Here is a 54,322-nt window from a genome sequence, read left to right on the forward strand (position 1 = left end):
GGCGCGGTTGACGGGGCTCGAACCCGCGACCCCCGGCGTGACAGGCCGGTACTCTAACCGACTGAGCTACAACCGCGCTGGTCAGCTCTCGGGCGATCCGGATGGTGGCGCGGTTGACGGGGCTCGAACCCGCGACCCCCGGCGTGACAGGCCGGTACTCTAACCGACTGAGCTACAACCGCGTGTCCACCCGCCCGGATCGCCGCCCGAGCGTGGGATGCGTAATATGCATCCCGTGCCCCCCCGTCAAGCGGCCCCGGCACGATTCCGGAAAGGAATTTCCCGGCCTTGGGCGGTGCCGTCGCTTGACCTTCCGCGCCCCCCGCCCTGTTATCGGCCCGCGCCGCCCGGCCGAGTCGGGCCATCGGAGTCGACCCGTCATGCAAAGCCCGCTGCTGCCCCACATGGACGCGATCCGCGCCCGCTTCGCCCATGTCGACAGCTGCCCCTTCGAGGGGCCGCGGGTGTTCTTCGAGAACGCGGGCGGCGCGCTCAGGCTGAAGTCGGTGATCGAGACCTCGGCGGCCTACGCGGGCTATCCCGACAACCAGGGCCGCGACAATCCCGCCTCGCGCGCGCTGATGGCAGCGATCGCGAAGGGCAAGGCGGATGCGCGGGTCTTCCTCAACGCGCCCGACGGCGAGGTGTTCGTGGGCGAAAGCGGGACAGAGGTGCTGTTCCGCCTTGTCCGCACCGCCGCCCTTGGCGCGGCGCCGGGCGGGGTGATGCTGGGCTCGACGCTGGAACATCCCGCTTCTCGCAGCGCGATGGCACGGTGGGCCGCGGTGACGGGGCGCCCGCATGTGCTGGTCGCGCACGACGACGCGACGGGAACGGTTTCGCCCGAGGCCTACGCGGAACAGATCACGCCCGACCTGCGCCTGGCCACCATCGTCCAGACCTCGCCCGTCACCGGGATGGCCGTCGACGTGGCGCGCATTGCCGCGATGATCCGCGACGCGGCCCCAAGCTGCCTGATCGTCGTCGACGGCATCCAGCACGCGAGCCACGGGCAGATCGACATCGCGGGCCTTGGCATCGACGGTTACGCGGTCTCTCCCTACAAGGTCTTTTCACGCCACGGCTACGGCCTGGGCTGGGCGTCCGAGCGGTTGACCGCCTTCGCCAAGGAGGCGGTCATCGGCGGGTCGCCCCGCGCCTGGGAACTGGGCACCCGCGACGCGGGCGCCTATGCGACCTTCTCCGACGTGGTGGCCTATTTCGACTGGCTGGGCGGCGTGACGGGCGGCGGCGCCAGCCCCCGCGCGCGCATCGAGGCGGCGGCGGCGGCGATCCACGCGCATGAGGCCGCCCTGATGGGCGCGATCCTGCACGGGCTTGGCAACCGGCGCGGGCTGGCGGACATGCCCGGCGTCACCCTGATCGGCGGCACCGGCGCGGGACGCGAGGGCGTGGTCAGCTTCACGCTGGCGACGATGCCCGCCGCCGATCTCGTCGCCCACCTGAACGCGCGCGGCATCCGCACCCATATCCGGCTGAACGACCACTACTGCGGCAACATCCTTGGCCCGCTGGGCCTTGACGCCTGCGTGCGCGCCTCGATCTGCCACTACAACACGCCAGAGGAGGCGGGCCGCTTCCTCGACGCGATGGAGGAGGCGCTGGCATAGGGCGCCGCCCCCCGTTCCCGGGGCCGCGCGCTGTTGACAGCGCCCCTGCCCTGTCCGAGGAAGGGGCAGGGTTCATGTGCGCCGGCGCGTGCCCCCTGTCCATGAAACGAAGGGCCCGATGACCAACATCCTTCCCGCCAGCGGCGGACGGCTGGAATGCTACCTGATCAACCTTGACCGCGCCGCAGGGCGGCTTGCGGACATGGACGCCCGCCTGCGCGCCGCGGGGATCGGCTATCGGCGCGTCTCTGCCGTCGACGGCGCGACCCTGCCCGACGCGCTGCCGGAGTTTTCGGCGCGCGGCTATGCGCTTCTGCACGGGCGCAGGCGCACCCCGCCGGAGATCGGCTGCTACCTCAGCCATGTCGCCTGCGCGCGGGCCTTCCTGGAGACGGACGCCGACTATGCGCTGATCCTCGAGGATGATGTGGTGCCGGAGGCGGATCTGCTCGCGACCATCGACAAGGCCTGCCTTTCCGCCGGGACCTGGGACATCCTGCGCCTGTCCTCGGTGAACTCGGGCAGGAAATATCCCTACAAGCGCCTCGATGCGACCCGCAGCCTCGCCATCGCGCTGACGCGCGAAAAAGGGGCCGGGGCCTATGTGGTCAACCGCAAGGCCGCGCAGTGGATCATCACCCGCCTGCTGCCCATGCGGCTTGCCTATGACATCGCCTTCGACCTCGAATTTCTGTCGGGCCTGAAGGCCGCCTTCGTCTGGCCGCTGCCGGCCGACCAGAACACCGGCTACGAAACGCAGATCCAGAAGCGCATCCAGACCTTCAAGCTGCCGTTCTACCGGTATCTCACGGTGTTCCCCTACCGGCTTTACCTGGAGACGACACGCCTGATCCTGCGGTCCGCCCGCCTTCTGCTCAACCGGGTCCGGGCCTGACCCTGGCCGGCATCGGCGCTACGCCCGCACGGGGCACGGGTGGGAGACGCGGAAAACTCCGGCGTCAAGCGATCCGCCCTGTCGGCCTCACATTACTCCAATGCCGCAACGATTTCGGCAATGATATTCTCCATGCCCTCACGGACAAGATGATTGTCGTCACTGTAAAGCGCGTATCCGTCCTCTGTGAATGGCAGGCAAGTTTGCTCCGCACAGATCAAGGGCCAGACGTCGACAAACGTGAAGTCATTCGCTTGCAACGATAAGGCTTGGAATACCTCTGCATTGCGCCGGTCATAGTCGCTGCGGGATTGGGAAAATGCCCCTAGATCCCGCGCGCCGAACATCGACAGCTGCAAAGCAGCTTTTGGCACGTCAAAGCCGTATTCAGGTACCGGGCCGACAACCAGCACACGCTTTCCAGCGGCGGCAAGTTCAGCCAGGGTCCTCTCAAGCGCCAGTTCAAATTGAATCGCATTGTCGCGCGCCGTCGCGTTTACCTTTCCGTCACCCGTAAAGTCATACGCAATTGCAGAGGCACCATTGCGATAACCAGTTGTATAATTTGCCCATTCCGCAGCCAATACGACCGTGTGGATGTCGTCATCGCTCAAGATGCCCCTGAACGCTTCATGAAAGACATCCGCCTCTGCGCCGCCGCATCTGTCAACTGCTGGCGAGCGCCAGGAAATCAAGGGCGCGCACCACCCCTTGGTCACAAGTCGCGCAGTCTCGCCCCGCTCCCGCAAGACCTCGTTCAGCAGGTAGGCATAACGCCCGGCGTGGCTATCGCCGACAAATGCCACTCCGCTGAAATTCCCGCCGCTCTTGCCCAGAAAGCACGCACCTAGATCATCGCATTCAAAGTCGATCGGCTGCGCCCGAGCGATAATTTCAAGCTGCTTTTCACTCAACCTCCATTCGAAGCCTTTTCCCATGTAACCAGCCAGGCCAACGGCAACAAACGCGGCGCCGCATGCCCCGCTCATCATGAACACGCCGCGCCTTGTCAAAAGCGGCGGGTCCGCTCGCCTTCTGAACGGCTGCTCCACAAAGCGCCAGGTCGCCCATGCCAACACCAGCGCGGCCACGGAAAGCGCGCCCATCGTTCCATGACCAGGCTCGGTCAGGTTGCGCAGACGGGCGAATGCGAAAAGCGGCTGATGCCACAAATACGCACTGTACGAGATCAACCCGATGCCGAAAACGCCGCGCAAGCTCAGCAATCGCGCAACCCAGGTGCCTTCCGCGGCATACAGTACGACCAGCGCAGTGCCCACGACAGGAACGAGTGTGTAAGCGCTCGGGAAAGGGATGTTGTCACTGTACGCAAACACCGCGAACACGATCAGCGCCAGACCTGCCATGCTCAGCAGATTGCTGGACCGCTGCGCCCTGCCTATCGTCAGGAACGCACAAATCGAACCGACGCCGATTTCCCAGAATCTGGACAGTGTAAAGAAAAAGCTGCGTTCAGCGTTCAGTCGCCACGCCCATTCGGCAAAGATGAAACTGATCAGAACCAGCAACAGGATTACGAATGCAACAGTTCGAATCCTGAAGCTGCGCATCGCGAGTAGCATGAGCGGGAACAGAAAATAATACTGCTCCTCGATCGCCAGGCTCCAAGTATGCAACAGCGGCTGAAGCTCTGCACTGGGTGCAAAATAATCCAACTGACTCAGGAAGTAGATATTTGAAAGCGACAGGGCGACGGTAACGATGCTTTCAGAAAACGTCTCAAGCTGCAGCGGCAACATCCACATGTAGGCAAACGGCAGACAGGCCAACATGACAAAAAACAGCGCAGGCAAAATCCGTCGCGCCCTGCGCTCGTAGAAGCGTGCTATCGAAAAGGTTCGCTGCCCCAGCTCAGCCATCAGAAGGCTGGTGATCAAGTAGCCGCTGATGACAAAAAAGACATCCACGCCGACGAAGCCGCCGCCAAACAGATCAAAACCGGCGTGAAAAAGAATGACCGGCAAAACGGCCACGGCGCGCAGCCCATCAATCTCTCGTCTGTAACGCATGCCACCTCTGCGGCTCAATCATGTACCGGCATGCATAAGATGCCGGTTTGAAATATCTGTCGGCACATCAAAAAAGAAAAAGCGCAGTAGAAACTGCGCTTTTCCAGGTATCCGGATGTTCTCGCGTCAGCGTTCTCGTTAACGCTTCGAGAACTGGAAGGACCGGCGGGCCTTCGCCTTGCCGTATTTCTTCCGCTCGACCACGCGCGAGTCGCGGGTCAGGAAGCCCGCGGCCTTGAGCGCGCCACGCAGGCTCGGCTCATAAAGCTGGAGCGCCTTCGAGATGCCGTGCTTGACCGCACCGGCCTGGCCCGAGAGGCCGCCGCCGACGACGGTGGCCATGACGTCGAACTGGCCCTCGACATTGGCGATCTGGAACGGCTGGCGCAGGATCATCTGCAGCACCGGGCGGGCGAAGTAGGCGTTGATGTCCTTGCCGTTCACGGTGACCTTGCCGGAGCCCGGCTTGATCCAGACGCGGGCGACCGCGTCCTTGCGCTTGCCGGTGGCGTAGGAACGGCCCAGCGCGTCGCGGACCGGGGTGCGCGGGGCTTCCTCGGCGGCGGCCGCAGCGGCGGGTTTGCCGGCGACGGCGGACTTCAGATCGTCCAGGGATTTGATTTCGTCGACCATCTTACGCGCTCCGGGTGTTCTTCGGGCTCATCGACTTGACGTCGAGAACTTCAGGCTGCTGGGCGTCATGCGGGTGCGCGGCACCGGCGTAGACACGCAGGTTCGACATCTGCTGGCGGCCAAGGCGGTTGCGCGTGATCATGCGCTCGACGGCCTTGATCACCACGCGCTCCGGGTGGGCGCCATCAAGCACCTGCTCGGCGGTGCGGAACTTGATCCCGCCGGGGTGGCCGGTGTGCCAGTAGTAGCGCTTGTCGGCGCGCTTGTTGCCGGTCATCTGCACCTTGTCGGCGTTGACGACGATCACGTTGTCGCCCATGTCCATGTGCGGCGTGAAGGTGGGCTTGTGCTTGCCACGCAGGCGGTTGGCGACGATCACGGCAAGACGGCCCAGAACGACGCCCTCGGCGTCGATCAGGATCCACTTCTTCTCGATCTCCGCCGGTTTCGCGGTATAGGTTTTCATGGTCGGCCCTTTGGTTCGGGATCATTCGGAACGCCCAGACGGCCTTCCGGAATTCGATGCGGGCTTTTGCGTCAAAGTCCGCGCGACGTCAAGGGGCACACTTCCCGAAAATGATAGCTATTTCAAAGACTTAAAAAATAGGTATCAAAATACCCCAAATTTTCACCCTCCTGCCGCCCCCTACCGCTTCGGCGGGATCGAATAGGTCATGTTGGCGCGCGCCACCGGCTCCTCCCGCCCCTCGGACCGGATCAGTACGTCGCCCACCGCAAGAACGCGGCCCAGCTTGAGGATCCGCGCCTCGCCGATCAGGTCGCGCCCCGCCTCGGGCTTGCGCAGGAAGTCGATGCCGCCGCCGGTCGTCACCGCCAGCGCCACCGGTCCGATCCGGGCGAGGATCGCAAGGTAGACCGCCACATCGGCCAGCGCGAAGATGTTCGGACCCGAGACGGTGCCGCCCGGCCGCAGGTGCCGGTCGCCGACCTTCAGGCGCATCACGATCCCGTCGGCGGTCAGCCGCTCGATCGCGAAATCACCGCTGACCTGGGGAAACTCCCGGTCGAGAAAGGCGGACAGTTCCGCCGCGTCCATCGCCCCGTGCATCTTCCCTCCTGCCGCATCGCGGCCTAAGGTTGCGCGAACACGGGGGAATGACAAGATGACGGACACGATCCTTCTGCGCGAAGACCGGGGCGGCATCGCCACGCTGACGATGAACGCGCCGGGCAGCCTGAACGCGCTGTCGGACGCCATGCTGGCCGCGCTGAAGGGCGCCTTTGTCGACCTCTCGCAGGACCGCGACACCCGCGTGGTGATCCTCAAGGGCGCGGGCAAGGCGTTCTGCGCCGGCCACGACCTGAAGGAGATGCAGGCAGGGCGGCAGGCCGAGGACCGGGGCCGCGCCTATTTCGCCGACCTCTTCGCCCGCTGCGCCGAGGTGATGCAGATGATCCCCGCCCTGCCCCAGCCGGTGATCGCCGAGGCGCATGGCATCGCCACCGCCGCGGGCTGCCAGCTGGTCGCCTCCTGCGACCTTGCCGTGGCGGCCGAGGGTACGCGCTTTGGCGTCAACGGGGTGAACATCGGGCTCTTCTGCTCCACCCCCATGGTGGCGCTGTCGCGCAATGTGCCGCGCAAGGTCGCGTTCGAGATGCTGACCACCGGCCAGTTCATCGACGCCACCCGCGCGGCCGAGGTCGGGCTGGTCAACCGGGTTGTCCCGCAGGACGCGCTGGCCGCCGAGACGCGGGCGCTGGCCGAAACGCTGGCGGGCAAGCTGATGGCGGCGGTCAAGATCGGCAAGCGCGCCTTCTACGACCAGATCGAGATGACGCGGGCCGATGCCTATGACCACGCCGCCGCGGTGATGGTGGAAAACATGATGTGGCGCGACACCGATGAGGGGATCAGCGCCTTCATCGAGAAGCGCAAGCCCGACTGGAGCTGACGATCGGTGCAGGGCCTCAGATCCCCCGCGCCCGAAGCCAGAGCGCGATCGCGAAGGCCATAAGCGCGAAGGCAAGCGTGACCGCCAGCAAGAGCGTGACACCCCCCGCACCGATCAGGAGCGCGCCGAGGAAGGGCGCCAGCGCCCCCGCCCCCAGCGGCGCCATGGCAAGCGCGCCGCTGATCGCGCCGAAGTTGTCCTGCCCCAGCGCCTCGGCGGTGATGAGCGGGCGCAGGATCGACTGCACCCCGATCGAGGCGCCCTGCCCGACCGCATAGATCGCGAAAAGCCACGGCTCGCCCGACGCGGCCAGAAGCGCAAGGCTCGAACCCGTCATGCCGAGCGATATGACGCGCGCCAGCGTCCCGGTCCGCACCCGAAGCCCCGGCAGCGTCAGGATCAGCCGCCCCGCGACCTGCATCGGCCCCACGGTCGAGGCGACGAGGACGGCCACCGCATGGGCCGCGCCGCGGTCGGTCAGGATCGGCAGGGCATAGGTCGTCAGCATCATGTGGTTGCCCATCATCAGCCCGAAATAGAGCGCGAGCGCCCAGAACTCCGGCCGGCGCAGCACGCCGCGCACCGCACCCGCGCGAACCTGCGCAAGGTCCGCACCCCGCCGCGCGCCCCGGCGCAGCAGGCGCACGCCGATCAGGTTCGCGGGCAACGTGACCGCCGCCTGCACGCCCGCGAAGACGAGGATCGCGCCGCGCCAGCCCAGCACCTCTCCGGCCCAGGCGCCGAGCGGGAAGGCGAAGGTGGAGGCGAAACCTGCCACCAGCGTCACCCGGATGATGGCGCACCGCGCCTCGGGGCCGAGGCGGCGGAGCAGGAAGGAAAAGCAGGTCTCGTACAGGCTGGCCGCCTGCGCGGCGCCGACGACGACCCAGAGCGCGTACCAGAGCGCGAGGTGACCGACCTGCGACAGGAGCGCAAGGCAGAGCGCGCCGAGAAGGGCCGCGCCGCCCAGAAGCGCGCCGCCATGGCCGCCGTCCACCAGTCGGCCCGAGAACGGCGCGAGCCCCGCCTGCGTCAAGAGCGCAAGCGTCGGGCCAAGCGCCAGTTCCGCCCGGCTCCAGCCGCTTCCGGCCTCAAGCGACAGGAGGATCGCGCCGAAGATGTAGACAAGCGCCGCGAAGCCCGCCGTCTGGCCGATGGCAAGCAGCCAGACGCCACGGCTTTCGTCGCGCGACATCGGCCTCAGAGCCTGTAGATGGCGCGGAACTTCGTCTCCAGATAGTCGAGGAGCGGGCCTTCGTCGGGGGCGAAGCCGCAGGCGCGTTCGACCACCTCGGCCGGGGCGTAAAGCCCGCCGTGGCGTTGCAGGCAGTCGTTGAGCCAGCCGGTCGCGGGCGCCGCGTCGCCCCGCGCCAGCGCCGCGTCGAGGTCGGGCACCGCCGCGCGGAGCGCCTTGTGCAGGCAACCCGCGTAGACGTTGCCCAGCGCATAGGTCGGGAAATAGCCGAAAAGCCCGACCGACCAGTGCACGTCCTGCAGCATCCCGTGCGCGGGCCGGTCGACCGCCACGCCGAAATCGGCAGCAAAGCGGCTGTTCCACGCCTCTTCCAGATCGGCGACGGCGAGCGCGCCCGACATCAGCTGCCGCTCAAGGTCGAAGCGCATCATGATGTGGAGGTTGTAGTGGACCTCGTCCGCCTCGGTGCGGATGTAGCCGGGCTGGACCCGGTTGACGGTGCCGTAGAACGCCTCGGCATCGGCCACGCCGAAGTCGCCGAAGGTTTCCCGCATCCGCCCGAAGAGCCAGCCGGTGAAGGCGCGCGAGCGGCCAAGCTGGTTCTCGTAGATCCGGCTCTGGCTTTCGTGGACGCCCATCGACACGCCCGCGCCAAGGGGGGTCAGCAGGTAGGCCTGGTCGATCCCCTGCTCATAGGTGGCGTGTCCGACCTCGTGCACGGTCGAGTAGAAGCAGTTGAACGGATCGCTCTCGGACACGCGGGTGGTGATGCGCACGTCGTTGCCCGACCCGGAGGAGAAGGGGTGCACCGCAAGGTCGAGCCGCCCGCGCGACCAGTCGTAGCCGAAGGCGCCGGCGAGGTCGCGGGCCAGCGCCATCTGCCCGTCCTTGCCGAAGCGGTGGGCCAGCGGCACCGGCGCGTGGCGCGCGCCCAGCAGTGCTGCGCGCAGCGCGACAAGGCGCGGGCGCATGCGGCCGAAGACGGCGGCGATGCCGGCGCCGGTGGCGCCCGGTTCGTAATCGTCGAGCAGCGCGTCGTAGACATCGCCACCGCCGAAGCCGCCCGCGGCGAGCGCCTGCCCGGCCTCGCGCCGCAGGGCGACGACGTGTTCGAGCGTGGGCAGGAAATGCGCGACATCGTCCTTGCCCCGCGCCTCGGCCCAGATGCCCTGCGCGACGCTCGTCACCCGCGCGGTTTCGGCGGCGAGCCGCGCCGGGATGCAGGCGTTGCGCCGGTAAGCGCGCGCGATCAGGTCCAGCGCGCGCTGCCCGGCGGCGTCCGGCGCCTCGGCCGTCCCGAGCCAGTCGCCCACGCGCGGATCGGTGCGGCGCGCGTGCAGCACGCCCTCGATCGCGCCCATCTCCTCGCCACGCTGATGGGCGGCGCCGGCAGGCATCACGGTTTCCTGGTCCCATCCCAGCCGGCCGGCGATCTGGGCCAGGGCCTCGGTCTCGCGCTGGAAGGCCATGAGGTCGGCGAATGCGGTCATCGTGTCCCCCGGACGGATTGAGCGATGGGATATTGCGCGCGGTGGCGGGCCCGGATCACCGCGACCCAGAGCGCGACGGCACCCAGCTGATGGGCAAGGCCGAGGCCAAGCGGCGCGGAATGCAGGACTGTGACGATGCCGAGGACAACCTGCGCGGCCAGCACCACGGCCAGAAGGGTGAAGGCCCCCCGCGTCAGCGGATGGGCCGAGGCGCGGCCGCGCCACCAGACCACCGCGCCGAAGGCAAGCGCCAGGTAGGCCACCATCCGGTGCACGAACTGGACCAGGCCGGGGTTTTCGAAGAAGGCCCGCCAGGTGCCGCCGCCGTCGGGCACATAGAAGGCGTCGGCGGGAAAGAAGCCCTCGCCCATCAGGGGCCAGGTCGGGAAGGCGCGGCCGGCGTCGATCCCGGCAACCAGTGCGCCCAGCAGGATCTGCACAAAGACGAGGTGCATGAGCCCGGTCGAGAGCGAGAAGAGCCTGCCCTCGCGCGCGCGGCGGGCCTGCATCAGCTGCGCCTCGGGGCGCGCCAGGGACAGGACGTGCCAGGCGATCAGGCCGAGGATGGCGAAGGCAAGGCCGAGGTGCAGCGCCAGCCGGTAGGAGGCGACATCGACCATCCGCCCGGTCAGGCCGGAGGCGACCATCCACCAGCCGATCGCGCCCTGAAGCCCGCCCAGCGCGCCAAGCGCCAGCAGACGCCCGGTCCAGCCCGCGGGGATGCGCCGCGTCGCCCAGAAGACGGCAAAGCCCGCCGCCCAGACCAGCCCGATCACCCGGCCAAGCTGGCGGTGCCCCCATTCCCACCAGTAGATCGACTTGAAGGAGGCAAGGTCCATCTGGTGGTTCTGAAGCTGGAACTCGGGGCTGGCCTGATACTTCGCGAATTCCGCCTGCCAGTCGGCCGCGTTCATCGGCGGCAGCGCGCCGGTCACCGGGCGCCATTCGGTGATCGAGAGCCCGCTGTCGGTCAGCCGCGTCAGGCCGCCGACCGCGATCATCGCGACGACCAGTGCGAACAGCACCAGAAGCCATGCCCGGACCGCGCCGCGTGCGCCGCGCTTGCCCGCGTCGATCATGCCGCCCTGCGGCTCCGGGGTCTTGCCCGCGGCTCCCACGTCCTCGAACAGTTTTCTTGGCCCGGCCATGCGCCTCTCCTTCGTCGGCGGGACACTAGGCGCGCGGGCGGCGGGCTTCAAGGGCCCGCGCCATCGCCGCTACCCGTCGCGCCTGCGCAGGATCTGCCGGAGCGCGCCGTGCAGCGTCTGCACGTCGGCGCGCGTCAGCGGCATCCGGCTCCAGAGGTTCCTCAGGTTCAGCTTCATCCCCTCGGCCTTGGTGGGCGGGAAGAAGAACCCCGCCTCCTCCAGCCGTTCCTCGAAATGGTCGCCCAGACGCTCCACCTCGATCGCGGGGGCCAGTGCGGTCCCGGCCAGTTCCAGCACCTCGGGCGCGCGGTCGCTGTCCTGCCGCAGCCATTCGTAGGCGCACAGGAGCACCGCCTGCGCGAGGTTGAGCGAGGGGAAATCCGGGTTGACCGGGATCGAGATCAGCGCGTTCGCCCGCACGATGTCGGGGTTTTCAAGGCCGGTGCGTTCGGGGCCGAACAGCACCGCCACCCGCTGCCCCGAGGCGATCAGCGCGCGGGCATGTTCCATCGCGCGTTCGGGCGTCATTACCGGCTTGGTCAGGTCGCGCCCGCGCGCGGTGGTCGCAAAGACATAGGCGCAGTCCGCGACCGCCTCGGGCACGGTCGGGAAGACGCCCGCGTAGTCGAGCACGCGCCCCGCCGCGCCCGATGCCATGGCCACCGCCTTCGGGTTGGGCCAGCCGTCGCGCGGATCGACCAGACGCATCCGCGACAGGCCGAAGTTCAGCATCGCCCGCGCCGCCGCACCGATGTTTTCCCCCATCTGGGGCCGGACGAGAACGAAGGCGGGCTGGTCTGCGGTCATGCGGGCTTCCTGCGGGTTTCGCGCCTGATACGGGTTTGCGAGGGGCGTGACAAGAACGCGCCGCCCCCGCGGCGCAGAGGAGTGCGGCCGAACTCGCCCCTTGGAAAGCATCCGCATTCCGGGGTAAGCCCCGGAACGCAACATCCGCCTCGGAGCCCCGCATGCCGGACACGGACCGCCCGCAACTCTGCCTGATCACCCCCGCCGAGATCGACCTGGAGACGTTTTCCGACGCGCTCGGCGCTGTCGTCGACGCGGTGGAGACGGCCTGCCTCAGGATCGCGCTGGCCACGCGGGACGAGGACCGGATCGCGCGCGCGGCCGACCTTGTCCGCCTTGTCGCGCATGACCGGGACATCCCGGTGGTGATCGAGACGCATGTGCAGGTCGCCGAACGCCACGGGCTGGACGGGGTGCACCTGACCGATGGCGCGCGTTCGGTCCGCACCGCGCGCAAGGCGCTGGGGGCGGATGCGATCGTCGGCTGCTACTGCGGCCACACCCGCCACGAAGGCATCAACGCCGGCGAGGCGGGGGCCGACTATGTCGCCTTCGGCCCGGTCGGCGCGGTGGCGCTGGGGTCCGGCACGCTGGCCGACCGCGCGCTTTTCGACTGGTGGTCGGCGATGATCGAGGTGCCGGTGATCGCCGAGGGCGGCCTGACCGCCGCGCTGGTCGAGGATTTCGCCCCGGTCACCGATTTTTTCGCGGTCGGCGACGAGATCTGGCGCGCCGAGGATCCGGCGGCCGCCCTCAAGGCGCTTCTGGCCCCGATTCTCTGATCCCGGCCGCGCGCCTGCCCAGCCGCGCTTCGAGCGCGGCGCGGATCGTCTCTTCGCAGTGGCGCGCCAGTTCCTTGCGCGAGGGGAAGGCATCGACCGCGACGGGGTCGTGAAAGATCACCTCGACCCGCCCCTGCCGAAACGCGGCGAGCGCCTTGAGGAAATGCGGGCCGAAGTCCATGTCCCCCCACCAGCCGTAGAAACGCGCCTCCTCGCCCGCGGGCGCGTGGTAGACGACCGAGACCGGCTGGATGTGCATCGCGTGGTCGAGCCCGTGGGTATAGAACGCCTGGAAGAGCGTCGGCTTGAAGGGCAGCACGCGCAGCCCGTCGCTCGACGTGCCTTCGGGGAAGAAGACGAGCCTGTGGCCCGCGCGCAGACGCCCCTCGAACACCTCCTGCTGGCGCTTGGCCTGGCGCGGATCGCGGGCGATGAAGACGGTGCCGGTCGCCCGCGCCAGCCAGCCGATGCCGGGCCAGCGCGCGACCTCGTCCTTGGAGACGAAATAGACGCGCTGGCAGGCGTTCAGCGTGAAGATGTCGAGCCAGGAGGCGTGGTTGGCCACGATCGCCCCCTTCTCGCGCATCGGCCGGCCCTGGACGCGGTAGCGGATGCCGAGGATGACGAAGGCCGAGCGGCAGACGAACTGGGTGAGAAAGGGCGTGAGCGGGCGGCGATCGCGGAAGACCGGCGCCTCGACCAGGCGCAGCGCCAGAAGGATGGCCAGCGTGCCGTAGGTCACCGAGCCGAGCGCCGCCCCGCGCAGGCCCGCGACGACCCAGCCCGCGGGGCCGATCCCGGCCGCCTCCGGCGCCGCCTCGCCGCGCCAGGTGGTCACACCTTCGCCTCGAACTTGCGCACGTAGAAGCCCTTGTGCTTGGCGCTCATCGCCGCGGTGTCCATCAGCAGCATCACGTCGGTGGTGTTGAACGCGTGGTCGACAAAGGCGCCCTCGCCCACGAAGCCGCCAAGCCGGAGATAGGCCTTGATCAGCGCCGGCATCGCCGCGAGCGCCGCCTGCCGATCCAGCGCCTCGTGCGGCAGGAGGTCCATCGGCTGGAACTCTGCCGCGTGCACGCGCACCCGCAACGGTTCGGGCGCGAGGTGGTGGTGATGCAGCCAGGAGAGCGGCATCCGCAACGGCCCGATGTCGGTGCCATGGAAACTCGCGACACCGAACATCACCTCGATCCCGCGCTCCAGCACGTATTCGGAAAGCCCGTTCCAGAGCAGGAACATCGCTGATCCGGTGCGATAGTCGGCGTGCACGCAGGACCGCCCCAGTTCCAGGAGCCGCCGCCGGCTTTGGCGCAGCTTGGCCAGGTCGTATTCTGCATCGCAGTAGAAGCGGCCGAAGGCCTCGGCCCGCTCGCCCGGGAAAAGCCGGTAGACGGCGACGACATGATCGAGCGCGCCCGCGTCGCGGCGGCTGTCGACCAGGATCAGATGATCGTTCACCGGATCGAACTCGTCACGCTCGAAGCGCCCGGCGTGATCGACAAGCGGCCCGTCGCCGCCCAGTTCCTCGACGAAGACCGCATAGCGCAGGCGCTGCGCGGCCAGAAGGTCCGCTTCCGTTTCGGCCAGTCGGATACGGAAGGGGGAGCTTTCGGGGATCATCGGCCGGTCCAGCACAGTTCCTCCTGCAGGTCATGGGCGATTTAGGCACCGTGAGCGGTGATTGCAACGAATTCATGTCGCCCGGCAGGTCCGCCCGCACGCACCGCCCGCACGCACCGGTTGCGCCGCCTTGCGACATTAACCGTTCCTCAACTATCTTCGCCGTAGACCGGTTCCAGTTCCACCTCAAAGCCGTTGACCACGACCTTGCCCGCGTTCTCGAAATTCACCGTGATGCGGTGGCCGATCCGCGACTGCACCTGCCCGAGGCCCCAGTCCGGCGCGGCGCGGTTCCTCACCGTCATCCCCGGCTCCAGCATTGCGTTCAGTCCCTTCATCCATCCCCCGAGGTTTGTCCATGCCGCCTGACCCGGCCGAGCTTGCAGCACTTATCGGCTCGCGCATCTGCCACGATCTTATCAGCCCGATCGGCGCCATCGGCAACGGGGTGGAGCTTCTGGAGATGGCGGGAACCGCGGGGCCCGAGGTCTCGCTCATCGCCGACAGCGTGGCCGCGGCCAATGCCCGCATCCGCTTCTTCCGCATCGCCTTCGGCACCGCCTCCGCCGACCAGACCCTGGCCCGGACGGAGATCCGCTCCGTGCTCGACGACCTGTCGCGCGGCGACCGGCTGACGATCGACTGGCAGGTGGCGGGCGACCAGCCGCGCGGGCCTGTCAAGCTGGCCTTCCTCCTCCTGCAGTGCTGCGAAACCGCCCTGCCCTTCGGCGGGCGCCTCACGGTATCGGATGCAGAGGGCGTCTGGCAGATCCGGGCCGAGGCCGAAAAGATGAGGATCGACGAGGCGCTCTGGTCCCGGCTCGAAGGCGGGCGCGCGCCGCTCACGCCGGCGCAGGTGCAGTTCGCGCTCGCCCCGGCCGAGGCGGCCCGGATCGGCCGGCCGCTCCGCATCGTGCGCGGCGAGGGGTGGATCACGCTGCGGTTCTGAGAGGCGCGGGGCGGGCCTCAGGGGCGGGCCTCGGGGGCGGGCCTCAGGGGCGGATGGTGCCCTGCCCCTCGACCAGATACTTGAAGCTTGTCAACTGCTCCGCGCCGACCGGGCCGCGCGCGTGCATCTTGCCGGTGGCGATGCCAATCTCCGCCCCCATGCCGAACTCGCCGCCGTCGGCGAACTGGGTCGAGGCGTTGCGCATGAGGATCGCGCTGTCGAGACGGGCAAAGAACCGCTCCGCCGCCGCATCGTCCTCGGTCAGGATCGCCTCGGTGTGCGAGGAACCGTAACGCCGGATATGCGCGATGGCCGCGTCGATGTCGTCCACCACGCGGGCGGCGATGATCATGTCGAGGAACTCGTGCCCGAAATCCTCCGGCTCCGCCGGTCGCGTCCCGGCCAGCCCCTCGGCCCTGACCTCGACCCCGGCCGCCATCAGGTCGTCGACGATCTGCTGGCCAAGGGTCGCGGCCACGTCGCGGTGCACCAGCAGGCATTCGGCCGCGCCGCAGATGCCGGTGCGGCGGGTCTTGGCGTTCATGACCACGCGGCGCGCCTTTTCCGGATCGGCGGCCTTGTCGACATAGACGTGGCAGATCCCCTCCAGATGCGCGAAGACCGGCACCCGCGCCTCGGCCTGCACCAGCCCGACAAGGCCCTTGCCGCCGCGCGGCACGATCACGTCGATCGTCCCCGTCGCCCTGAGCATCTCCGCCACCGCCGCCCGGTCGCGCGTGGGAACAAGCTGGATCGCCTCCTCCGGCAGACCCGCCGCCCTCAGCCCCGCCACCAGGCAGGCATGGATCGCGCGGCTGGAGTGGAAGCTCTCCGACCCCCCACGCAGGATCACCGCATTGCCCGATTTCAGGCAGAGCGCGCCGGCATCCGCGGTCACGTTCGGGCGGCTCTCGTAGATCACGCCGACGACGCCCAAGGGCGTGCGCACGCGCCTTATATGCAGGCCCGAGGGCATGTCCCATTCGGCGATGACCTCGCCCACCGGGTCATTCTGGGCCGCCACCGCGCGCAGCCCCGCGACGATCGCCGCGACGCGCCCGGCATCAAGCCTCAGGCGGTCCATCATCGCCGGGCTGAGGCCCTTGTCGCGACCATAGGCCAGGTCCTCGGCATTGGCGGCGATGATCGTGGCCTCCGCCGCCGCCACCGCGTCCGCCGCCGCCTCCAGCGCCGCGCGCCGCGCCGCGGCCGGGGCAAAGGCCAGCTCTGCCGCTGCCGCCTTCGCCCGCGCGCCGATCCCTGCCATCAGCCCGGCAATGTCGCCCGTGTCCTTCACGCGAAGCCCTTCCCTGCGCCCGTTCATTCTGGCCCAAATACTCCCGCCGGAGGCACCGGCCGGCAGGCCGGCCCGCTCACAGCGCCATGTCGTCGCGATGCACCATCGGTCCGCGCCCGGCATAGCCCAGAATGGCGCCGATGTCACCCGACCGGCGCCCGGCGATGGCCTTCGCCTCGGCGGCGGAGTAGCGCACCAGCCCCTTGGCAAGTGCCGCGCCCGTAGGGTCGAGGATGGCGACCGGATCGCCGCGCCCGAAGGTGCCCGCGACCGCGGTCACCCCCGCCGCCAGAAGCGACTTGCCAGCGCCAAGGGCCGCGACCGCCCCGGCGTCGAGGCGCAGCTCGCCCCGCGGCTTCATCGCCGCGATCCAGCGCTTGCGCGCGACCTGCGGATCGCCGTCGGGCAGGAACCAGGTCCGGTTGGCGCCTTCTGCCAGCGCCGACAGCGGACGCAGGATCGAGCCCTCCATGATCGCCATCGCGCAGCCGCCCTGCACGGCGGTCTTGGCCGCCATCAGCTTCGTCTTCATCCCCCCCTTGGAGAGGCCCGAGACCGGGTCGCCCGCCATCGCCTCGATCGCCGGGGTGATCCGGTCCACGATGTCGAACCGCGTCGCCGTCGGGTCTTCCTTAGGATTGGCGGAATAGAACCCGTCGACGTCCGACAGGAGCACAAGCTGGTCCGCCCCGATCGTCACCGCGATCTGTGCGGCCAGCCGGTCGTTGTCGCCAAAGCGGATCTCGTCGGTCGCGACCGTATCGTTCTCGTTGACAATCGGCACGACGCGCAGCGACAGGAGCGTTTCCATCGTCGCGCGGGAATTGAGGTAGCGCCGGCGATCCTCGGTATCCTCCAGCGTGACCAATACCTGTCCGGTAGTGATGCCGTGGGGCGCCAGCACCTCCTCGTAGGCGCGGGCAAGGCGGATCTGGCCCACCGCCGCGGCGGCCTGGCTTTGGTCGAGCGTCAGCGCCCCGGCGGGCAGGCCCAGCACGCCACGCCCAAGCGCGATCGAGCCGGAGGAGACGAGGATCACCTGCGTGCCCCGAGCCCGCGCCGCCGCCACGTCCTCGGCCAGCCCCCGCAGCCAGTCGAGTTTCAGCCCGCGCGCCCGGTCGACCAGCAGCGCCGAGCCGATCTTGACGACAAGCCGCCGCGCCCGCGCGATATCGGGGCTCAGGGGTGCCATGTCTCTACCTCGGGCGTGATCGCGCGGGCCGCCGCGATCTCGGCCCAGAGCGCGCGCAGCACCTCGGTCAGGCCCATCTTCGCCGCCCCGGAGATAAGGAACACCGGCCCGCCCACGGCCTTTTCGAGCGACCGCCGGCGCGCGCCCAGGGTCTTCGCATCCAGCGCGTCGATCTTGTTCAGCGCGGTGATCCGGGGCTTGGCGGCAAGATCGGGGGAATAGGCCTCAAGCTCCTTCAGGATCGTCCGGTAATCCTTTGTGATCGTTGAGGATGTTCCGTCCACAAGGTGAAGGAGGACCGAACAGCGTTCGACATGGCCCAGGAACAGGTCGCCGAGCCCCCGTCCCTCGGACGCGCCCTCGATCAGGCCGGGGATGTCGGCCATGACGAATTCCTTGCCGTCAACGCCGGCGACGCCGAGGTTCGGGTGCAGCGTGGTGAAGGGGTAGTCCGCGATCTTCGGGCGCGCGTTCGACACCGCCGACAGGAAGGTGGACTTGCCCGCATTGGGCAGGCCGAGAAGCCCCGCGTCGGCAATCAGTTTCAGGCGCAGCCAGATCGTGCGCTCGATCCCCTCCTGCCCGGGATTGGCACGGGCCGGCGCGCGGTTGGTCGAGGATTTGAAATGCAGGTTGCCGAAGCCGCCGTTGCCGCCCTTGGCCAGGCAGACGCGCTGCCCGACCTCGGTCAGGTCGGCAATCAGCGTCTCTTCGTCCTCGTCGATGATCTCGGTCCCGACCGGCACTTTCAGCACGATGTCGTCGCCGTCCTTGCCGGTGCGCTGGCGCCCCATGCCGGGCTGGCCGCTCTTGGCGAAGAAATGCTGCTGGTAGCGGAAGTCGATCAGCGTGTTGAGCCCGTCCACCGCCTCGGCCCAGACAGAGCCGCCCTTGCCGCCGTCGCCGCCGTCCGGGCCGCCGAATTCCACGAACTTCTCGCGCCGGAACGACACGCAGCCCGCGCCGCCGCCGCCCGAGCGGATGTAGACCTTGGCGAGATCGAGGAATTTCATGATGCGTGCCCCTTTCGCGGATCGTTGAGGCGATAGTCGCTTGGGCCGGGAATCGCAAGCGCGCCCTGCGTCGGGGCCCGTGGTCAGGCGGTTGCGGGGGTGGCGACGAGAAGCGGCAGGTCGGGGGCGAAGGGATAGGTGCCCGACGGCGCGATCCGGGCGTCAAGGCCAGCCGCGCGCGCGAGGTCCAGCACCTCGTCCCGCGAGGGCACCCACCACGAGAGCGGCGATGCGGCGTAGTGGTCGATCAGGATCATGCGGTCGGGCGGCAGGCCGGTGCGGCGCAGGAAATCGTCGCGGTCGGGAAAGAGGCGGCAGAAGCTGTCGTGGATCGCGCGGACCGGCACCTCGGCCCCCGAAGCCTGCGCGAGGTGGAGCGCGATCAGCAGCCTGAGGCCGTGGAAGTTGAAGCCCGGCGCATCGGCATGGGCGCGGATCGCATCCTCCGTCACCGGCGCCGCCGGGCGGCAGACGGTGCGGATGACCACGCGCCCGCCCGGCCGCAGCGCCGCCGCCACCGCGTCAAGGACGCGGCGCGCGGCGAGGCCCGCCAACTGGCTGAGCGAGAGGTCCCCCACGCAGAGGTCGAATGGCCCGAGGGCCGGAATGTCCTGCGTCCAGTCGCCCTGGACCGCGCGGTGCGTGGGCGTGTCGCCCGGCCAGACGGTGGCGATCATGCCGGCGCTCGCGTCAAGCGCGGTCACGTCCCGGAAGGCCGCGTGAAACTCCGGCGTGACGCCGAGAACCAGAACCCGGCCCGCCGCCGCGGGGCCCGCCGCCGCGACCATCTGCGCCACCGCCTCGGCCGGCGGGCGCAGCGGTTCACCCTGAAACGACCAGATCCGGTGCATCCCGGCCCAGTGCGAGGGGACGGCCCCTGTCGCGCCACCGGTCATGGTGCGCTCGCGAAAGTGTCGGCCACCGGCGGCAGGGCGGCGGCAGGGCAACCCTCGCCCTTGGCGGCGCGGGCGAGGAAGCGGTCGACCGCGCCCTCGAACGCCGCACGCAGGGGGGCGTGCAGGCGCTTCAGCCGGTCCTTCGCGACCGGCGTCGCGTAGTAGGCCGGCGGATGCACCATCGTCATCGCGGCGTTCGCCTCGAACAGCACCAGCCGCCCGTCCGGCATCAGGCCAAGGTCGGCCCCGATCGCGTCCATCGCCGCCCGCTCCCCGAGCGCGGCCATCACGGCAGCCAGCCTCCCCTCGGCCAGAAGCCGGTCGCACAGCTCCGCCTCGCGCTGGGCGAAGTCGTCGGGCGCGGTTTCGCCGGTGTCGTGATTGATCCGCCAGTGCCGCGACTGCTTGATCGAATGGATGCGCATCTCGCCTCCGAACCAGCCCGCGCGCAGCTTCAGGAAGCCTTCGGGCCCCAGCGTGTCGTGGAACTGGGTCATGAAATGCGGCTTGCCGAACCAGTGGGTGCGATAGACTGCGGGCCAGTCGAAGGGGCCGTCGATGCGGACCAGGTCGCGCCCTGTCTGCGAGGCGGCGGGCCGCACCAGCACCGGATAGCGGAAGCCGCCGTCGCGGAACGCCTTCTGAAAACTGTCCGTCTCCTCGGCCAGAAAGCGGTGGCAGCGCGGCACGATCAGCCCCTCGATCCCGCTCAGGCGGGCGGCCGACAGGTCGCGCCGCGTCAGGGCGACGGCGCGCGGGTGGTTGAAGATCGGAAGCGTTCCGCCGAAGGCCGCGTCAAGGCCGAGAAGCCCGCCCCGGTATTCGTCGGCGTCGGCGCAGAGGTTGACGATCCACGACAGGCCCCGCCGTTCAGCCGGACGCGGCGGGGGAAAGAAGAAGTGCCCCGCGCGCTTGTGGAGCTTGTCGAGCGCCGCATCGGGCAGGAGCGTGCGGTTGGGCCAGAGATACTTTGGCCGGCCCCCCTCGTCGATGCGGACCCGCACCTGCCCGCTTTCGGGCACGGCCTCGAAGACGAGGCCCCTGCCCTTGCCGCCCTCAAACGCCACGACACCCCTCCGCGCAGGCGCCGGCCCGGCCAGCCGCCTTTTGACGCCATTGAATCCCCGGCCCCGTCCGAGGTCAATGGGGCTTCGGCGCGGAACCGGCGCAGGTCAGGACATCTTGCGGATGTAGGTCCAGGTCGGGACCATGCGGCCGCGGGCGACCGAATGCGCCTCGGCGTCGCCCAGATACTCGAACCCGCAGTTGGTCAGCACGCGCGCCGAACCGGGATTGTCCTGAAACACCTCGGCAAACAGCGTCCGCGCCTCGTGCGGGTTGGCCTCGACCATGGCCGCCACCGCCTCGGAGGCAAGTCCGGTGTTCCAGAAGGCCGGCGCCACCCAGTAGACGATCTCGCTCTGCGCGCGGTCCATGCGGGTCAGGCTGACAAGGCCCAGCACCTCATCGAGGCCATGTTCGGAACCGTCCATGACCCAGATATCCTCGCCGCAGCCCTGCGTCAGGCAGCGGTCGACATAGGCCTCTGTCGCGCCGGGGGGCAGCGGATGGGGGATCACACGGGTGCCCTCGGCCACGCGCCGGTCGGCGGTGTAGAAGGCGATCAGCCCCGCGTCCGAGCGCCGGAGCGGGCGCAGAGCGAATCGTCCGGCCCGGATCACCGGCAGAAGCCCCAGTTGTTCCTGGATCATTCCTTCCCTCCTCCAGTGCCAGGGACAGACGCCGCGCGCTTCGCCGCGCCGGTTTCCTGCCCGCAATCCGGGCGCGACCGGCCCCTCCGCCGGTCGTCCTGCCCTGCCCTTACTTTCGAAATGGGGCGTATGCATGGCGCGAACAATCCCATCCTGTGGCCGGACCCGGTCACGATGCCGGGAACCGAAGTTGATACGATGTCCAAGTCGGACACTCCCTGGGAAACGAGAGGGGGACCGGCCTTCCGGCCGATCCCCCATTTACAAACCGATTGTAAAGGTTCGGCTTACTCGGCTGCCTCCGCCACGGGGAGAACCGAAATATAGGTGCGGCCCTTGAGACCCTGCTTGAAGGTCACGCGGCCATCGACGGTGGCAAAGATCGTGTGATCGCGACCCATGCCGACGCCCTCGCCCGGCCACCAGGTGGTGCCGCGCTGGCGGACGATGATCGAGCCCGGCTGGGCGGACTGGCCGCCGAAGAGCTTGACGCCGAGACGACGGCCGGCGGAGTCGCGGCCGTTGCGGGAGGAACCGCCTGCTTTCTTGTGTGCCATGGGGTGCTACTCCTTACGCTTCGGCTTTTTTCGAGGCGCGCTTGGCCTTCGGCGCTTCGGCCGGCTTGGCCGCGCCATTGTGCGCCGCGACGCGGGCCGCATGGGTGCCGGTCGCCGCCGCCACGCCCGACTTGTCCGCGCCGGTGGCGAGGATGTCGGTCACGCGCACGAGCGTCAGCTTCTGGCGGTGGCCACGGGTGCGCTGCGACGAATGCTTGCGCCGGCGCTTCCAGAAGGTGATGACCTTGTCGGCCTTGATCTGGTCGATGACCTCGGCCTGCACGGCCGCGCCGGCAACCAGCGGGCTGCCCAGAACGGGCGCGTCGCCGCCGATCATCAGCACTTCGTTGAACTGGATCTTGTCACCGGCACTGGCCGCCAGAAGTTCCACGCGCAGGACGTCGCCCGCCTGGACCTTGTACTGTTTGCCACCGGTCTTGAGGACCGCGAACATGGGTCTTTCCTTCATCGTTTCCGCGCCCTGTGGCCCCCGCTCGGGTGTTTCCGGCCCTCGGGCCGCCTCGGACAGCGCGCCCCCGTCAGGGAGCGTCATTGCAAATGGATACCCCGGACACGAGTCGGATGACCCGCCGGGATGCGGGCTTATCGGGAATTGTCCGCGGAAAGTCAAGCGCCCCCGGCAGGCGGTCCGGCAGGTGGTGCCGCAGACGGAGCGGGCCCCTATCCCACCAGCGCGAGCGCGGGGAAGGTTTCCAGAAGCCAGTAGGAAAAGGCGGTGAAGCTGCCCGTCACCATCAGCAGACCGATGGTCCACAGAAGCAGGCCCATGATCCGCTCGATCCGTTCCATGTGCCGCTTGAGGAAGGCCATGGTGCCCTTCAGCCGCGGGAAGAAGGCCGCGACGAGCAGGAACGGGATGCCGAGGCCGAGCGCGTAGATGGCCAGCAGCGCCGCGCCGCGCGGCAGGCTGGCGTCGCCCGCGGCCAGCGTCAGGATCATGCCCAGCTGCGGGCCGATGCAGGGCGTCCAGCCGAAGGCGAAGGCGAGGCCCAGCACATAGGCGCCAAAGGCGCTGCCGCCGCGGTCGCCCGCGTCCAGCCGCGCCTCGCGGTCGAGGAAGGGGATGCGGAAGACGCCGATGAAATGCGCCCCGAAGATCATCACCACGATCCCCGCCGCGGTCGAGAACCAGTCCTGGTTCTGCAGCAGGAACCGCCCCATCGCCGAGGCGGCGATACCCAGAAGCAGGAAGACGGTCGAGAGGCCGAGGACGAAGAAAACCGCGGCCAGAAGCGCTGCCCGGCGCGCCCGCCGTTCCTCCGCCATGTCGCTCATGCCGATGCCGGCCATGTAGGCCAGGTAGGACGGCACGATCGGCAGGACGCAGGGGCTGACGAACGAAAAGACGCCCGCGATCAGCGCGACGAGGGCGGCAAGCGGAAATCCGGCGGTAAGGGCGCTTGGGTCGAACATGGGCCCTCCTTAGCGCAGGCGGCGGGGAAGGTCACGGGGGCGCGCGATCATGACGCATCACATGCGCGTGCCGGCCTGAAAGGAAAACGCCGGGCGGCGGGGCCCGGCGTTTCCACGATGTCTCAGCGGCCGAGCGACCACCAGCCCTTGCGCCGCGGCCGGTCGGGATCGGATTTCAGCGCCTCGGCCTCCTCCGGATCGGGCAGAAGGCCCGAAGCGGGGGACGATGGCTCCATCGGCGGCTGTTCCAGCAGCGGGGCCGCCTCTGCCACGGGTTCGGCAGCCTTCGGCGCGGCAACGGGTTCCGGCGCGGCCAGCGCCTCGACCTCGGCCGCGGGTTCCGCCGCCGCTTCGGCCGGCGCGGCGGCCTTGGCGCGGGACTTGCGGGCCCGCGCCGGCGCGGCCGCGGGAGCTTCTGCGGGCGTTTCCGCGGGCGTCTCATCCGTTGCGGCGGCGACCTTTGCCGCCGGTTTCGCCTTGCGCGTGCGCTTCGGCTTCGCGGGGCTTTCGCCGGCCTCGGCGCCAGCGTCCGCATCGGCCGTCACCCCGGCCTCTGCTTCGGCCGCCACTTCGACCGCGGGTGCCGCCTTCTTCGCCCGGCTGCGCCGCGACCGCGGTTTTTCCGGCGCCGGGGCAGCTTCCGCCCCGGCCTCGGCCGCCTCGGTCACGGTATCGTCGGACCCTGCCGCGTCGCCCTCGGCCTCCTCGGCACCTCCCTCATCGGCGCCACCGGCCTCGGCCGCGCGCGGCTCGCCGTTGCCGCCCTTCCGCCGCCGCCGCCGGCGACGCTTCTTCTTGCGGCCCGGCTCGCCCTCGGCGGCCTGCGGCGCGGGGGTGGTGGCCCCGGTCTCTTCCTCGTCCTCGACCTCGATCTCCTCGGCCTCGATCTCGGCCTCCTCGTCCTCGATCTCCGGCATCAGCGTCGCGTCGACCGAGACGACCTGCGTCTGCACCTCGGGCACGAAGCGGGTCGCGGTCTTGAACTTCTCGATCACGTAGTCGGGGCTGACCAGCGACGGCTCCGCCTCGATCCTGACCGACAGCCCGTAGCGTGCCTCGATCTGGGCGACATGCTCGCGCTTCTGGTTCATCAGGAAGTTGACCACCGCGACCGGCGCCTTCAGCAGCACCTCGCGGGAGCGTTTGCGGGTGCCCTCCTCCTCGAGCTGGCGCAGGATCTGCAAGGCCAGGCTGTCGTCGGAGCGGATGATGCCGGTGCCGTGGCAATGCGCGCAGGGCTGCGTCGTCGATTCGAGCATGCCGGGGCGCAGGCGCTGGCGGCTCATCTCCAGAAGCCCGAAGCCCGAGATGCGGCCGACCTGGATGCGCGCACGATCGGTCTTGAGCCGTTCCTTCAGGCGCTTCTCGACGGCGGCGTTGTTCTTGCGCTCCTCCATGTCGATGAAGTCGATGACGATCAGGCCGGCCAGGTCGCGCAGGCGCAACTGCCGCGCCACCTCGTCCGCGGCTTCGAGGTTGGTCTTGAGTGCGGTCTCCTCGATCGAGCCTTCCTTGGTCGCCCGGCCGGAGTTCACGTCGATCGCCACCAGCGCCTCGGTAACACCGATGACGATGTAGCCCCCGGATTTCAGTTGCACGACCGGGTTGAACATGCCGGCAAGGTAGCTTTCCACCTGGTAACGCGCAAAGAGCGGCAGCGCCTCGGTGTAGTGCTTCACGTTCTTGGCGTGGGACGGCATGATCATCTTCATGAAGTCCTTGGCCACGCGATAGCCCTTGTCGCCCTCGACCAGGACCTCGTCGATGTCCTTGTTGTAGAGGTCGCGGATCGACCGCTTGATCAGGTCGCCTTCCTCGTAGATCGGCGCCGGCGCAATCGACTTCAGCGTCAGGTCGCGGATCTGTTCCCAGAGCCGCATGAGGTATTCGTAGTCGCGCTTGATCTCGGTCTTGGTGCGCTGGCTCCCCGCGGTGCGGATGATCAGCCCCATGCCCTCGGGCACCTCGATCTCGGTCGCGATCTCCTTCAGCTTCTTGCGGTCGGCGGCGTTGGTGATCTTGCGGGAGATGCCGCCGCCGCGCGCGGTGTTGGGCATCAGCACGCAGTAGCGCCCGGCGAGGCTCAGATAGGTTGTCAGCGCCGCGCCCTTGTTGCCGCGTTCCTCCTTGACCACCTGCACCAGCATGATCTGGCGGACCTTCACGACCTCCTGGATCTTGTACTTGCGCGGGCGCGGCTTCCTCGGCTGGCGGATCTCCTCGGCGACGTCCTCCTCGGCGACCGATTCGATCTCCGGATCGGACTCGGCCGCATGGTCGGCGGCGACATAGGGCTCCTCGCGCGGTTCGCCGCGCCCCCCTTCGGCCGCCCCGTCCTCGGCCACCGGCATCTCCTCGGCCACCGGCATATCCTCGGCCGCAGGCTCCTCACCGGCCTCTCCCGCCTCGGAGAGGTCGACCACCCCCATGCCGGGAATGTCGTCGCTGCGCACGACCGCATCGCGCGCGCCCGCCGTCTCGGCCGCCTCGGCCTGACGGTGCGGCCGCGGCCGGCGCCGGCCACGGCCCGATTCCTCGGCCTCCATCGCCTCGGCAAAGGCGCGCTCCTCGGCCAGGAGCGCCTGCCGGTCGGCGACCGGGATCTGGTAATAGTCCGGATGAATCTCCGAGAAGGCGAGGAAGCCGTGGCGGTTGCCGCCGTAATCGACGAAGGCCGCCTGCAGCGAGGGCTCGACCCGCGTGACCTTCGCTAGATAGATGTTGCCGGCAAGCTGGCGCTTGTTGACGGTCTCGAAATCGAATTCCTCGACCTTGTTTCCGTCCACCACCACGACGCGGGTTTCCTCCGCGTGGGTGGCATCGATGAGCATTTTCTTGGCCATGAATGGGTTCCGCATGCATCCGGCAGCGCCTGTCCTGGCGGGCGGGAACGGTCGGGGGCATGTTGTGCTGTGGCGATGCGGGGCGACACGGCAACGGCGCGGGCAAGCGATCTTGCGCCGGCCCCCTCGTTCCCTCTTGCGTCGCGTGACATCGCGGTTCTGTCCTGAATGCCCCTGCGGGCACCCTTTGGTTTGGCCCCGCGCCGAACGGCAAGCGGGGTGTTTGATCGGCCTCGCGGCCAATGGCACCTGCCGGCGCCTCCTGCGAGGCGGGGCAGAGAATTCGACGTGTCGGCGGGCGCGCTGCGCACCCCGGACCGACCGCTTCCGACCATAACGGACAGCGGCGCGCAAATACAATGGCGAAAATGCCCCCGACGGACTGCGGCAAGTGCGGCGGGCGCCGCGACGACCGTCACCCGCTTCTTCTTTTCAAAAATATCCTCGGGGGGTCCGGGGGGCAGACGGCCCCCCGGCCTTCGCGCCCTGTCACCCGCTCAGATGTAGTCCTGCCGCTGCAACCCGTACTTGGCCATCTTCTCGTTCAGCGTCCGGCGCGGCAGGCACAGTTCCTCCATCACCGCGGTGATGGAGCCGCGGTGGCGGCGCATGGTGTTGTCGATCAGCATCTTCTCGAAGCTCTCGACATATTCCTTCAGGGGCTTGCCCTCGGTCGTCATGGTCTGGCCCGCGTCCTCGTTCTCCGACATCAGGAGCGAGGCGATCGAGCCGGTGCCGCGGCGGTTCTGCAGCACCGCGCGTTCGGCCACGTTGATCAGCTGGCGGACGTTGCCGGGCCAGGGCGCCTGCAGAAGCTGTGCCGCCTCCTGCGCCGTCACCTGCGGCGCCTCGCAGCCGTATTCCTCGGCGAACTGTTCCGACAGGCGGGTGAAGAGCACGAGGATGTCCTCGCCCCGCGAGCGCAGCGGCGGCAGCATGATCTTGAGCGCGGCGAGGCGGTAATAAAGGTCGGGGCGCAGCGCGTCCTCGACCGTGCGGCCCTGCTCGTGATCGTTGCAGATGGCAATGATGCGGGTCTCGGCCGGCGTGCCCTGGTCGTTGATGAAGGTCAGGAGCCGCGATTGCAGCGCGTGGCTCAGCGCCTCCACGTCCTCGAGGACAAGCGTGCCGCCGCGCGCCTCCTCGACCAGCGGGATCTGCCCGCCCTCCTCCATCGGGCCGAAAAGCCGCTTGCCCAGCATGTCCTCGGCGAAGGCGGCACAGCTGACGACGACGAACTTCTTGCCGGCGCGCGGGCCGACCGCGTGCAGCGCATGCGCCACCAGCGTCTTGCCGGTCCCGGTCTCGCCGTCGATCAGCACGTGGCCGTCGGCCTGGCCGAGGTCGAGGATATCCTCGCGCAGCCGCTCCATCGCCGGGGAGGAGCCGATCAGCTTCTTCATCAGCGTCGAGCCGTCGGCCAGTTCGCGCCGGAGCGCGCGGTTGTCGAGCGTCATCCGCCGCGCCTGGCTCGCGCGTTTGGCCAGTTCGGTCATGCGGTCGGGGTTGAAGGGCTTCTCGAGGAAGTCGTAGGCGCCGACCCGCATCGCCTCGACCGCCATCGGCACGTCGCCGTGGCCGGTGATCATGATGACGGGAAGCCCGCTGTCGAGGCTCATCAGCCGCTTCAGGAACGCCATCCCGTCCATCCCCGGCATCTTGATGTCGGAGACGACGACACCGGGCCAGTCGGGCCCGATCGCCTTCAGAGCCTCCTCGGCCGAAGGGTAAGTTTCGGTGTCGAACCCCGAAAGTGCCAGCCACTGGCTGATCGACTGGCGCATGTCCTGTTCGTCGTCGACGATCGCGATCTTCATCATGCGAGCCATGGTCACCTCATTCCGCCGCGCGGGTCTTGTCCTGCAATATGGGAAGCTGCACCTCGAATACAGCCCCCCCGCCGGGCGCGTTGCGCGCCGTCAGCCGTCCGCCAAGGTCGTTCACGATGCCCGAGGAAATGGCAAGCCCGAGGCCGACGCCGTCGCCGGGCTTCTTGGTGGTGAAGAAGGGCTCGAACAGGTTGTCGAGGTCGCTGATCCCCTGGCCGTTGTCGCGCACCGTCAGCGTCGCCGTCTCGCCCGCCGACAGCAGGATCTCGACCTGGGGTTCGCGCACCTCCTTGGTGGCGTCGACGGCATTGCGCAGGAGGTTGATCAGCACCTGTTCCAGGCGGATGCGGTCGGCCATCACCATCACCGGCGCCCGCGGCAGCGCATGCGTGATGCGCACCTTACCCGACCGCAGCGTCGGCTCCATCATCGACAGCGCCGAGGACACGCAAATGCGAACGTCTATTGGCTCGAACGCCTCACCGCCCTTGCGCGCATAGCTTTTCAGCTGGCGCGTGATCGCGCCCATCCGCTCGATCAGGTCGTCGATCCTCTGGAAGGATGACAGCGCCTCCTCCGCCCGGCGGCGCTGGAGCAGGAGCCGCGCCCCGGCAAGGTAGGTCTTCATCGCCGCGAGCGGCTGGTTCAGCTCGTGGCTGACGGCGGCCGACATCTCGCCCAAGGCGGCCAGTTTCGAGGATTGCGCCAGCGTCTGTTCGGCCACGGCGAGGTCCTTCTGGACCTTCTCGCGCTCGGCGATTTCCCGCTGCAGCCGCGCGTTCAACTGGCGCAGTTCCGCCGATTCGCGCCGGACGACCGCGGTCTCGTTGCGGGCCCGGCGCGACAGGAACCAGAAGGCCGCGGCAAGAAGAAGGGCGAATCCCATGATCTCGAGCGAGAGGACGGCGTTCACCCGCTCGCGGATCGAATCGTAGGTGGTGAACGAGACGATGCGCCAGCCGCGGAAGGGCACCCGCGCCTCGTTGCGCATCACCGCCTCGCCGCGGACATAGGCGTCGGGGCGGGCGTTGGCCCAGTCGAAGGTCGCCCGGACCGCGCGCCCGATGGCGGTTTCGGCCGGGCTGATCGCCAGCGCCGCGTCGAGCGGCTTGCCGCGCCAGCGCGGCTCGGTCGCGAGGATGACGGTGCCGGAACTGTCGATCACCGCCACCGCGTCGGCAAAGCCCGCCCAGCCCCGCTCGAACTTGGCCAGTTCCGCCGCCACCAGGATCACGCCGACGGCCTTGCCCTCGGTATGGATGGCGCGCGCGAAGGTGAAGTCGAAGCCGCCGGTGTCCCGCTCCGTCACGGTGAACACGGTTTCGCGCGAGCGCAGCGCCTCGACGAACTGGGGCGCGGTACTCAGCGTCGTGCCGATCTTGTTGCGGTCGGTCGCCGCCACCGTGCGACCGTTCATGTCGAGCAGCAGGATCGAGGCGGCGCCGATTTCGGCCTGGGCCGAGATCAGCTTCTGCGAGGTCATCGAGTATTCGCCGGCGGTCAGCGCCCCGGCCAGCGAGGGGTCGCGCGCCAGCAGGAGCGGAACCACCGAGGTCCGCTGCAGCTCGCTCAGGATGTTGCCGGTGTAAAGCGCCAGCCGCACCTCGGCCCGGCCGCGGGTCGACTCGGTGAAGCTCTGCGTCAGGAAAGCGTTGGTGTACCAGATGACCGCCGCCGCGATGGCAATGACCGCCAGCGCGACCCCACGCAGCAGCCAGCGGCCGCGCGCGGCGGCCCTGCCCTGCAAGGGGCGCTGTGCTTGGGTCGGTTCGGCGGGCGGATCGGCGGCGGGCATGAAGTGATCCTAGCCGCAGGCCGGATGCGCCTCAAGCCGGACGGGGTCAGGCAAGCGCCATCGCGCTCATCAGCGCGCGGAACAGCACCGCGCCGTCCGTCCCGCCCTGCACCCCTTCGACGGCGCGTTCGGGGTGGGGCATCATGCCGAGGACGCGGCGGTTTTCCGACAGGACACCCGCGATGTCGGCCATGGCGCCGTTCGGGTTGTCGACATAGGTGAAGGCGATCCTGTCCTCGCCCTTGAGCCGCGCCAGCCCCTCGGCGTCGATCGTGTAGTTGCCGTCGTGATGCGCGATGGGAAAGCGCACGACATCGCCCGCCGTCCAGCCCGCGGTAAAGACGCTTGCCGCGGTCGCCACACGCAGGTCGACGGGCTTGCAGACGAACTTCAGCCCGGCGTTGCGCATCAGCGCGCCGGGCAGGAGGCCGGTTTCGGTCAGCACCTGGAAGCCGTTGCAGATGCCGATGGCATGGCCGCCGCCGTGGACGAAGTCCGCGACCGAGCGCATCACCGGCGACTGCGCGGCGATGGCGCCGCAGCGCAGGTAGTCGCCGAAGGAAAAGCCACCCGGGATGCCGACGATGTCGATGCCCTTCGGCAGGTCCGCGTCCTTGTGCCAGACGCGGGCGACCGAGGCGCCGGCCTTGGCGAAGGCTTCGGCAAGGTCGCGGTCGCAGTTCGATCCGGGGAAGGTAATGACGGCGGCTTTCATGGTCGATCCTCGGGCTTCTGGCGTGGTTCAGGCTGTTATCGCAAAGCGGGCGCGGGTTCCAGCGGCGGATTGGGGCGCTGCCCCGCCCCCGGCCGGAGGGTTCCCGCCGGGCGCATCAGGCGGTGAAATCGGTGATGACGGCGACGCCCGGCGGCGTCGGCCCGTCGAAGGCGGCGAGTTCTGCCGAGGCGTCCGACAGCGCCACCCGGCGCGCGATCAGCGGTGAAAGGTCGACCGCCCCCGCCTCTATCAGGCTCAGAAGGCTCGGGTAGCGCCAGGCCGGCATGCCGCGGGTGCCGAAGATGGCCAGCTGGCCGGAATAGACCGCGTCCATCGGCAGGGTCATGTTGACATGGGGTCCGGCCGGCATGCCGATCTGTACCATCCGGCCGAGTTTCCTGAGCGATCGCAACGCACTGGCCGTGGTTGCCTGGATGCCCAGCGCCTCGATCGCGACATCGGCGCCGCCCCCGGTGATCGCGTGGATGGCCGCGGGCGCGTCGACCTCGGCCGCGTTCACCACGGCGTCGGCGCCGTGCGCGCGGGCGTGGGACAACTTCTCGGCCACCACGTCGACCATGACGACGCGCGCGCCCATCGCCTTGGCGAGCAGCAGCGCCGAGAGGCCGACGCCGCCCGATCCGAAGACCGCGAGCCATTCGCCGGGGCGCAGGGCCGCGCGGCCGGTCAGCCCGTGCCACGCGGTGGTCACGCGGCAGCCGAGGGCAGCGGCCAGCGCCGGGTCCATCGCCTCGGGCAGTGCGGTCAGGTTCACGTCGGCGCGCGCCACCGCGATGCGCTCCGCAAAGGCGCCGGGATGGGTGAAGCCGGGGATGATCTGGGTCGGGCAGGTGGTCTGGTTCCCGGCCGCGCAAGCCGGGCACTGGCCGCAGGCGAGGATGAAGGGCGCGATCACGCGGTCGCCGCGGCGCCAGCGGGTGACGCGGGGGCCCGCCTCCTCGACCACGCCGCAGTATTCGTGGCCGGGCACATGCGGCAGGTGCACGTCGGGGTCCGATCCGGTCCAGCTGTGCCAGTCCGACCGGCAGACGCCGCAGGCGAGGACGGAGAGGACAACGCCATCCTCGGGGCAGTCCGGCTCCGGCAGTCGGGCGATTTCGAGGGGCGCGCGGAACCTGGTCAGAACCGCGGCGCGCATCAGGCGGTCTCGCCCATCAGTTCGACCGTGTATTTCTCGATCACGGTGTTGGCGAGAAGCTTTTCGCACATCGCCTTCACCTCGGCCTCGGCGGCGGCGCGGTCGGTCGCGGCAAGGTCAAGCTCGATCACCTTGCCCTGGCGCACGCCCTGCACGCCCGCAAAGCCCAGCGTGCCCAGCGCGTGTTTCACCGCCTCGCCCTGCGGGTCGAGGACGCCATCCTTCAGCATGACATGGACGCGGACTTTCATCGCTATTCTCCTTTCCGGACGAGCACTGTTTCCCATCCGTCGTATTCCCAACCATTCTTGACGAAAAAAACCCGTCAGATCGGCGGTAAGCGCGTCGAACTCCGCTCCGGATACTGACGTTACGTGGCTGAACACAAGACTGCCGCCCATGGGCGCGTTCTTGACGTCAAAGCCCATCTTTCGCAGCGCCTTCTTGACTTGCGATCTGGAGATGGGTTTAGCCGCAAAAGGATAGGCCCAATGGTTAACCGGACGCGGTACAAGTCCATTGTCTCCGTGCTTTGCCAACTCTTTGCGCACAGAATTGTTCGCCTGAGTCTGATCGACCCCAGACTGCGCCGGCGCCTCCGCCGCAAGAGCGAAAGACGTAACAACTGCTGCGCAAAGGGCCACGAGTGGCTTCATTAGTTGATCAGTGTCGGTTTGCCGAGGTGGGTGGCCTGCGTCGGCAGGACGCCAAGGCGGCGGGCCACTTCGGAATAGGCGTCGGTCAGGCTGCCGAGGTCGCGGCGGAACACGTCCTTGTCGAGCTTTTGGCCGGTCTTGATGTCCCAGAGCCGGCACGAATCCGGGCTGATCTCGTCGGCGACGATGAGGCGCATGAAGTCGCCGTCCCAGATCCGCCCGATCTCGATCTTGAAGTCCACAAGCTTGATGCCGACGCCGTAGAACACGCCCGAAAGGAAGTCGTTGACGCGCAGCGCCAGCGCCACGATGTCGTCAAGGTCCTGCTGGTTGGCCCAGCCGAAGGCGACGATGTATTCCTCGCTCACCATCGGGTCGCCGAGGGCGTCGTTCTTGTAGCTGTATTCGACGATCGGGCGCGGCAGCGGCGTGCCCTCCTCCATCCCCAGGCGCTTGGACAGCGACCCGGCGGCGAAGTTGCGCACGATGACCTCGAGCGGGATGATCTCCACCTGCCGGATCAGCTGCTCGCGCATGTTGATGCGGCGGATGAAGTGGTTGGGGATGCCGATGTTGGTCAGCCCGGTCATGAAGAATTCCGACAGCCGGTTGTTCAGCACGCCCTTGCCTTCGATCGTCGCCTTCTTCTGCGCGTTGAAGGCGGTCGCGTCGTCCTTGAAGTACTGGACGAAGGTTCCCGGCTCGGGGCCTTCGTAGAGGATCTTCGCCTTGCCTTCGTAGATTTTCTTGCGACGTGCCATGGCAGCTCCGTTCGTCGGGCGGGACGCCCGCTGTTGCGGCCCCTATAGGGCAAGGCGCCCTCTGCCGCAAGGCAAAGGCTCCGCCCGTCGCCGGGGCTTGCAGCGCGCCCGCCGGGCAGGCATATGGAAGGGGAGAGGACCACACAAGGGACGGCGCCCATGACCACCTTCGACGACCGCGAGAACGCATTCGAGAACAAGTTCGCCCATGACGAACAGATGAAGTTCAAGGCCGAGGCGCGGCGCAACAAGCTTCTGGGCCTCTGGGCGGCGGGCCTGATGGGCAAGTCGGGCGACGAGGCGGCGGCCTATGCCAAGGAAGTCGTCATGTCGGACTTCGAGGAAGCCGGGGACGAGGACGTGTTCCGCAAGGTGGCGGGCGATCTGGGCGACCGCGCCGAGGCTGCCACGATCCGCGCCAAGATGGTCGAGTTGATGGTCGAGGCGAAGCGCCAGATCATGGAAGAGAACTGAGGCTTCGCGCCCAGGTCGACACGGCAGGAGCCGCGGCCCGGTCCGCGGCTTTTGCTTGTCTCGCATTTTACCAAGCCGCCGGGGCTGCGTTAAGCCGCGGTGAACCCTGCGCGGTCCATGGTCCTGCCCGCAAACAGGGTGGGGCCGCATGCGCAGGATCGGAACGTTCGGAACGGGGCCGCGGGATCGCGGCGGGGTTGCGGGGCTGGTGCGTGGCGTGCTGCCGCGTCAAGCGCTGATCGCGGTTCTGGCGACGGGTGGCATCTGGCTGCTGGCCGAACGGCTGGGCGAGGTCGATGTCACGGCGATCTCCACCTCGCTTGGCCAGACGCGCTGGAGCCAGTGGGCGGGCGCGCTTTTCCTCACGCTTGCAAGCTTTCGCGCCGTCGGGCGCTATGACGCGCTGGTGCAGGCGGAGATGGGCCTGCCGGTGCAGGCCCGCGCCGCCCGTCGGGCCGGCGCCGCGGCCATCGCGGCGGCACAGGTGCTGGGCTTCGGCCTGGTCAGCGGCGCGCTGGTGCGCTGGCGGCTCCTGCCCGGGACCGGGCTCGCGTCGGCGTCGCGGATCACCCTGGCGGTCGCGCTGTCGTTTCTCGCCGCCTGGGCGGTTCTGCTTGTCCTTGCGCTGGCTCTGGTGCCGGCGGCCGGCCTTCCTGCGGGGTTGGCGACGACGGCGCGCGCCGCGCTCGTGGGTCTGGCGCTGGCCTTCTGGGTCCTGCGCCGCCGGCTGATGCCCGCCCTGCCCTTCGCGGCACGGCTTCTTGTGCTGGCGGCGGCCGACACGCTGGCCGCCGCCGCGGCGCTCTGGCTCCTGCTGCCCGATACGGTCGCGGTCAGCCTCGCGGCCTTCTACCCGGTCTACCTGCTGGCGCTCGGGGCCGCGCTCCTGACCGGGTTGCCGGGCGGCGTCGGCGCGTTCGAGGCGGTGATTCTCGCGGCACTGCCTGCCGTCGGGGACGCGGCGACGGGAACGCAAACCGGGGCGCTTCTCGGCGCCATCCTCGCCTTCCGTCTCGTCTATTACGCGCTTCCGGCGATCTGGGCGGGGGTCGTGATGTGGCGCGGCCCGCGCGGGGCGCGGCAGGCCGGCCCGGCCGCGGGGCGGCACGCCCGCCGGCTGCTGGCGCGCAGCCACCGGGCCGAGGCCGGGCTTGCACGACAGGACGGGTACGAGGTTCTCGGCGGGCGCGACGGCCGGTCGGGCTGGGTGGTGGCGCGGGCGGGCGCGACGCTGGCCGCCCTCGGCGACCCGCTGGGCGATGCCCGCGAGGCGCGGATGCGGCCGGCACTCCTGTCGACGCTGTCGCGCCGGGCGCGCAGCGCGGGGCTTGCCCCCTGCCTTTACAAGGTCGGCCCGCGCACCGCCCTGATCGCGCGGCGCGCGGGCTGGGCCGTGCTGCCAGTGGCCGAGGATCTCTGGCTCGACCCGGGCCGGTGGCACGAGGGCGGGCACGGGCAGGCGCGGCTCAGGCGCAAGCTGCGCCGGGCCGAGGCGGCCGGACTTGCGATCATGAGGCACGGTCCCGGTGCGCCGCTGCCGCTGGACGGGATGGCCACTGTCGCGGCGGATTGGGCCGGCCGCCACGGTGGCGAGCGCGGGCTGAGCATGGGCCGCTTCGACCCCGGCCTTCTGGCGCGACAGCAGGTCTTCACCGCCAGTGCCGGGGGCCGGATCGTCGCCTTTGCCACCTTCCACGCCAGCCATGGGGAATGGACGCTCGACCTGATGCGGCAGGCCGCGGACTGCCCCGACGGCGCCATGCAGGCGCTGGTCGCCTCGGCCATCGGCGCGGCGCGGGCGGCCGGCCTGCCGCGCCTGTCGCTGGCCGCGGTGCCGGTCGCGCCGGCCGGGCGCGGGGCCGTCCCGGCACTGCTGCGGCGCCTCGCCCGCGGATCAGCCGGGCTTCGCCAGTTCAAGACCGCCTTCGGTCCGCGGCACCGGACGCTGTATCTCGCCGCGCCGGGGCGCCTCGCGCTCCTCAGGGCGGCGGTCGAGCTTGCCTGGGCGATCCACCATCCCCGCCCGCTGCATTTCGGTCCGCCGCAGTTCCGCCCGCCGCATTTCCGCCCGCCGCATTTCCGCCCGCCGCATTTCCGCCCGCTGTCCGGCGCGCGCGCAATTCGTCGCGATGGCGGTCAGGATGAAATTGAATCCCGCCCGCCTTCGTGGCACATCGGACGGCAAGACGCCCCCCACCCCGCCCCCGCGGCGGCGGCCGTTGCAGAAAGGCATTCCGATGAGCGACCCCCTTTCCCGCCTGCTTGAAACCCGCGACTGGCTTCTGGCCGACGGCGCGACGGGCACCAACCTGTTCAACATGGGCCTGTCCTCGGGCGAGGCACCGGAACTGTGGAACACCGACCAGCCGGAAAACATCCTCGCGCTTTACCGCAGCGCCGTGGCGGCGGGATCGGACATCTTCCTGACCAACTCCTTCGGCGCCAATGCCGCGCGGCTGAAGCTGCACGGGGCCGAGGGGCGGGTGCGCGAATTGAACCGCATCGCCGCCGAACTGGGGCGCGAGGTTGCCGATGCCGCCGGCCACGCCGTTGTTGTCGCCGGCTCCATGGGCCCGACCGGGGAGATCATGGCGCCGATGGGCGCGCTGACCCACGAGATCGCGGTGGAGATCTTCCACGAGCAGGCAGAAGGGCTGAAGGAGGGCGGCGCCGACGTCCTCTGGGTCGAGACGATCAGCGCGGCCGAGGAATTCCGTGCCGCCGCCGAGGCCTGCCAGCGCGCGGGCATGCCCTGGTGCGGCACGATGAGCTTTGACACCGCCGGCCGCACCATGATGGGCGTCACCTCGGCGCAGATGGCCGCCCTCGTCGACCGTCTCGCCCATCCGCCGATCGCCTTCGGCGCCAACTGCGGCGTCGGCGCGGCCGACCTTCTGCGCACGATCCTGGGCTTCGTCGCCGCGGGGCCGGAACGCCCGGTCATCGCCAAGGGGAACGCCGGCATCCCGAAATATCACGACGGCCACATCCACTATGACGGCACGCCCGACCTTATGGCGGAATATGCGGTGCTGGCCCGCGATGCCGGCGCCACCATCATCGGCGGCTGCTGCGGCACCATGCCCGAGCACCTGCGCGCGATGCGCAACGCGCTGGAAACACGGCCCCGCGGGCCCCGGCCGACGCTCGACGAGATTGCGGCCAAGATCGGCGGCTTCTCCTCGGCCTCGGACGGAACGGGGGAGGAGGCGGCGGGGCGCGAGCGGCGCGGACGCCGGCGCGGCTGAGGGGAGCGCCGCAGGGAGCGGCAGGCGGCGGGGGCGCTGCCCCCGCACCCCCGGGATATTTGGGAAAAGAAGAAGATCAGAAGAGCGTCAGCTGGTCGCCTGCCCGGGGTGGCGGGGCGAAGAGGTCGGTCCTGAGCGGCGGGACCGGCGCGTGGAGGCCGAGCCTGCGGCAGGCGAGCGCGAAGCGGCGCGCGATCAGGTCGGCATGGGGCCCCTCGCCCCGCATCCGCCGGCCCCAGTCGGCGTCGTAGTCGGCCCCGCCGCGCATCTCGCGCAGGCGGTTCATGACATGGGCCGCGCGTCCCGGTTCGTGGCGGGAGAGCCAGTCGCGGAAGAGCGGCGCGACCTCGAGCGGCAGGCGCAGGAGGATCCACGCGGCCGCGGTCGCCCCGTGGTCACGCGCGGCAGCGAGGATACGCTCCATCTCCGGCTCGGTGATGGCCGGGATGACCGGGGCGACCATGACGCGCACCGGGATGCCAGCGCGCGCCAGCCGTTCGATCGTTGCGAGGCGGCGCGCGGGTGGGGGCGCGCGCGGTTCGAGCCGGCGCGAGAGGCCGGCGTCAAGCGTGGTGATCGACACGCCCGTCTGCGCCAGCCCCCGCGCGGCCATCGGCGCGAGGATGTCGATGTCGCGTTCGATCAGCGTGCCCTTGGTGACGATGGCAACCGGGTGGTTCCAGTCCGAGAGGGTCTGCAGCACCGCGCGCATGATCCGGTAGCGCGCCTCGACCGGCTGGTAGGGGTCGGTGTTGGTGCCGATGGCGAGGGTCGCGGGGCGGTAGGCGCGTCGTGCCAATTCGCGTTCGAGCATCCGCGCCGCGTCCGGGCGCGCGACCAGCCGGGTTTCGAAATCGAGCCCCGCCGAAAGGCCGAGGAAGGCGTGGGTCGGCCGCGCGAAGCAGTAGGCGCAGCCGTGTTCGCAGCCCCGGTAGGGGTTGAGCGTGCGGTCGAACGGCAGGTCGGGAGAGCCGACGCGGTTGATGACGGAACGCGGGTGTTCCAGGCTGACTTGCGTCCTGAGCAGCCGTTCCTCCTCGGGCAGGTCCCAGCCGTCGTTTTCGGCCTGGCGTTCATAGGGCTCGAACCGGCCGGCGGCGTTGGTGGCGGCACCGCGCGCCTTCAGGCGCAGGAAGGGATCGGGGGGCGGAAGCGGCATGGGAAAATGAGAACATAAAGCGAACAAATACGCAAGGACCCGACGGATCGCGTGCTCACGAAACCTGTGCAGGTCGGTCCACGTCCTGCCGATGTCGCAAACCGCCAAGTTGCCGCGGGGGTTTGGACGCATTAACGGGCCAAGGGTGCCAAGGAGACACACATGGCCGACGACGACATCATCCTTTCCGAGCTCGACGACGAAGAGCTTGTGCTGCAGATGCATGACGACCTCTACGACGGTCTCAAGGAAGAGATCGAGGAGGGCGTGCGCATCCTTCTGGACCGCGGCTGGGCCCCCTACGACGTTCTGACCAAGGCGCTGGTCGCGGGCATGACCATCGTGGGCGCCGACTTCCGCGACGGCATCCTCTTTGTCCCGGAAGTGCTTCTGGCCGCCAACGCGATGAAGGCCGGCATGGCGATCCTCAAGCCGCTTCTGGCCGAGACCGGCGCGCCCAAGGTCGGCAAGATGGTGATCGGCACCGTCAAGGGCGACATCCACGACATCGGCAAGAACCTTGTCGGCATGATGATGGAGGGCGCGGGCTTCGAGGTCGTGGACCTGGGCATCAACAACCCGGTCGAGAAATACATCGAGGCGCTGGAGCGCGAAGAGGCCGACATCCTCGGCATGTCGGCGCTCTTGACGACGACGATGCCCTACATGAAGGTCGTCATCGACACGATGAAGGAAAAGGGCATGCGCGACGATTTCATCGTGCTGGTCGGCGGCGCGCCCCTGAACGAGGAATTCGGCCGTGCCATCGGTGCCGACGCCTATTGCCGCGACGCCGCGGTGGCGGTGCAGACGGCGAAGGACTTCATGGCGCGCAAGCACAACTCGCTGGCCTGACAGGGCGCTCTGCCACGTCTTCCGGGGCCCCGCGGCGAACGCTTGCGGGGCCTTTCGATTTGCGGGGGTTTCGCCGCCCTGCCCCGCGCCCTACATGGGAGAAGGAGGTTCCGATGCACTGGCGCTACCTGACCCTGATCCTGTCTGTCCTGCTCGCCGCGGCGCTGACCGTTGGGGTGGCGGCTGCGGTCTTCGGGGGGGATGGTGCGGGCCTGCCCGCATGGGCGCTGGCGGCGGTGCTGGCGATCGCTCTCCTTCTCCGCCGGGTGGCGCGATGATCCCGGCGGATGGCGAGCTGACAGAGGCAGGGCTGGCGGCGGAGGGGCGCGGGCGCATCCTCCTGATCGCCTGCGGGGCGCTGGCGCGCGAGATCCTCGACCTCAGGGCCGCGAACGGCTGGACCCATCTGGACCTGACCTGCCTGCCTGCGAAGCTGCACCTTTATCCCGACCGCATCACCGAGGCGGTGACCGAGGCGGTGGCGAAGCATCGCGCCGACTACGACGGTATCTTCGTCGTCTATGCCGATTGCGGCACCGGCGGGCTCTTGGAACAGCGCTGCCGCGAACTGGGCGTCGAGATGGTCGCCGGCCCGCACTGCTATTCCTTCTTCGAGGGCAACGACACCTTCGCCGGGCGCGAGGAGTTCACCGCCTTCTACCTGACCGATTTCCTCGTCCGGCAGTTCGACGCCTTCGTCTGGAAGCCCATGGGCCTCGACCGGCACCCGGAGCTTCGGGACATGTACTTCGGCAACTACGAAAAGCTTGTCTACCAGGCGCAGACCGACGACCCGGCGCTCGATACCAGGGCGCGGGACTGCGCCGCGCGGCTGGGGCTCGCCTATGAGCGGCGGCTGACCGGCTATGGCGACCTGGCCACGACGCTGGCCCGCCTTTGATCCGGCTCAGCGGTCGGGCAGCGGGAATAGCACGTCCCAGGCCCAGTTGAAGGCATAGGCGTAGACCAGGTAGAATCCGACAAAGCCGAGGTCCATCGCCAGGGCCTGCCAGAGCGGTATGCCAAGCTGCCAGGCGATGTAGGGGACAAGGACCAGCACCAGACCCGCCTCGAACAGGACCGCGTGCAGCATCCGGTCCGCCTGGGTCTTGGCGACCCGGCCCGCCAGACGCAGGAGCGCGTGGTCGAAGACGAGGTTGTAGGCATAGTTCCAGCCCGTCGCGATCAGCGAGCTGACAAGCGCGACGAGGCCGATGGAATGGACCGGCAGGCCCATGACAAGGGCCCCGAGCGGGGTGACCAGCAACAGCCCGATCACCTCGAACGCGACGGCGTGGCGGATGCGCTCGGCGCGGCTGCGCATGGCGGACCTCAGCCCGCCGACTCGGCGGCCAGCTTGCGGATACGCTCGACCATCGCCCGCAACCCGTTCGAGCGCTGGGAGGACAGATGCTCGTTCAGACCCAGCCGGCCGAGTTCGGCGGGGGCCTCGACCGCCAGCACCTCGCGCAGGGTGAGGCCGGAATAGAGCGCGTGCAGGATCGCGATCAGCCCGCGCACGATCATCGCGTCGCTGTCGCCCTGGAAATCGAACCGCGCCGACGGCCCCTGCCCCTCGATGCGCGGCAGGAGCCAGACCTGGCTCGCGCAGCCTTCGACCTTGGTGGCGGGCACGCGGAAGGCCTCGTCCAGCGCGGGCATCGCACGGCCAAGCTCGATCACATGGCGATAGCGATCCTCCCAGTCGTCCAGGAATTCGAAGGTATCGGCAATCTCCTCGAAGGCGGCGCTGGCCATGGTCGTCTCTCCTCGCTGGCCCATCAGGTAGTCGCTCCGCCGCCGAAGGTCCAGCCGTCCGGCCCCTTTTCACGCCCCTTCAGATCGGCTACCCAAGGACAACGAACGAGGGAGCCCCCGATGCGAAAGCCCGCCGTCCTCATCATGACCCTCGCGGTCGCGCTGTCCCTGGCAGGCTGCGCGCGGGTGCGCGACAGCAAGCTCAACCCCTTCAACTGGTTCGGCGGATCGGAGGAAGGCCCGGCGCAGGTGGTCGAAACCGCGAGCGGCCGCCCCAACGACCCCCGCGTCCTCGTCGCCGAAGTGGTCACGCTGGAGGTGGCGCAAACCCCGGAAGGTGCGATCGTGCGCGCCAACGGCCTGCCGCCCACCCAGGGCTGGTGGGAGGCCGAACTGGTGGCCGAGAACGACGGAAAGCCGGTCGACGGCGTGCTGACCTACCGCTTCGTGGTGGCCCATCCCGTCGGGGCAAAACCCGCCTCGACCCCGCAATCGCGCGAGGTGACCGCCGCAACCTCACTCTCGAACATCGCGCTGGCCGGCGTGCGCCGCATCGTCGTCGTGGGCGCCAGCAACAGCCGCAGTTCGACGCGCTGAGGCGTCAGACAGAGGCCGCGGGCGGCCCCCGTCCTCACACCTGCACGACCCGGACCGCGCCGCCCTTGGCCGACAGCGCGATTTCGCCGCGGCAGAGGCGCAGCGCGTCTTCGCCGAAGACCTCGCGCCGCCAGCCCTTCATCGCCGGCACCTCGCGGCCGCCGGCGGCGATCACGTCGAGGTCGGAGGAGGTGGCGATCAGCTTCTGCGCCACGCCCGCCTCTTCCGACTTCGCCTTGAGAAGCACGCGCAGAAGATCGGCAAGCGCCGAGTCGACCTGAAGCTGCTCGCGCCCGTTGTCCGCCTTCGGGAAATCCTCCGGCCGCGCCTCCATGCCCGCCTTGACCGCGGAAAGGATCCCTTCGGCGACGTCGGCCCGGCGGCCTTCGCGCAGCAGGAGCCGCGAGCGGCCCAGTTCCTCCACGTTGGCGGGGCGGGTCGAGGCCAGTTCCAGCAGCGCGTCGTCCTTGAAGACGCGCGCGCGCGGCACGTTGCGGGTCTGGGCGTAGTCCTCGCGGAAGCGGGCAAGCTCGCGCACCACGGCCAGGAAGCGGCCCGAATGGGTGCGCGTCTTCACTCGCGTCCAGGCATCCTCGGGCCGGGTGATGTAGGTTTCGGGATCGGTGAGGATGGCAAGTTCCTCTTCCACCCACTTGTGCCGCCCGGTCCGCGTCAGTTCCCTGTCGAGAAATTCGTAGATCACCCGCAGATGGGTGACGTCGGCCAGCGCGTAGGTCTTCTGCGCCTCGCTCAGCGGCCGGTGCGACCAGTCGGTGAAGCGCGATGTCTTGTCGAGGTTTTCGCGCGCGATCTTGCGCACCAGCGTCTCGTAGCCCACCTGTTCGCCGAAGCCGCAGACCATCGCGGCCACCTGCGTGTCGAAGAGCGGCCTGGGAAACACCTTGCCCTCGACGAAGAAGATCTCGAGATCCTGGCGCGCGGCATGAAAGACCTTGACGGTCGCCTCGTGCCGGAAGAGGTCGTAAAGCGGCTCCAGCGACAGCGACCCGGCCAGCGGATCGACCAGGACCGCCTCGCCCGTCTTGCCGGGAAGTGCAAGCTGGATCAGGCACAGCTTGGAATAGTAGGTCCGTTCCCGCAGAAACTCGGTGTCGACGGTGACGTAGGGTTGGGCCTTGGCGACCTCGCAGAAGCGGGCAAGGTCCTCGGTCGTCGTGATGGTCTTCATTCGCGTCCCGTCTGGCGCGGGCTCATCCCGCAGGTCCGCCAGTGATAGAAACTTGCGGGCGGGTTGAAAAGCCAAACTGCATCGGTGTCACGGAACTGTGGCCGATGGGGCGCAATGCGGGGGATGCCGCCCGATTGCGCACCGCCGCGAAACGGCGCATCAGTCCAGAAGGACCGGGTTCCGGTCGCCTTCCGCGAAGCGGCGCAGGACCGCCGGATAAAGCCGGTGTTCGGCCGCCAGAACCCGCGCGGCCAGCGTGTCTGCGCTGTCGCCCGGCAGCACCGGCACCCGCGCCTGACCAAGGATCGGGCCTGCGTCCAGGTCCGCCGTCACCTCGTGCACGGTGCAGCCCGCCTCGGCGTCCCCGGCATCGAGCGCACGCTGATGGGTGTGAAGGCCGGGATACTTCGGCAGGAGCGAGGGGTGGATGTTCAGCATCCGCCCGGCGAACCGCTGCACCAAGCCGGGCGTCAGCACGCGCATGAAGCCCGCAAGGCACAGGATGTCGGGCCGCGCCGCAAGGATCGGCTCCAAGAGTGCGGCCTCGAAGGCGGCGCGGTCGCGGCCGAAGGGGCGGTGATCCACCGCCGCCGTGGCGATGCCCATGGCGCGCGCCTTCGCCAGCCCGCCCGCGCCGGGATCGTTCGAGGCGACCAGAACCGCCCGCGCCGGGTGGTCGCCGGTCATGCTTTCGACCAGCGCCACCATGTTGGAGCCACCCCCGGAGATCAGGATGGCGACGCGCTTCACAGAAGGCGCCCGGCGTAGCGGACGCCCTGCCCCGGCTCGACCCGGCCGATCACGGTCACCGTCTCGCCCGCTTCCTCCAGCGCGGCGGTCAGCGCCCCGGCCCGGTCGGCGGCGGCCACGACGATCAGGCCGATGCCGCAGTTGAAGGTCTTGAGCAGTTCCGCCTCCGCCATGCCGGCGGTCCCGGCCAGCCAGCGGAAGACCGGCGGCAGCGCCCAGGCGCCGAGGTCGATGCGGGCGCCCAGCCCCTCGGGCAGGACGCGCGGCAGGTTCTCGGTCAACCCGCCGCCGGTGATATGGGCCAGCGCGTGAACGCCGCCGGCGCGGATCGCGGCAAGCGCGGGTTTCACGTAAAGCCGCGTCGGCGCCAGCAGTGCCTGCCCCAGCGTACCCTCGCCGAAGGGTGATGCCGCATCCCAGGACAGGCCCGAAATCTCCACCACCTTCCGGACAAAGCTGTAGCCGTTCGAATGCACCCCGCTGGAGGAGAGGCCCAGAAGGACGTCGCCCTCCGCCACCCCCGAGGGCAGGTCCTGGCCACGTTCCATCGCACCGACGGCAAAGCCTGCAAGGTCGAAGTCGCCGCCGTGATACATGCCCGGCATCTCTGCCGTCTCGCCGCCCACCAGCGCGCAGCCCGAGGCGGCACAGCCCACCGCGATCCCCTCGATGATCCGCGTCGCCTGATCGACGTCGAGCTTGCCGGTCGCGAAGTAGTCGAGGAAGAACAACGGCTCCGCCCCCTGGCAGACAAGGTCGTTCACGCACATCGCCACAAGGTCGATGCCGATCGTGTCGACGTTGCCGGTGTCGATGGCGATGCGCAGTTTCGTGCCCACCCCGTCGGTCGCGGCGACGAGGATCGGGTCGCTGTAGCCGGCCGCCTTGAGGTCGAAGAGCGCGCCGAACCCGCCCAGCCCCGACACCGTGCCGGGCCGCCCGGTGCGCTTCGCCGCCGGCTTGATCCGTTCGACCAGTTGGTTGCCCGCGTCGATGTCGACGCCGGCATCGGCATAGGTGAGCCCGTTCTTCTCGGCGGCCATCGCGCCCTCCCCTGGGATTGTCGCGCCCCCGATAGACGAATGCCACGCCGCTGTCCACGGGTCCGCCCCGTCCGCCCTGTCCGCCGCCGCGATCCAGCGCACTTGACCCCCGCTCGCGCCCCGCCTAATCAGGTCGCGGCCGGGCCTGTAGCTCAATGGTCAGAGCAGGGCGCTCATAACGCCTTGGTTGGGGGTTCGAGTCCCTCCGGGCCTACCAGACTATCCTATTGATATTAAAGAAGACCCCTGCAGTTGCGGGCTTTCTTTCGTGCTGCGGCCACAGTTCCGGCAACAAGCCGCAGGCGGGCATGGCTGGCGAGATCAGGCATCTGGTGACTCGTTCCGGGCGCCACCGCGCGCGCGCGGTGGCGCCCGAAAGACCTTGGAAAGATCGTCCGAAAGACCGAGTTGCGAATGTCGCCCGGTGGCGACTGCCGTCAGGCGGTCAGGCTGTTGCCCGGTGCTGTAGCGCACCTTCTGCGCCAGATCACGCTCGCCGAACATCAGCGGACGGGACGCAAAGTTGCCGCCGGCGCCGCCCGATCCAGCGCGCTGGTCCAGGCGAAACTGCGGCCGACCCGCGATGAGATGGCGGCCGCCACCAGTTCCTGCAGCCGCCAGAGGTGCGGATCGCAGATGTCGTGCGAAAGAAGCGCTGTCACGGTGTTGAACAGGTATTCCGCCCCCGAGCCCGCCGATCCGCAGGCCCGGGACAGTATCTCGGCGACTTCATGCTCGCACCGTTCGGGCGTGCCGGTGACATCGTCGGGCTCCGCATAGAAGCAGAGCGCGCGGATCGGGCCGCGATCTGAAGACAACGTGAGCTGTCGCAGCGCGGACAGACCCACCGGCCCGCCGATCTCGCGCTTGAGGAGATCGGTCATCAGGCGCTGACGATCTTCACCGTCAAACCGCTGCGCAATCCCGGAGCAGCGCCCACCCCTGCGCAGAGCCATCATGAGCCCCGGCTGTTCCGGCGTTCCGCGCCAGCTTCGCATCTCGATGCAAAAGGATCGGTGCCACCCCTCTGCGGTGCATTGGCGCTGCTCTACCGGTTCGGCCACCGGCTTCCAGAGCAGAGACCCGTAGGCGAAGACCCAGATCGGATCGCCACCGAGGCTGGCAAGAACATCCAGAGCGGCCCTGTCGTAATCGTCGTCGCGAAAGGCCGGTTGGTTGGGATCGTCAGGGGGCCGAGGAACCTCGCGGTGGCAAAGTGCAACCAGTTCGGGGGTGAGCGCCATCCGGTCCAGCGCAGCAAGGGGATCGTGACAGGACATCAACGGCCCCTGCAGACATAATCGAGATACTGGCGCGCGCTGTCGCTGTGGAGGCTGGCGAGAAGTGCCTGCTCCAGCCTGCTGTCGATGCCGCGACAGGGATCGACATCGCCCCCGTCGAAAAACGCGCCTTCGGGGGCGCCGGACATGGAAAGGGAGAACAGTCTTGCGAGACTTCTGATGAGCGTCTTCATCGGGCACCTCCGCCGGGAAAGCTCTATCGCTTCCGTTTCAGCCTGAAGGATCGCCGTGAATCGAGCCGGGTGACTTTCGTGAAAGCTCCCTGAAAAAGTTGGTTACGAGCGCGCCGGAACGTGAAAAGACTGTGAAATCGCACCGCCCCGAGCACCACCTCAGGAACGCAAGATGCGACGCTTTCGGCTTGATCTTCTCGGAGGGTTCTCTCTGGCCACGTCCGAGGGCGCTGCGTTGTCCCTGGCGACGCGAAAGGATCGACAGCTGCTCGCCTTCCTCGCGCTTCAGGGCGGGCGGGCGCAGTCGCGTGAAAGGCTCGCATCTCTTCTGTGGGCGGACCGCGCGGAGGCGCAGGCGCGCGACAGCCTGCGCCAGTCGCTTGCCGCGCTGCGCAAGATTTTCCGTGCAGCAGGAACGAACCCTCTTGCCGGCGACAAGACGACCGTTGCACTCGACCTTTCCGAAGTGGCCGTGGACGCGATCGAGTTCGCGGAGGGCTGCGCGGCCACGCTCTTGGGCCGCGACATCGCCGAGCTTTATCGTGGGCCGTTTCTGGACGGGATGGACGCCTCGACGCCGGAGTTTGACCGCTGGGCAGTGCAGGAACGCGCGCGGCTCGACGGGTTGGCGGAACGGCTCGTGACGGCGGCGTCCATCTCGGTTCTGCCGGAGGCGGACAGGGACGGCGCCATACGACTGGGACAGAAACTCCTGAGCCAGGACCCGTCGCTCGAATCCGTCTATCGGGCGCTGATGAGGATGAGCCAGGCGCGCGGCGATCGCGCGGCGGCCCTGAAGCTCTACGCGACGTGCCGCAGCGTGCTGCGCGACGAACTGGGTGTGGAGCCGGACCGCGATACCGAAGACCTGTATCGCGACATCCTCACCGGGCAAGGCGGCGCCACTCACCCCGGCGGCGTCTCTCCGGCAGCTTCCGCGACAACGGCAATCGCGATCCAGGTCCACGACGACCGACCGTCCATCGCCATTCTCCCCTTCCGGAACCTGACGGGAAACGACCGGCTGAACTTTCTGTGCGAGGGGCTGGCGGAGGAGATCGCGACCGGCCTGGGCCGGTTTCGGTCCGTCTTCGTCATCGATCAGTACAGCTCGGCCGCGGTTGCAGCCGTGACCAGCGACACGGCCGAAATCGCCCGGCGCCTTGGTGTGATGCTGCTCGTTCATGGAAGCATCCAGGCCAGCATGTCACGATTGCGGATTACAGTTCGCCTCGTCGATGGCGCCAGCCGCGCGCAGATTTGGAGCGACGGATTCGAATGCGAGACCGGCGAGGCGATGGCCATTCCGCAGCAGATCGCGGCGGCAATCATCATGACCATCCAGAACCGGATGGAAGATACCATTGCCGAGCAAAGCCGCCGGAACCCGTCACCGGCGGCCTATGAATGCGTGCTGCGCGGCATAAAGCATCTGCGCGGCTACGCACCGGATGACAACGAGAAGGCCACGGAGCTGTTTCGCGAAGCGTTGCGGCTCGATCCCGACCTGGCGCTGGCCCAAGCCTACCTCGTCTTCGCGGAGGTTGTGAGCAACGACTACGACGCGGCGCCGAGGTCGATCCTGCTCGACTGCAGGGCGCGGATGGAGCGCGCCCTTTCCCTCGACCCGGAAGACGGCAGGATCAGATGGCTGTTGGCCAGCGTCCACGGACTCCTCCGTGAGTTTGACGACGAGAGGCGACACATCGAACGCGCGCTGCAGATCAATCCGAATGATGCCAATGCCAGAGCGACCTACGGCGCCATTCTGGCAGATGCGGGTCAGTCCGACGAGGGTATCGCCATGATCCGCGAGGCGATGCGGCTGAGTCCCTTCCACCCCGAATGGTATTGGGTGTTGTTGGGCGACGCCTTCTTTTCAGCACGACGCTACGAAGACGCGATCGAGGCCTACAAGCGCAGGACCGGCCTCAAGATCCGGTGGTTGACGCGTCTTGTCGCCTGCTATGCGCATCTCGGACGCGATGCGGAAGCGCGTGAAGTCAAGCGGCGCATACTGGAGCAGGATCCGGACTTCAGGATCTCCTCCCTTCGGCGCGGCGCCTGGTCGGAGACGGCCATCGAAAACTGGAAGGATGGGATGCGAAAGGCCGGACTGCCGGAATAGGCTCGTTACGGCGCGACACCGGATCTCGCGGCAAGGCCGTTCTGCGACACGGTCTTCAGGCCGACATCCGGCCGCGAGATGGGGCAGTCCGGGCCACGAGCCTCAAGTCGACGCGCCCCGACGGCGTCACTTTGGTGGCGAGAACACCGGAATCGCCTTGCCGGGATTCATTAGGCAGTTCGGGTCGATCGCGCGCTTGATGCCGATAGCAAGGTCGCGCCCGGTCCTCGGCGTCAGGCGGCACCATTCGTCAAGCCGATACTGCCCCAATCCATGTTCGGCTGATATCGAGCCGCCTGCCTCTGCGATGAGGTCGTGAACCATGGCGGTAATACCCGATGCACCCGCAGGGGGTGTTTCACCGAGGATGACATTCACATGCAGGTTCCCGTCGCCGAGATGCCCGAAGATGTTCAGCCGCGCCGCCGGGGCCAGTTCGGCAAGCCTTGCGCGGACGCTGTCCAGAAAGGCCTCCATCCGACGGAGCGGCAGCGACACGTCGTGCTTGAGGCTCTTGCCGCAGCGGGATTCGGCTTCGGTGACATGTTCACGCAGAGCCCAGAGCGATTGGGCCTGCTGCTCGCTTGCGGCCAGCGTGCCGTCCTGCACCAGCCCGGCCCCGAAGGCGGCTTCCAGAGTGGCCTCCATTGCACCGGCAAGCCCGTCCAGTGACGACGCCACTTCAACCAGGAGGAACCAGGCGCCGTCCGCTACCGGACAGGCAAGCCCGCAGCGGGTTTCCACCAGCCGCATCGCCTCGGCGGAGATCAGTTCGAAGGCCGAAAGCGTTTCGCCGATGCGGTCCTGAAACAGCCCGAGTAGACGGATCGCAGCCGGCAGGTCCTGCACTGAGAGGAGCGCGACGGAGCGGTGGCGGGTCGCGGGGGTCAGGCGCAGGACGGCGGCCGTGACGATGCCGAAGGCGCCTTCGGAGCCGATGAAGAGGTGCTTCCAGTCGAAGCCCGCATTGTCCTTGCGCAGCGGTTTCAACCCGTTCGCCACCGTGCCGTCGGGCAGCACGACCTCCAGCCCCAGCGCGAAATCCCGCGCCATGCCGTAACGAAGCACGTTGAGCCCCCCGGCATTGGTTGAAATGACGCCGCCGATGGTCGCGCTGCCCTCGGCCGCCAGACTGATCGGCAACTGGCGACCGCAGCCGGCCGCCACCTCCTTCACCCGTTGCAGGATGGCGCCCGCCTGCACCTCGACCACCATGCCGATGGGATCGGGCGTGCCTATGGCCGTCATGCGCGCGAGCGACAGCACGACCTGCGGCCCTGTGCCCATCGGCGTTGCCCCGCCCGCAAGGCCGGTGTTACCCCCCTGCGGCACGATGGCGACGCCATGTTGCGCGCAAAGGCGAACGGCGGCAGAGACCTGATCGGTGCTGCCCGGACGCAGGACGGCCAGCGCCGGGCCGGAGAACATCCGGCGCCAGTCCGTCAGATGGGGCGCCATCTCGGCGGGGTCGGTGACAAGGCCGGCCGGGCCAAGGCACTGGCTGAGGCCGTCAAGGAACGGCTTCATCAGTAGCCCCGTTCGGCGTCCGCCACAGCCTCGCAGGTGCCGGTCGCCTCGAAGGCGCGAATGTTGGCGGCGATGACCGAGGCCCCGGTTTCCGCGTCGATCATCGAGGCGATGTGGGGTGTGACGCGGATCTTCGGATGCCGCCAGAACGGGTGATCCGCCGGCAGGGGTTCGGTGCGGAAGACATCGAGCGTCGCGCCGCCAAGTTGCCCGCTGTCCAGCGCCGCCAGGAAGTCGGCCTCGACCAGATGCCCGCCGCGTGCCGCGTTGATCAGCCGCGCCCCGCGCGGCAGGCGGGCGAAGAGATCGGCATTCAGGATGTCGCGCGTCTGCGGCGTCAGCGGCAGAAGGCAGACGAGGATGTCGCAGCGGTCGAGAAAGGCGGGCAGCCCCTCGGCGCCGGCGAATACGGTGACCCCCTCGACATCGCCGCCGCTGCGCGACCATCCGGCAGTGTCGAAGCCCAGCATCGCCAGTGTCTGCGCACAGGCGCGGGCGATGTTGCCCAGCCCCATGATGCCGACCCGCCGCCGGGGCGCGATGGGCGTCACGATCTGCTGCCAATGGGCGCGTTGCTGGTTGGCGTCGGTCACCGAAAGGTCGCGGTGATGCGTCAGGACGTGCAGCGCCACGTATTCGCGCAGGCGCTGCACCATGTCGGGGCCGGTGGTGCGCAGGATCGGCAGGTGGCGGGGCAACTCGGGGTCGCGCAGGACGTGGTCGACCCCGGCGCCGATCGAGACGACGGCCTTCAGGTTGGGGAAGGCCTTGATCCGGCCGGCGGGCGGGGCCCAGACGACGGCATAGTCCACCGCCGCCGGATCGCCCGGATCGTCGAGGTCGCGGATTTCGAACTCGGGCAACAGGCCGGAGAGAAGCTCTACCCACTCCTGCGTTTCCTGGGCATCCCCCAGATAGACGACGATCGACATGGTCCCCCCTCAGGCCCGAAGCCCGGATTCGATGCCCGTCCAGAGCGCGCCGTATTCGTCGACCGTCACCTGCCAGGCCGAACCGAGCGCGCGGGACAGATCCCGTTCCGCCTGCGACCATGCCGGCATGATCCAGGGCTTGCCGGCGGCCTTCGCGGCCGCGGCGATGCGGCGCAGGTCGTCGAAATCGGCTTCGGTCTTGGCATAGGCCCCGCGTCCGCGCGAGAGCGACAGGTCGGAGGGGCCGACGAAGAGGCCATCCACCGTCGGAAGCGCCAGGATCGCCTCGACATCGGCCAGCGCCTCGGCGCTTTCGATCATCGGCAGGCACAGCGTTTCGGCGTCTTCGCGCGTGTAGTAGTCCTGCCCCACGGCATCATACCGGGCCGGGCGCGTGCCCGAGAAACTGCGCAGCCCGTTCGGCGGGTATTTCGCGGCGGCGGTGACACGGCGGGCATGTTCGACATCGCCGATATGGGGAATGATGACGCCATGGCAGCCCATGTCCAAGGCCTGCTGGATCGGGATGGTCTCGGGCCCCAGCACCTTGGCATAGACTTTCGCCCCGAGCGCGCGGATCAGCGCGATCAGCTTGTCGGTGCCGTCGAGGTCGAAATAGCCATGCTCGATATCCAGCACGAAGCGTCGGCAGCCGAGCGTGGTGGCGATTTCCACCAGTTGGTGATGCGGTGTCGACAGCCAGACCGCGTTCTCGGAAAGCATCTCAGACACCGGATCCCTCCATTCCGTTCTTTGCCAGCATCGACCGGATGTCGATCAGGTCCTGCAGCATCTCGCCCTTCCGCAACCTTGCGATCCAGTCGCCTTCCTCGGCCTGGTCGGCCAGGGCAACCTCGATCAGCCTGCCCAGCCGCCGGGGTTCGATCACCACGACGCCGCAGTCGTCGGCCAGGACGGCATCGCCGGGGTTGACAGCCACGCCGCCGATCGAGACCGGCACGTTGAAGCCGCCGCCCAGGTTCAGAAGCTTGGTCGTCACCGCCGAGGTGTCGCGCGCCCAGGTGGGCACACCGGCCTCGCGGATCGCGGCGGGGTCGGTGACGGCGCCGTCGATGACCACGCCGGCAAGGCCCCGGATCTTCGCCACCGTCGCCATGAAGCCGCCCCAGCAGGCCTGCTTGTGATCGCCCACCCGGTCAATCACCAGCAGGTCGCCGGGCCGGACGCGGTCCATGGCGTGGTAAAGCAGGGTCGAATCCGGGCCGGATATCTGCACCGTGACCGCGGCACCCGCGACCCTTGGCCCCACGATCAGCGGACGGATCGCGGTATCGACAAAGCCCGTGTGCAGGTAATGGCCAAGTGTCGCGGCCTCGACCCGGACCAGTTTCGCGGTCGTCTCGGCATCAAGCTGCGGGGGCAGCGTTTCCAGGCGGTAAATGTCGGTCATCGCTTGTCCTTGTCCTGTCAGCGGCTGAAAAGCCGCAGGTGTCCTGTCAGCGGCCGAAAAGCCGCAGGTGTCCTGTCAGCGGCCAAAAAGCCGCAGGTCCTGTTGCCGGAAGCCGAGCCGCCGGGTCTCGCCCAACTGGGGAACGGCGCGCCCGCTGTTCTGTTGCCGCATCACGACGCGGCTGCCGTCGGTCATCCGATAGACCATGCGCAGATCGGTCCCGATGAATTCCACGTCGGCAAGCACGCCCTCGGCGCTGTTCTCCGTCTCGCGCATGTCGTCGCTTACCCGTTCGGGCCGGATCGCCATCTGCACCTCGGCCCCCGCGACGTGGCCGTGGTTGCCCGACACGCGCAGCCGGGTTCCCATCGCCTCGACCAGGGTGACATCGCCCTCCTGCGAGATCACGCGCGCCGGGATCATGTTGGTTTCGCCGATGAAGTCGGCGACATAGGCATTCGCCGGCCGGTCATAGAGGCCCGTCGGCGTGTCAAGCTGAACGATCTCGCCGCTCTTCATCAGGGCGATCCGGTCCGACATCGACAGCGCTTCTTCCTGATCGTGGGTCACGAAGACGAAAGTGATGCCCAGCCGCCTCTGCATGGCCTTCAGTTCGGCCTGCATTTCCTTGCGCAGCTTCAGGTCGAGGGCGCCGAGCGGCTCGTCCAGCAGAAGCACCCGCGGTTCGTTGACCAGCGCGCGGGCCAACGCCACGCGCTGCTGTTGCCCGCCTGAAAGCTGCGACGGCTTGCGCGCGGCGAAAGAACCCATCTGCACGAGGTCCAGCGCCGCCCGCGCGCGTTCAAGCCGCTCGGCCCTGCCGATGCGCCGCACGGTGAGGGGAAAGGCCACGTTGTCCAGAACCGTCATGTGCGGAAACAGCGCGTAGTTCTGGAAGACGGTATGCACGGGCCGCAGATGGGCCGGGATGTTCGACACATCCTGCCCGGCGATCAGGATCTGCCCTTCGCTGGGCAGGTCGAACCCGGCGATCAGGCGCAGCGTGGTGGTCTTGCCGCAGCCCGAGGGGCCAAGCAGGGTGAAGAATTCGCCCTCGCGGATGGTCAGGTCCATGCGCCGCAATGCCGTGAAGGCCGCGAAACGCTTTTCGACCCCCTTCAGCTCGACAACAGCCTTGGGCCGTGAGGGTTCTTCAAGGGAAGGGGACATGTCTTCTGGCCTGATTTCAGGGCGGAAGACGCGCGGGGACGATCCCCGCGCGCCAGGGCTTTGATGGATCACGGGGCGGCTTTGACCTTGGTCCAGCCGTCCTGGTAGAACTTCATCGCGTCGCCGAGATCGAGGATGAAGTCCGCGTTCGCGATGGTCGCCTCATCCGGGAAGACGGCGGGGTTTTCGCCGATTTCCGCGGGAAGCAGGGGCATGGAGTCCGGCACCACGGTCGCGGTCTTGGTCAGTTCGGTTGTCTTGGCCGCGACCTCGGGGCGCAGGATGTAGGACAGGAACTTGTAGGCCGCGTCGGGGTTCGGTGCATCCGTCAGGATGCTGTAGCCGTCGATCCACATGGTGCCGCCCTCTTCGGGCAGGACATAGACGACATCGGGGTTGTCGACGATCGCCTGCAGCACCGAGGAGGACCAGCTTTGCACGATGCAGGCCTCGCCCGAGGACACGAGATCAGCAAAGTTTGTGCTGTTGTAGCCCGCCAGCAGCGGCTTCTGCGCGATCAGCGTTTCGGTCGCCTTCTCGATCTCGGCGGGGTCCGATGTGTTGGCGCTGAAGCCGTTGACCTGCAGGCCGGCGATATAGGCGGCGAGCATGTTGTCGAGCATGTAGATGCGGCCCTTGTACTTTTCGTCGAAGAGCGACTTCCAGCTGGTGATCGGCGCATCCACGCAGGTCTTGTTGTAGGCCAGCCCGGTCGTGCCCCAGACATAGGGGATCGAATACTTGTTGCCGGGGTCATAGGACACGTTCTGGAAGGTCGGGCCGATCTTGTCGTATGTCTCGATCTTGGAATGATCGAGTTCGACCAGCTTGCCGCGGTTGATCAGGATCTGGACCGCGTATTGCGACGGGTTCACGAGGTCATAGCCCGACCCGCCCGCATCCAGCTTGGCGATCATCGATTCATTGCTGTCGAAGGTGTCGAAGGTGACGTCGATGCCGGTCTCCGCCTCGAAGTCGGCAAGCACCTCGTCCGGCATCTCGCCGGCCCAGCCGTAGATGCGCAGGTCTTCTGCAAGGGCGGGCACAGCCGAGAGGAGCGCCAGGGTGGAGGCGGCGAGGCCGAGGGAAAGTCTGTGTGTCATGGTGGTCTCCTGGTTGGAAGTGGGCGGATCCGGCCGTTCAGCGCCGGTTGGTCTTGAGCATGAGGGGTAGGTATCGGCCCATGACCAACAGCAGGATGGTGACGTTGGCGAGGACCATCAGCGCGCCCAAGGCGTTGATTTCGGGGGTGATTCCAAGCTTCAGCATCGAATAGATGCGCAGCGGCAGGGTGGTGGTGCCGACGCCCGAGGTGAAGGTGGACATCACCAGATTGTCGAACGACAGCGTGGCCGACAGGATGAAGGCGGTAAAGATCGCGGGCATGAGTTGCGGCAACGTCACCATGCGGAAGGTCTGCCATTCGTTCGCGCCGAGGTCGGCCGCGGCATTCTCAAGCCGCGGGTCCAGCGAGGACGCCGCCGCCCGCACGATCAGCGTGGCAAAGGGGATCGAGACGAGGACATGCCCGATGATCAGGGTCGTGTAGCCCAGGATCATGCCGGCGAAGGACATGAACACCAGAAGCGCCACGCCCAGAACGATCTCGGGCAGGACCAGGGGGGCCGCAAGGGCAGCCCCCAGGACATCGCGGC

55 protein-coding genes and 3 tRNA genes (1 of these 58 cut by a window edge) are annotated in these 54,322 nt (G+C 68.5%); 14 read left to right on the forward strand and 44 right to left on the reverse strand.

Features of this window, described 5'->3' with window-relative positions; translation table 11 throughout:
* Window positions 1-2 precede the first annotated feature (2 nt).
* A tRNA-Asp gene (locus N5I32_RS05805) sits at window positions 3-76 on the reverse strand.
* A 29-nt stretch (window positions 77-105) separates the two neighbouring features.
* Window positions 106-182, reverse strand: a tRNA-Asp gene (locus tag N5I32_RS05810).
* 198 nt (window positions 183-380) lie between these two features.
* On the opposite strand from N5I32_RS05810, the gene N5I32_RS05815 reads away from it, so the two are divergent.
* Together N5I32_RS05815 and N5I32_RS05820 are read left to right on the forward strand one after the other, a co-directional pair.
* The gene (locus N5I32_RS05815; RefSeq protein WP_261494447.1) at window positions 381-1,631 is read left to right on the forward strand and encodes an aminotransferase class V-fold PLP-dependent enzyme; all 1,251 of its coding nucleotides are present in this window, start codon (window positions 381-383) and stop codon (window positions 1,629-1,631) included.
* A gap of 118 nt (window positions 1,632-1,749) precedes the next feature.
* A complete protein-coding gene (locus tag N5I32_RS05820) occupies window positions 1,750-2,526 on the forward strand; it encodes a glycosyltransferase family 25 protein (protein WP_261494448.1) in 777 nt (258 codons plus the stop codon).
* 92 nt (window positions 2,527-2,618) lie between these two features.
* Here the strand turns inward: N5I32_RS05820 and N5I32_RS05825 are convergent, their stop codons facing one another.
* The 4 genes from N5I32_RS05825 to N5I32_RS05840 form a co-directional block, all read right to left on the reverse strand.
* The gene (locus tag N5I32_RS05825; RefSeq protein WP_261494449.1) at window positions 2,619-4,556 is read right to left on the reverse strand and encodes an acyltransferase family protein; all 1,938 of its coding nucleotides are present in this window, start codon (window positions 4,554-4,556) and stop codon (window positions 2,619-2,621) included.
* Between the two features lie 138 nt (window positions 4,557-4,694).
* Window positions 4,695-5,189: a 30S ribosomal protein S9 gene (gene rpsI, locus N5I32_RS05830; RefSeq protein ID WP_261494450.1), complete on the reverse strand. Its 495-nt coding sequence runs from the start codon at window positions 5,187-5,189 to the stop codon at window positions 4,695-4,697.
* 1 nt (window position 5,190) lies between these two features.
* A complete protein-coding gene (gene rplM, locus N5I32_RS05835; protein ID WP_261494451.1) occupies window positions 5,191-5,655 on the reverse strand; it encodes a 50S ribosomal protein L13 in 465 nt (154 codons plus the stop codon).
* A gap of 180 nt (window positions 5,656-5,835) precedes the next feature.
* A complete protein-coding gene (locus N5I32_RS05840) occupies window positions 5,836-6,258 on the reverse strand; it encodes a PaaI family thioesterase (RefSeq protein ID WP_261494452.1) in 423 nt (140 codons plus the stop codon).
* A gap of 55 nt (window positions 6,259-6,313) precedes the next feature.
* Between N5I32_RS05840 and N5I32_RS05845 the strand changes: the two genes are divergently transcribed.
* Window positions 6,314-7,102 (forward strand): enoyl-CoA hydratase, encoded by a 789-nt coding sequence (locus tag N5I32_RS05845; protein WP_261494453.1) that lies wholly within the window; start codon window positions 6,314-6,316, stop codon window positions 7,100-7,102.
* Between the two features lie 16 nt (window positions 7,103-7,118).
* On the opposite strand, the gene N5I32_RS05850 is transcribed toward N5I32_RS05845, so the two are convergent.
* The 4 genes from N5I32_RS05850 to N5I32_RS05865 all read right to left on the reverse strand — a co-directional run bounded on the left by N5I32_RS05850 (window position 7,119) and on the right by N5I32_RS05865 (window position 11,742).
* A complete protein-coding gene (locus N5I32_RS05850) occupies window positions 7,119-8,297 on the reverse strand; it encodes an MFS transporter (RefSeq protein WP_261494454.1) in 1,179 nt (392 codons plus the stop codon).
* 5 nt (window positions 8,298-8,302) lie between these two features.
* Window positions 8,303-9,787 (reverse strand): carboxypeptidase M32, encoded by a 1,485-nt coding sequence (locus N5I32_RS05855; RefSeq protein WP_261494455.1) that lies wholly within the window; start codon window positions 9,785-9,787, stop codon window positions 8,303-8,305.
* Window positions 9,784-10,935, reverse strand: a complete 1,152-nt coding sequence (ctaA, locus tag N5I32_RS05860; RefSeq protein ID WP_261494456.1) for a heme A synthase — start codon at window positions 10,933-10,935, stop codon at window positions 9,784-9,786. Before ctaA ends, N5I32_RS05855 begins: the two co-directional genes overlap by 4 nt.
* A gap of 69 nt (window positions 10,936-11,004) precedes the next feature.
* Window positions 11,005-11,742 carry an RNA methyltransferase gene (locus tag N5I32_RS05865; RefSeq protein WP_261494457.1) on the reverse strand — a complete coding sequence of 246 codons (738 nt, stop codon included), beginning with the start codon at window positions 11,740-11,742 and terminating at the stop codon, window positions 11,005-11,007.
* A gap of 161 nt (window positions 11,743-11,903) precedes the next feature.
* Here N5I32_RS05865 and N5I32_RS05870 point away from each other — a divergent pair, with 161 nt between their 5' ends.
* Window positions 11,904-12,524: a thiamine phosphate synthase gene (locus tag N5I32_RS05870; RefSeq protein WP_261494458.1), complete on the forward strand. Its 621-nt coding sequence runs from the start codon at window positions 11,904-11,906 to the stop codon at window positions 12,522-12,524.
* Here the strand turns inward: N5I32_RS05870 and olsA are convergent.
* From olsA to N5I32_RS05885, 3 genes are all read right to left on the reverse strand, one after another.
* On the reverse strand, window positions 12,496-13,362 hold the full coding sequence (gene olsA, locus N5I32_RS05875; RefSeq protein ID WP_261494459.1) for a lyso-ornithine lipid O-acyltransferase: 867 nt from the start codon (window positions 13,360-13,362) through the stop codon (window positions 12,496-12,498). The genes N5I32_RS05870 and olsA overlap by 29 nt on opposite strands.
* Window positions 13,359-14,144 carry an L-ornithine N(alpha)-acyltransferase gene (gene olsB, locus N5I32_RS05880; RefSeq protein WP_261495939.1) on the reverse strand — a complete coding sequence of 262 codons (786 nt, stop codon included), beginning with the start codon at window positions 14,142-14,144 and terminating at the stop codon, window positions 13,359-13,361. The genes olsA and olsB overlap by 4 nt, the downstream gene beginning before the upstream one ends.
* Before the next feature lie 149 nt (window positions 14,145-14,293).
* Window positions 14,294-14,482: a DUF3553 domain-containing protein gene (locus tag N5I32_RS05885; protein ID WP_261494460.1), complete on the reverse strand. Its 189-nt coding sequence runs from the start codon at window positions 14,480-14,482 to the stop codon at window positions 14,294-14,296.
* Between the two features lie 20 nt (window positions 14,483-14,502).
* On the opposite strand from N5I32_RS05885, the gene N5I32_RS05890 reads away from it, so the two are divergent.
* Entirely contained in the window at window positions 14,503-15,093 is a 591-nt protein-coding gene (locus N5I32_RS05890; protein WP_261494461.1) for a histidine phosphotransferase family protein, read from the forward strand.
* A gap of 43 nt (window positions 15,094-15,136) precedes the next feature.
* Here the strand turns inward: N5I32_RS05890 and N5I32_RS05895 are convergent, their stop codons facing one another.
* From N5I32_RS05895 to purC, 16 genes are all read right to left on the reverse strand, one after another.
* The gene (locus N5I32_RS05895) at window positions 15,137-16,417 is read right to left on the reverse strand and encodes a glutamate-5-semialdehyde dehydrogenase (protein WP_261494462.1); all 1,281 of its coding nucleotides are present in this window, start codon (window positions 16,415-16,417) and stop codon (window positions 15,137-15,139) included.
* Window positions 16,418-16,466: 49 nt separating this feature from the next.
* Window positions 16,467-17,582, reverse strand: a complete 1,116-nt coding sequence (gene proB / locus N5I32_RS05900) for a glutamate 5-kinase (RefSeq protein ID WP_261494463.1) — start codon at window positions 17,580-17,582, stop codon at window positions 16,467-16,469.
* Window positions 17,570-18,595, reverse strand: a complete 1,026-nt coding sequence (gene obgE, locus N5I32_RS05905) for a GTPase ObgE (protein WP_261494464.1) — start codon at window positions 18,593-18,595, stop codon at window positions 17,570-17,572. Before obgE ends, proB begins: the two co-directional genes overlap by 13 nt.
* Before the next feature lie 83 nt (window positions 18,596-18,678).
* The gene (locus tag N5I32_RS05910) at window positions 18,679-19,491 is read right to left on the reverse strand and encodes a class I SAM-dependent methyltransferase (protein WP_261494465.1); all 813 of its coding nucleotides are present in this window, start codon (window positions 19,489-19,491) and stop codon (window positions 18,679-18,681) included.
* Window positions 19,488-20,558, reverse strand: a complete 1,071-nt coding sequence (locus N5I32_RS05915) for an ATP-grasp domain-containing protein (protein WP_261494466.1) — start codon at window positions 20,556-20,558, stop codon at window positions 19,488-19,490. Before N5I32_RS05915 ends, N5I32_RS05910 begins: the two co-directional genes overlap by 4 nt.
* Before the next feature lie 105 nt (window positions 20,559-20,663).
* Window positions 20,664-21,203: a GNAT family N-acetyltransferase gene (locus tag N5I32_RS05920; RefSeq protein ID WP_261494467.1), complete on the reverse strand. Its 540-nt coding sequence runs from the start codon at window positions 21,201-21,203 to the stop codon at window positions 20,664-20,666.
* A 287-nt stretch (window positions 21,204-21,490) separates the two neighbouring features.
* Complete coding sequence (gene rpmA, locus N5I32_RS05925; RefSeq protein ID WP_261494468.1) at window positions 21,491-21,760, reverse strand: 50S ribosomal protein L27; 270 nt, start codon at window positions 21,758-21,760, stop codon at window positions 21,491-21,493.
* Window positions 21,761-21,773: 13 nt separating this feature from the next.
* Window positions 21,774-22,214: a 50S ribosomal protein L21 gene (gene rplU / locus N5I32_RS05930; RefSeq protein ID WP_261494469.1), complete on the reverse strand. Its 441-nt coding sequence runs from the start codon at window positions 22,212-22,214 to the stop codon at window positions 21,774-21,776.
* A 227-nt stretch (window positions 22,215-22,441) separates the two neighbouring features.
* Window positions 22,442-23,194, reverse strand: coding sequence for a cytochrome c biogenesis CcdA family protein (locus N5I32_RS05935; protein WP_261494470.1), 753 nt, complete (start codon window positions 23,192-23,194; stop codon window positions 22,442-22,444).
* Between the two features lie 122 nt (window positions 23,195-23,316).
* Window positions 23,317-26,037 carry an Rne/Rng family ribonuclease gene (locus N5I32_RS05940; RefSeq protein ID WP_261494471.1) on the reverse strand — a complete coding sequence of 907 codons (2,721 nt, stop codon included), beginning with the start codon at window positions 26,035-26,037 and terminating at the stop codon, window positions 23,317-23,319.
* A 497-nt stretch (window positions 26,038-26,534) separates the two neighbouring features.
* Window positions 26,535-27,866 carry a sigma-54-dependent transcriptional regulator gene (locus tag N5I32_RS05945; RefSeq protein ID WP_261494472.1) on the reverse strand — a complete coding sequence of 444 codons (1,332 nt, stop codon included), beginning with the start codon at window positions 27,864-27,866 and terminating at the stop codon, window positions 26,535-26,537.
* A 7-nt stretch (window positions 27,867-27,873) separates the two neighbouring features.
* Window positions 27,874-29,661 (reverse strand): sensor histidine kinase, encoded by a 1,788-nt coding sequence (locus N5I32_RS05950; protein ID WP_261494473.1) that lies wholly within the window; start codon window positions 29,659-29,661, stop codon window positions 27,874-27,876.
* A 46-nt stretch (window positions 29,662-29,707) separates the two neighbouring features.
* On the reverse strand, window positions 29,708-30,376 hold the full coding sequence (gene purQ / locus N5I32_RS05955) for a phosphoribosylformylglycinamidine synthase subunit PurQ (RefSeq protein ID WP_261494474.1): 669 nt from the start codon (window positions 30,374-30,376) through the stop codon (window positions 29,708-29,710).
* 115 nt (window positions 30,377-30,491) lie between these two features.
* The gene (locus N5I32_RS05960; protein ID WP_261494475.1) at window positions 30,492-31,535 is read right to left on the reverse strand and encodes a zinc-dependent alcohol dehydrogenase family protein; all 1,044 of its coding nucleotides are present in this window, start codon (window positions 31,533-31,535) and stop codon (window positions 30,492-30,494) included.
* Window positions 31,535-31,786 (reverse strand): phosphoribosylformylglycinamidine synthase subunit PurS, encoded by a 252-nt coding sequence (gene purS, locus N5I32_RS05965; protein WP_261494476.1) that lies wholly within the window; start codon window positions 31,784-31,786, stop codon window positions 31,535-31,537. The genes N5I32_RS05960 and purS overlap by 1 nt, the downstream gene beginning before the upstream one ends.
* Before the next feature lie 404 nt (window positions 31,787-32,190).
* Window positions 32,191-32,952, reverse strand: a complete 762-nt coding sequence (gene purC, locus N5I32_RS05970) for a phosphoribosylaminoimidazolesuccinocarboxamide synthase (protein ID WP_261494477.1) — start codon at window positions 32,950-32,952, stop codon at window positions 32,191-32,193.
* 159 nt (window positions 32,953-33,111) lie between these two features.
* Between purC and N5I32_RS05975 the strand changes: the two genes are divergently transcribed.
* From N5I32_RS05975 to bmt, 3 genes are all read left to right on the forward strand, one after another.
* Window positions 33,112-33,426: a DUF1476 domain-containing protein gene (locus N5I32_RS05975; protein WP_261494478.1), complete on the forward strand. Its 315-nt coding sequence runs from the start codon at window positions 33,112-33,114 to the stop codon at window positions 33,424-33,426.
* A 148-nt stretch (window positions 33,427-33,574) separates the two neighbouring features.
* Window positions 33,575-35,692, forward strand: a complete 2,118-nt coding sequence (locus tag N5I32_RS05980; RefSeq protein WP_261494479.1) for a phosphatidylglycerol lysyltransferase domain-containing protein — start codon at window positions 33,575-33,577, stop codon at window positions 35,690-35,692.
* Complete coding sequence (bmt, locus tag N5I32_RS05985; protein WP_261494480.1) at window positions 35,664-36,674, forward strand: betaine--homocysteine S-methyltransferase; 1,011 nt, start codon at window positions 35,664-35,666, stop codon at window positions 36,672-36,674. The genes N5I32_RS05980 and bmt overlap by 29 nt, the downstream gene beginning before the upstream one ends.
* A 76-nt stretch (window positions 36,675-36,750) precedes the next feature.
* Here the strand turns inward: bmt and N5I32_RS05990 are convergent, their stop codons facing one another.
* Complete coding sequence (locus tag N5I32_RS05990; protein WP_261494481.1) at window positions 36,751-37,833, reverse strand: PA0069 family radical SAM protein; 1,083 nt, start codon at window positions 37,831-37,833, stop codon at window positions 36,751-36,753.
* 162 nt (window positions 37,834-37,995) lie between these two features.
* Here N5I32_RS05990 and N5I32_RS05995 point away from each other — a divergent pair, with 162 nt between their 5' ends.
* The 3 genes from N5I32_RS05995 to N5I32_RS06005 all read left to right on the forward strand — a co-directional run bounded on the left by N5I32_RS05995 (window position 37,996) and on the right by N5I32_RS06005 (window position 39,589).
* Window positions 37,996-38,688, forward strand: a complete 693-nt coding sequence (locus tag N5I32_RS05995; protein ID WP_261494482.1) for a corrinoid protein — start codon at window positions 37,996-37,998, stop codon at window positions 38,686-38,688.
* 113 nt (window positions 38,689-38,801) lie between these two features.
* Entirely contained in the window at window positions 38,802-38,966 is a 165-nt protein-coding gene (locus tag N5I32_RS06000; protein WP_261494483.1) for a hypothetical protein, read from the forward strand.
* Window positions 38,963-39,589 carry a DUF1638 domain-containing protein gene (locus tag N5I32_RS06005; protein ID WP_261494484.1) on the forward strand — a complete coding sequence of 209 codons (627 nt, stop codon included), beginning with the start codon at window positions 38,963-38,965 and terminating at the stop codon, window positions 39,587-39,589. Before N5I32_RS06000 ends, N5I32_RS06005 begins: the two co-directional genes overlap by 4 nt.
* A gap of 6 nt (window positions 39,590-39,595) precedes the next feature.
* Here the strand turns inward: N5I32_RS06005 and N5I32_RS06010 are convergent, their stop codons facing one another.
* Together N5I32_RS06010 and N5I32_RS06015 are read right to left on the reverse strand one after the other, a co-directional pair.
* A complete protein-coding gene (locus N5I32_RS06010; protein WP_261494485.1) occupies window positions 39,596-40,012 on the reverse strand; it encodes a PACE efflux transporter in 417 nt (138 codons plus the stop codon).
* Between the two features lie 8 nt (window positions 40,013-40,020).
* Complete coding sequence (locus N5I32_RS06015; protein ID WP_261494486.1) at window positions 40,021-40,446, reverse strand: SufE family protein; 426 nt, start codon at window positions 40,444-40,446, stop codon at window positions 40,021-40,023.
* Window positions 40,447-40,566: 120 nt separating this feature from the next.
* Between N5I32_RS06015 and N5I32_RS06020 the strand changes: the two genes are divergently transcribed.
* Window positions 40,567-41,043 (forward strand): hypothetical protein, encoded by a 477-nt coding sequence (locus N5I32_RS06020; protein WP_261494487.1) that lies wholly within the window; start codon window positions 40,567-40,569, stop codon window positions 41,041-41,043.
* 34 nt (window positions 41,044-41,077) lie between these two features.
* On the opposite strand, the gene rnd is transcribed toward N5I32_RS06020, so the two are convergent.
* From rnd to purM, 3 genes are all read right to left on the reverse strand, one after another.
* Window positions 41,078-42,232: a ribonuclease D gene (gene rnd / locus N5I32_RS06025; RefSeq protein ID WP_261494488.1), complete on the reverse strand. Its 1,155-nt coding sequence runs from the start codon at window positions 42,230-42,232 to the stop codon at window positions 41,078-41,080.
* Window positions 42,233-42,391: 159 nt separating this feature from the next.
* Entirely contained in the window at window positions 42,392-42,982 is a 591-nt protein-coding gene (gene purN / locus N5I32_RS06030; RefSeq protein WP_261494489.1) for a phosphoribosylglycinamide formyltransferase, read from the reverse strand.
* Complete coding sequence (gene purM, locus N5I32_RS06035; protein WP_261494491.1) at window positions 42,979-44,025, reverse strand: phosphoribosylformylglycinamidine cyclo-ligase; 1,047 nt, start codon at window positions 44,023-44,025, stop codon at window positions 42,979-42,981. Before purM ends, purN begins: the two co-directional genes overlap by 4 nt.
* A gap of 141 nt (window positions 44,026-44,166) precedes the next feature.
* On the opposite strand from purM, the gene N5I32_RS06040 reads away from it, so the two are divergent.
* Window positions 44,167-44,242: transfer RNA gene (locus N5I32_RS06040), tRNA-Ile, on the forward strand.
* 286 nt (window positions 44,243-44,528) lie between these two features.
* On the opposite strand, the gene N5I32_RS06045 is transcribed toward N5I32_RS06040, so the two are convergent.
* The gene (locus N5I32_RS06045; protein ID WP_261494492.1) at window positions 44,529-45,305 is read right to left on the reverse strand and encodes a gamma-glutamylcyclotransferase; all 777 of its coding nucleotides are present in this window, start codon (window positions 45,303-45,305) and stop codon (window positions 44,529-44,531) included.
* Window positions 45,305-45,499: a hypothetical protein gene (locus tag N5I32_RS06050; protein ID WP_261494493.1), complete on the reverse strand. Its 195-nt coding sequence runs from the start codon at window positions 45,497-45,499 to the stop codon at window positions 45,305-45,307. Before N5I32_RS06050 ends, N5I32_RS06045 begins: the two co-directional genes overlap by 1 nt.
* Window positions 45,500-45,671: 172 nt before the next feature.
* Between N5I32_RS06050 and N5I32_RS06055 the strand changes: the two genes are divergently transcribed.
* Entirely contained in the window at window positions 45,672-47,627 is a 1,956-nt protein-coding gene (locus N5I32_RS06055; RefSeq protein ID WP_261494494.1) for an AfsR/SARP family transcriptional regulator, read from the forward strand.
* Between the two features lie 126 nt (window positions 47,628-47,753).
* Here the strand turns inward: N5I32_RS06055 and N5I32_RS06060 are convergent, their stop codons facing one another.
* From N5I32_RS06060 to N5I32_RS06090, 7 genes are all read right to left on the reverse strand, one after another.
* Window positions 47,754-49,154 carry an FAD-binding oxidoreductase gene (locus N5I32_RS06060; protein WP_261494495.1) on the reverse strand — a complete coding sequence of 467 codons (1,401 nt, stop codon included), beginning with the start codon at window positions 49,152-49,154 and terminating at the stop codon, window positions 47,754-47,756.
* Window positions 49,154-50,086 (reverse strand): 2-hydroxyacid dehydrogenase, encoded by a 933-nt coding sequence (locus N5I32_RS06065; protein ID WP_261494496.1) that lies wholly within the window; start codon window positions 50,084-50,086, stop codon window positions 49,154-49,156. The genes N5I32_RS06060 and N5I32_RS06065 overlap by 1 nt, the downstream gene beginning before the upstream one ends.
* 9 nt (window positions 50,087-50,095) lie before the next feature.
* Window positions 50,096-50,809 (reverse strand): HpcH/HpaI aldolase family protein, encoded by a 714-nt coding sequence (locus tag N5I32_RS06070; protein WP_261495942.1) that lies wholly within the window; start codon window positions 50,807-50,809, stop codon window positions 50,096-50,098.
* A 1-nt stretch (window position 50,810) separates the two neighbouring features.
* A complete protein-coding gene (locus N5I32_RS06075) occupies window positions 50,811-51,497 on the reverse strand; it encodes an RraA family protein (protein WP_261494497.1) in 687 nt (228 codons plus the stop codon).
* Between the two features lie 75 nt (window positions 51,498-51,572).
* Window positions 51,573-52,667 carry an ABC transporter ATP-binding protein gene (locus N5I32_RS06080; protein WP_261494498.1) on the reverse strand — a complete coding sequence of 365 codons (1,095 nt, stop codon included), beginning with the start codon at window positions 52,665-52,667 and terminating at the stop codon, window positions 51,573-51,575.
* A gap of 68 nt (window positions 52,668-52,735) precedes the next feature.
* On the reverse strand, window positions 52,736-53,770 hold the full coding sequence (locus N5I32_RS06085; RefSeq protein ID WP_261494499.1) for an ABC transporter substrate-binding protein: 1,035 nt from the start codon (window positions 53,768-53,770) through the stop codon (window positions 52,736-52,738).
* A gap of 37 nt (window positions 53,771-53,807) precedes the next feature.
* On the reverse strand, window positions 53,808-54,322 hold the 3' portion of the coding sequence (locus tag N5I32_RS06090; RefSeq protein WP_261494500.1) for an ABC transporter permease. 313 nt of this gene lie beyond the right edge of the window; 515 of the gene's 828 nt are visible here — the last part of the coding sequence; its start codon lies beyond the right edge, outside the window — the gene reads right to left on this strand; it ends in the stop codon at window positions 53,808-53,810.

Origin of the sequence: Albidovulum sediminis (assembly GCF_025380365.1) — a bacterium.
Classification (GTDB): Bacteria; Pseudomonadota; Alphaproteobacteria; order Rhodobacterales; family Rhodobacteraceae; genus Albidovulum; species Albidovulum sediminis.

Excerpts from the sequence above, each read along its gene's own strand:
- N5I32_RS05815 (WP_261494447.1), top strand. The coding sequence starts at position 381 with ATGCAAAGCCCGCTGCTGCCCCACATGGACGCGATCCGCGCCCGCTTC.
- N5I32_RS05820 (WP_261494448.1), top strand. The coding sequence starts at position 1,750 with ATGACCAACATCCTTCCCGCCAGCGGCGGACGGCTGGAATGCTACCTG.
- N5I32_RS05825 (WP_261494449.1), bottom strand. The coding sequence starts at position 4,556 with ATGCGTTACAGACGAGAGATTGATGGGCTGCGCGCCGTGGCCGTTTTG.
- rpsI (WP_261494450.1), bottom strand. The coding sequence starts at position 5,189 with ATGGTCGACGAAATCAAATCCCTGGACGATCTGAAGTCCGCCGTCGCC.
- rplM (WP_261494451.1), bottom strand. The coding sequence starts at position 5,655 with ATGAAAACCTATACCGCGAAACCGGCGGAGATCGAGAAGAAGTGGATC.
- N5I32_RS05840 (WP_261494452.1), bottom strand. The coding sequence starts at position 6,258 with ATGCACGGGGCGATGGACGCGGCGGAACTGTCCGCCTTTCTCGACCGG.
- N5I32_RS05845 (WP_261494453.1), top strand. The coding sequence starts at position 6,314 with ATGACGGACACGATCCTTCTGCGCGAAGACCGGGGCGGCATCGCCACG.
- N5I32_RS05850 (WP_261494454.1), bottom strand. The coding sequence starts at position 8,297 with ATGTCGCGCGACGAAAGCCGTGGCGTCTGGCTGCTTGCCATCGGCCAG.
- N5I32_RS05855 (WP_261494455.1), bottom strand. The coding sequence starts at position 9,787 with ATGACCGCATTCGCCGACCTCATGGCCTTCCAGCGCGAGACCGAGGCC.
- ctaA (WP_261494456.1), bottom strand. The coding sequence starts at position 10,935 with ATGGCCGGGCCAAGAAAACTGTTCGAGGACGTGGGAGCCGCGGGCAAG.
- N5I32_RS05865 (WP_261494457.1), bottom strand. The coding sequence starts at position 11,742 with ATGACCGCAGACCAGCCCGCCTTCGTTCTCGTCCGGCCCCAGATGGGG.
- N5I32_RS05870 (WP_261494458.1), top strand. The coding sequence starts at position 11,904 with ATGCCGGACACGGACCGCCCGCAACTCTGCCTGATCACCCCCGCCGAG.
- olsB (WP_261495939.1), bottom strand. The coding sequence starts at position 14,144 with ATGATCCCCGAAAGCTCCCCCTTCCGTATCCGACTGGCCGAAACGGAA.
- N5I32_RS05885 (WP_261494460.1), bottom strand. The coding sequence starts at position 14,482 with ATGAAGGGACTGAACGCAATGCTGGAGCCGGGGATGACGGTGAGGAAC.
- N5I32_RS05890 (WP_261494461.1), top strand. The coding sequence starts at position 14,503 with ATGCCGCCTGACCCGGCCGAGCTTGCAGCACTTATCGGCTCGCGCATC.
- N5I32_RS05895 (WP_261494462.1), bottom strand. The coding sequence starts at position 16,417 with ATGAACGGGCGCAGGGAAGGGCTTCGCGTGAAGGACACGGGCGACATT.
- proB (WP_261494463.1), bottom strand. The coding sequence starts at position 17,582 with ATGGCACCCCTGAGCCCCGATATCGCGCGGGCGCGGCGGCTTGTCGTC.
- obgE (WP_261494464.1), bottom strand. The coding sequence starts at position 18,595 with ATGAAATTCCTCGATCTCGCCAAGGTCTACATCCGCTCGGGCGGCGGC.
- N5I32_RS05910 (WP_261494465.1), bottom strand. The coding sequence starts at position 19,491 with ATGACCGGTGGCGCGACAGGGGCCGTCCCCTCGCACTGGGCCGGGATG.
- N5I32_RS05920 (WP_261494467.1), bottom strand. The coding sequence starts at position 21,203 with ATGATCCAGGAACAACTGGGGCTTCTGCCGGTGATCCGGGCCGGACGA.
- rpmA (WP_261494468.1), bottom strand. The coding sequence starts at position 21,760 with ATGGCACACAAGAAAGCAGGCGGTTCCTCCCGCAACGGCCGCGACTCC.
- rplU (WP_261494469.1), bottom strand. The coding sequence starts at position 22,214 with ATGTTCGCGGTCCTCAAGACCGGTGGCAAACAGTACAAGGTCCAGGCG.
- N5I32_RS05935 (WP_261494470.1), bottom strand. The coding sequence starts at position 23,194 with ATGTTCGACCCAAGCGCCCTTACCGCCGGATTTCCGCTTGCCGCCCTC.
- N5I32_RS05940 (WP_261494471.1), bottom strand. The coding sequence starts at position 26,037 with ATGGCCAAGAAAATGCTCATCGATGCCACCCACGCGGAGGAAACCCGC.
- N5I32_RS05945 (WP_261494472.1), bottom strand. The coding sequence starts at position 27,866 with ATGGCTCGCATGATGAAGATCGCGATCGTCGACGACGAACAGGACATG.
- N5I32_RS05950 (WP_261494473.1), bottom strand. The coding sequence starts at position 29,661 with ATGCCCGCCGCCGATCCGCCCGCCGAACCGACCCAAGCACAGCGCCCC.
- purQ (WP_261494474.1), bottom strand. The coding sequence starts at position 30,376 with ATGAAAGCCGCCGTCATTACCTTCCCCGGATCGAACTGCGACCGCGAC.
- N5I32_RS05960 (WP_261494475.1), bottom strand. The coding sequence starts at position 31,535 with ATGCGCGCCGCGGTTCTGACCAGGTTCCGCGCGCCCCTCGAAATCGCC.
- purS (WP_261494476.1), bottom strand. The coding sequence starts at position 31,786 with ATGAAAGTCCGCGTCCATGTCATGCTGAAGGATGGCGTCCTCGACCCG.
- purC (WP_261494477.1), bottom strand. The coding sequence starts at position 32,952 with ATGGCACGTCGCAAGAAAATCTACGAAGGCAAGGCGAAGATCCTCTAC.
- N5I32_RS05975 (WP_261494478.1), top strand. The coding sequence starts at position 33,112 with ATGACCACCTTCGACGACCGCGAGAACGCATTCGAGAACAAGTTCGCC.
- N5I32_RS05980 (WP_261494479.1), top strand. The coding sequence starts at position 33,575 with ATGCGCAGGATCGGAACGTTCGGAACGGGGCCGCGGGATCGCGGCGGG.
- bmt (WP_261494480.1), top strand. The coding sequence starts at position 35,664 with ATGAGCGACCCCCTTTCCCGCCTGCTTGAAACCCGCGACTGGCTTCTG.
- N5I32_RS05990 (WP_261494481.1), bottom strand. The coding sequence starts at position 37,833 with ATGCCGCTTCCGCCCCCCGATCCCTTCCTGCGCCTGAAGGCGCGCGGT.
- N5I32_RS05995 (WP_261494482.1), top strand. The coding sequence starts at position 37,996 with ATGGCCGACGACGACATCATCCTTTCCGAGCTCGACGACGAAGAGCTT.
- N5I32_RS06000 (WP_261494483.1), top strand. The coding sequence starts at position 38,802 with ATGCACTGGCGCTACCTGACCCTGATCCTGTCTGTCCTGCTCGCCGCG.
- N5I32_RS06005 (WP_261494484.1), top strand. The coding sequence starts at position 38,963 with ATGATCCCGGCGGATGGCGAGCTGACAGAGGCAGGGCTGGCGGCGGAG.
- N5I32_RS06010 (WP_261494485.1), bottom strand. The coding sequence starts at position 40,012 with ATGCGCAGCCGCGCCGAGCGCATCCGCCACGCCGTCGCGTTCGAGGTG.
- N5I32_RS06015 (WP_261494486.1), bottom strand. The coding sequence starts at position 40,446 with ATGGCCAGCGCCGCCTTCGAGGAGATTGCCGATACCTTCGAATTCCTG.
- N5I32_RS06020 (WP_261494487.1), top strand. The coding sequence starts at position 40,567 with ATGCGAAAGCCCGCCGTCCTCATCATGACCCTCGCGGTCGCGCTGTCC.
- rnd (WP_261494488.1), bottom strand. The coding sequence starts at position 42,232 with ATGAAGACCATCACGACGACCGAGGACCTTGCCCGCTTCTGCGAGGTC.
- purM (WP_261494491.1), bottom strand. The coding sequence starts at position 44,025 with ATGGCCGCCGAGAAGAACGGGCTCACCTATGCCGATGCCGGCGTCGAC.
- N5I32_RS06045 (WP_261494492.1), bottom strand. The coding sequence starts at position 45,305 with ATGTCCTGTCACGATCCCCTTGCTGCGCTGGACCGGATGGCGCTCACC.
- N5I32_RS06050 (WP_261494493.1), bottom strand. The coding sequence starts at position 45,499 with ATGAAGACGCTCATCAGAAGTCTCGCAAGACTGTTCTCCCTTTCCATG.
- N5I32_RS06055 (WP_261494494.1), top strand. The coding sequence starts at position 45,672 with ATGCGACGCTTTCGGCTTGATCTTCTCGGAGGGTTCTCTCTGGCCACG.
- N5I32_RS06060 (WP_261494495.1), bottom strand. The coding sequence starts at position 49,154 with ATGAAGCCGTTCCTTGACGGCCTCAGCCAGTGCCTTGGCCCGGCCGGC.
- N5I32_RS06065 (WP_261494496.1), bottom strand. The coding sequence starts at position 50,086 with ATGTCGATCGTCGTCTATCTGGGGGATGCCCAGGAAACGCAGGAGTGG.
- N5I32_RS06070 (WP_261495942.1), bottom strand. The coding sequence starts at position 50,809 with ATGCTTTCCGAGAACGCGGTCTGGCTGTCGACACCGCATCACCAACTG.
- N5I32_RS06075 (WP_261494497.1), bottom strand. The coding sequence starts at position 51,497 with ATGACCGACATTTACCGCCTGGAAACGCTGCCCCCGCAGCTTGATGCC.
- N5I32_RS06080 (WP_261494498.1), bottom strand. The coding sequence starts at position 52,667 with ATGTCCCCTTCCCTTGAAGAACCCTCACGGCCCAAGGCTGTTGTCGAG.
- N5I32_RS06085 (WP_261494499.1), bottom strand. The coding sequence starts at position 53,770 with ATGACACACAGACTTTCCCTCGGCCTCGCCGCCTCCACCCTGGCGCTC.